General features: G+C 49.7%; 44 protein-coding genes and 1 other RNA gene (2 of these 45 cut by a window edge). 25 read left to right on the forward strand and 20 right to left on the reverse strand.

Translation table 11 applies throughout. The features are described 5' to 3' along the window. The 11 genes from GS398_RS12680 to GS398_RS12730 all read left to right on the forward strand — a co-directional run. A protein-coding gene (locus tag GS398_RS12680; protein WP_160907183.1) for a PorP/SprF family type IX secretion system membrane protein crosses the window boundary here: on the forward strand, positions 1–202 show its end. Its footprint begins 740 nt before the window's first position; only the last 202 of its 942 coding nucleotides appear in the window; its start codon lies off the left edge, out of view; it ends in the stop codon at positions 200–202. Positions 203–213: 11 nt separating this feature from the next. Further along, on the forward strand, positions 214–2370 hold the full coding sequence (locus tag GS398_RS12685) for an OmpA family protein (RefSeq protein WP_202406057.1): 2157 nt from the start codon (positions 214–216) through the stop codon (positions 2368–2370). 158 nt (positions 2371–2528) lie between these two features. Further along, complete coding sequence (locus GS398_RS12690) at positions 2529–4640, forward strand: LruC domain-containing protein (RefSeq protein WP_160907184.1); 2112 nt, start codon at positions 2529–2531, stop codon at positions 4638–4640. A 168-nt stretch (positions 4641–4808) separates the two neighbouring features. After that, the gene (locus tag GS398_RS12695; RefSeq protein ID WP_160907185.1) at positions 4809–5687 is read left to right on the forward strand and encodes a glycosyltransferase family 8 protein; all 879 of its coding nucleotides are present in this window, start codon (positions 4809–4811) and stop codon (positions 5685–5687) included. A 43-nt stretch (positions 5688–5730) separates the two neighbouring features. Continuing rightward, the gene (locus tag GS398_RS12700; protein ID WP_160907186.1) at positions 5731–6702 is read left to right on the forward strand and encodes a hypothetical protein; all 972 of its coding nucleotides are present in this window, start codon (positions 5731–5733) and stop codon (positions 6700–6702) included. A gap of 36 nt (positions 6703–6738) precedes the next feature. After that, on the forward strand, positions 6739–8097 hold the full coding sequence (locus GS398_RS12705; protein ID WP_160907187.1) for a flippase: 1359 nt from the start codon (positions 6739–6741) through the stop codon (positions 8095–8097). An 18-nt stretch (positions 8098–8115) separates the two neighbouring features. Further along, on the forward strand, positions 8116–9003 hold the full coding sequence (locus GS398_RS12710; protein WP_160907188.1) for a UbiA prenyltransferase family protein: 888 nt from the start codon (positions 8116–8118) through the stop codon (positions 9001–9003). A gap of 27 nt (positions 9004–9030) precedes the next feature. Further along, entirely contained in the window at positions 9031–10767 is a 1737-nt protein-coding gene (locus GS398_RS12715; protein ID WP_160907189.1) for a hypothetical protein, read from the forward strand. Beyond that, positions 10731–11342 (forward strand): HAD-IB family hydrolase, encoded by a 612-nt coding sequence (locus tag GS398_RS12720; protein ID WP_160907190.1) that lies wholly within the window; start codon positions 10731–10733, stop codon positions 11340–11342. Before GS398_RS12715 ends, GS398_RS12720 begins: the two co-directional genes overlap by 37 nt. Before the next feature lie 94 nt (positions 11343–11436). After that, a complete protein-coding gene (locus GS398_RS12725; RefSeq protein ID WP_160907191.1) occupies positions 11437–12207 on the forward strand; it encodes an FkbM family methyltransferase in 771 nt (256 codons plus the stop codon). Between the two features lie 33 nt (positions 12208–12240). Next, positions 12241–13023 (forward strand): glycosyltransferase, encoded by a 783-nt coding sequence (locus GS398_RS12730; protein ID WP_160907192.1) that lies wholly within the window; start codon positions 12241–12243, stop codon positions 13021–13023. Here GS398_RS12730 and GS398_RS12735 read toward each other — a convergent pair. The 6 genes from GS398_RS12735 to GS398_RS12760 all read right to left on the reverse strand — a co-directional run bounded on the left by GS398_RS12735 (position 12996) and on the right by GS398_RS12760 (position 20315). After that, positions 12996–14237, reverse strand: a complete 1242-nt coding sequence (locus GS398_RS12735; protein ID WP_160907193.1) for a glycosyltransferase — start codon at positions 14235–14237, stop codon at positions 12996–12998. The two genes, GS398_RS12730 and GS398_RS12735, sit on opposite strands and share 28 nt — an antisense overlap. Continuing rightward, positions 14234–15733: an O-antigen ligase family protein gene (locus GS398_RS12740; RefSeq protein ID WP_160907194.1), complete on the reverse strand. Its 1500-nt coding sequence runs from the start codon at positions 15731–15733 to the stop codon at positions 14234–14236. The genes GS398_RS12735 and GS398_RS12740 overlap by 4 nt, the downstream gene beginning before the upstream one ends. Before the next feature lie 117 nt (positions 15734–15850). After that, positions 15851–17059 carry a glycosyltransferase gene (locus GS398_RS12745; protein ID WP_160907195.1) on the reverse strand — a complete coding sequence of 403 codons (1209 nt, stop codon included), beginning with the start codon at positions 17057–17059 and terminating at the stop codon, positions 15851–15853. Next, positions 17056–19251, reverse strand: coding sequence for a GumC family protein (locus tag GS398_RS12750; protein WP_160907196.1), 2196 nt, complete (start codon positions 19249–19251; stop codon positions 17056–17058). The genes GS398_RS12745 and GS398_RS12750 overlap by 4 nt, the downstream gene beginning before the upstream one ends. 1 nt (position 19252) lies before the next feature. After that, on the reverse strand, positions 19253–19936 hold the full coding sequence (locus GS398_RS12755) for a TolC family protein (protein ID WP_160907197.1): 684 nt from the start codon (positions 19934–19936) through the stop codon (positions 19253–19255). A 4-nt stretch (positions 19937–19940) separates the two neighbouring features. Next, positions 19941–20315 (reverse strand): response regulator, encoded by a 375-nt coding sequence (locus GS398_RS12760; RefSeq protein ID WP_160907198.1) that lies wholly within the window; start codon positions 20313–20315, stop codon positions 19941–19943. Between the two features lie 156 nt (positions 20316–20471). Here GS398_RS12760 and GS398_RS12765 point away from each other — a divergent pair, with 156 nt between their 5' ends. The 7 genes from GS398_RS12765 to GS398_RS12795 all read left to right on the forward strand — a co-directional run bounded on the left by GS398_RS12765 (position 20472) and on the right by GS398_RS12795 (position 30434). Beyond that, positions 20472–21086, forward strand: coding sequence for an acyltransferase (locus tag GS398_RS12765; protein WP_160907199.1), 615 nt, complete (start codon positions 20472–20474; stop codon positions 21084–21086). 48 nt (positions 21087–21134) lie between these two features. Beyond that, a complete protein-coding gene (locus tag GS398_RS12770; RefSeq protein WP_160907200.1) occupies positions 21135–24737 on the forward strand; it encodes a DUF4450 domain-containing protein in 3603 nt (1200 codons plus the stop codon). Next, a complete protein-coding gene (locus GS398_RS12775) occupies positions 24734–26626 on the forward strand; it encodes a RecQ family ATP-dependent DNA helicase (RefSeq protein WP_160907201.1) in 1893 nt (630 codons plus the stop codon). The genes GS398_RS12770 and GS398_RS12775 overlap by 4 nt, the downstream gene beginning before the upstream one ends. A 251-nt stretch (positions 26627–26877) precedes the next feature. Continuing rightward, positions 26878–27480: a GIN domain-containing protein gene (locus tag GS398_RS12780; RefSeq protein ID WP_160907202.1), complete on the forward strand. Its 603-nt coding sequence runs from the start codon at positions 26878–26880 to the stop codon at positions 27478–27480. 134 nt (positions 27481–27614) lie between these two features. Beyond that, positions 27615–28334, forward strand: coding sequence for a head GIN domain-containing protein (locus GS398_RS12785; protein ID WP_160907203.1), 720 nt, complete (start codon positions 27615–27617; stop codon positions 28332–28334). A gap of 19 nt (positions 28335–28353) precedes the next feature. Then, positions 28354–29652 (forward strand): MFS transporter, encoded by a 1299-nt coding sequence (locus tag GS398_RS12790; protein ID WP_160907204.1) that lies wholly within the window; start codon positions 28354–28356, stop codon positions 29650–29652. A 53-nt stretch (positions 29653–29705) separates the two neighbouring features. After that, positions 29706–30434, forward strand: coding sequence for a (Fe-S)-binding protein (locus GS398_RS12795; RefSeq protein WP_160907205.1), 729 nt, complete (start codon positions 29706–29708; stop codon positions 30432–30434). A 35-nt stretch (positions 30435–30469) separates the two neighbouring features. Here the strand turns inward: GS398_RS12795 and fmt are convergent, their stop codons facing one another. The 4 genes from fmt to GS398_RS12815 all read right to left on the reverse strand — a co-directional run bounded on the left by fmt (position 30470) and on the right by GS398_RS12815 (position 34215). Next, positions 30470–31399: a methionyl-tRNA formyltransferase gene (gene fmt / locus GS398_RS12800; protein ID WP_160907206.1), complete on the reverse strand. Its 930-nt coding sequence runs from the start codon at positions 31397–31399 to the stop codon at positions 30470–30472. Between the two features lie 86 nt (positions 31400–31485). Beyond that, a complete protein-coding gene (locus tag GS398_RS12805) occupies positions 31486–32796 on the reverse strand; it encodes an ABC transporter permease (protein WP_160907207.1) in 1311 nt (436 codons plus the stop codon). Between the two features lie 4 nt (positions 32797–32800). After that, entirely contained in the window at positions 32801–33724 is a 924-nt protein-coding gene (locus tag GS398_RS12810; RefSeq protein WP_237488183.1) for an ABC transporter ATP-binding protein, read from the reverse strand. A 131-nt stretch (positions 33725–33855) separates the two neighbouring features. Beyond that, positions 33856–34215 carry a VOC family protein gene (locus tag GS398_RS12815; RefSeq protein ID WP_160907208.1) on the reverse strand — a complete coding sequence of 120 codons (360 nt, stop codon included), beginning with the start codon at positions 34213–34215 and terminating at the stop codon, positions 33856–33858. Positions 34216–34265: 50 nt separating this feature from the next. Here GS398_RS12815 and GS398_RS12820 point away from each other — a divergent pair, with 50 nt between their 5' ends. Further along, on the forward strand, positions 34266–35780 hold the full coding sequence (locus GS398_RS12820; protein WP_160907209.1) for an ATP-binding cassette domain-containing protein: 1515 nt from the start codon (positions 34266–34268) through the stop codon (positions 35778–35780). 40 nt (positions 35781–35820) lie between these two features. Here GS398_RS12820 and GS398_RS12825 read toward each other — a convergent pair whose 3' ends face one another. The 3 genes from GS398_RS12825 to ffs form a co-directional block, all read right to left on the reverse strand. Then, positions 35821–36795 (reverse strand): YpdA family putative bacillithiol disulfide reductase, encoded by a 975-nt coding sequence (locus GS398_RS12825; RefSeq protein WP_160907210.1) that lies wholly within the window; start codon positions 36793–36795, stop codon positions 35821–35823. A gap of 108 nt (positions 36796–36903) precedes the next feature. After that, positions 36904–37563 carry a fructose-6-phosphate aldolase gene (gene fsa, locus GS398_RS12830; protein WP_160907211.1) on the reverse strand — a complete coding sequence of 220 codons (660 nt, stop codon included), beginning with the start codon at positions 37561–37563 and terminating at the stop codon, positions 36904–36906. An 88-nt stretch (positions 37564–37651) separates the two neighbouring features. After that, an RNA gene (gene ffs, locus GS398_RS12835) (signal recognition particle sRNA small type) lies at positions 37652–37749 on the reverse strand. Positions 37750–38073: 324 nt separating this feature from the next. Between ffs and gltB the strand changes: the two genes are divergently transcribed. Beyond that, positions 38074–42597, forward strand: a complete 4524-nt coding sequence (gene gltB / locus GS398_RS12840; protein ID WP_160907212.1) for a glutamate synthase large subunit — start codon at positions 38074–38076, stop codon at positions 42595–42597. Positions 42598–42599: 2 nt separating this feature from the next. Then, positions 42600–44069: a glutamate synthase subunit beta gene (locus GS398_RS12845; RefSeq protein WP_160907213.1), complete on the forward strand. Its 1470-nt coding sequence runs from the start codon at positions 42600–42602 to the stop codon at positions 44067–44069. 148 nt (positions 44070–44217) lie between these two features. On the opposite strand, the gene GS398_RS12850 is transcribed toward GS398_RS12845, so the two are convergent. From GS398_RS12850 to GS398_RS12865, 4 genes are read right to left on the reverse strand one after another with little or no spacing between them, the layout of a single operon-like run. Continuing rightward, positions 44218–44919 (reverse strand): DUF1345 domain-containing protein, encoded by a 702-nt coding sequence (locus GS398_RS12850; protein WP_202406058.1) that lies wholly within the window; start codon positions 44917–44919, stop codon positions 44218–44220. A gap of 1 nt (position 44920) precedes the next feature. Next, positions 44921–45583, reverse strand: coding sequence for a YdeI/OmpD-associated family protein (locus GS398_RS12855; RefSeq protein WP_160907214.1), 663 nt, complete (start codon positions 45581–45583; stop codon positions 44921–44923). Between the two features lie 39 nt (positions 45584–45622). Next, complete coding sequence (locus GS398_RS12860; protein ID WP_160907215.1) at positions 45623–46165, reverse strand: RNA methyltransferase; 543 nt, start codon at positions 46163–46165, stop codon at positions 45623–45625. Between the two features lie 44 nt (positions 46166–46209). Then, positions 46210–47415, reverse strand: coding sequence for a galactokinase (locus GS398_RS12865; protein WP_160907216.1), 1206 nt, complete (start codon positions 47413–47415; stop codon positions 46210–46212). A gap of 61 nt (positions 47416–47476) precedes the next feature. On the opposite strand from GS398_RS12865, the gene GS398_RS12870 reads away from it, so the two are divergent. Then, the gene (locus tag GS398_RS12870) at positions 47477–48661 is read left to right on the forward strand and encodes an MFS transporter (protein ID WP_237488184.1); all 1185 of its coding nucleotides are present in this window, start codon (positions 47477–47479) and stop codon (positions 48659–48661) included. 52 nt (positions 48662–48713) lie between these two features. Then, positions 48714–48884, forward strand: coding sequence for a hypothetical protein (locus GS398_RS12875; protein ID WP_160907217.1), 171 nt, complete (start codon positions 48714–48716; stop codon positions 48882–48884). An 11-nt stretch (positions 48885–48895) separates the two neighbouring features. On the opposite strand, the gene GS398_RS12880 is transcribed toward GS398_RS12875, so the two are convergent. The 3 genes from GS398_RS12880 to GS398_RS12890 all read right to left on the reverse strand — a co-directional run bounded on the left by GS398_RS12880 (position 48896) and on the right by GS398_RS12890 (position 52118). After that, on the reverse strand, positions 48896–49381 hold the full coding sequence (locus tag GS398_RS12880; protein WP_160907218.1) for a hypothetical protein: 486 nt from the start codon (positions 49379–49381) through the stop codon (positions 48896–48898). A 219-nt stretch (positions 49382–49600) separates the two neighbouring features. Next, complete coding sequence (locus tag GS398_RS12885) at positions 49601–50815, reverse strand: MFS transporter (RefSeq protein WP_160907219.1); 1215 nt, start codon at positions 50813–50815, stop codon at positions 49601–49603. Between the two features lie 4 nt (positions 50816–50819). Next, complete coding sequence (locus GS398_RS12890; RefSeq protein ID WP_160907220.1) at positions 50820–52118, reverse strand: aminotransferase class V-fold PLP-dependent enzyme; 1299 nt, start codon at positions 52116–52118, stop codon at positions 50820–50822. A 112-nt stretch (positions 52119–52230) separates the two neighbouring features. Here GS398_RS12890 and GS398_RS12895 point away from each other — a divergent pair, with 112 nt between their 5' ends. Continuing rightward, positions 52231–55125, forward strand: coding sequence for a TonB-dependent receptor (locus GS398_RS12895; RefSeq protein WP_160907221.1), 2895 nt, complete (start codon positions 52231–52233; stop codon positions 55123–55125). Positions 55126–55293: 168 nt separating this feature from the next. Then, positions 55294–57671, forward strand: the 5' portion of a protein-coding gene (locus GS398_RS12900) for a glycoside hydrolase family 31 protein (protein ID WP_160907222.1). It continues 100 nt past the right edge of the window; 2378 of the gene's 2478 nt are visible here — the first part of the coding sequence; the start codon lies at positions 55294–55296; the stop codon falls past the right edge of the window.

Consider the following 57671-nt stretch of genomic DNA (forward strand, 5'->3'; position numbering starts at 1 on the left):
CGCTGTAGGAGCACAATACAGGACCAGCGCAGACATTTCCGCCATGGTAGAGTTACAGGCGACCCCGCAGATCAGGGTGGGCTACTCTTATGACCGTAGTCTTACCAGCCTGAGAAGTTATGGGTCCGGAAGCCACGAGGTCATGCTTCGCTACGAGTTTGGTTTCCAGCCCGATAAAGTATTATCACCGAGGTACTTTTGATTTATCGAATTATGCAACGCAGACATACTATTAAAGCCGCTTTCCTTACGTTACTCATCGTTTCGCTGTGTGTAAGTATCGGCAGCGCGCAGCCTAAAACAAAAAAAACGCCGCCCATTTTAAAGAAGGCGCAGGACGAATACCGTCTCCTTCACTACGTGGCCGCCATCAAGCAGCTGGACGAAGTATTAAGGGTAGATTCTGACAACGTAGCCGCACAGGAAATGATGGCAGACAGCTACCGCAAGATCAAGGATTACGACCAGGCATTGTTCTGGTACAAAAGGCTGAATAAACAGAAGGACGCTAAACCCGAGTGGATCCTCTATTACGCCGAAGCGCTGGCAAATAAGGAGCAATACGAGCAATCTGAACAATGGTACCGTAAATTCATGGTTGCCGCTCCCGGCGACAGACGCGCCGGCAACTTTGTAAAGCTGGGCACGGGGATCTCGGGATTATCAGAAGACAAGGGAGATTGGAAGGTATCCTACACCAACATTAACACGGCGGGCGCGGAATATTCGCCCATGTTCTATAAAAAGGGACTGGTGTTTAGCAGCAACCGAAGGATCGGGAAGGTCTCGAAAGATGTATTCGGATGGGATCAAACGCCCTTTACAGATCTTTACCTCATCGATGACCTTAAACGCATCGGCGAAGTAAGCAAAACCGATATGGAAGACATCGAGCGCCAGCGCGAAGGAAATGCCTACAAGATCAATGATGACGATACCGAGGAAGCAAGCAATGACAGCAAGACGCTTGGACAATACAGCACAAGGGTGCTGGTTGATCTTGCAGGAGAGCGCCTGGCGGCGGAAGTGAAAGCTGTCAAGCTCAGGAAAAAGATCAATTCCCGGTTCCACGAGGGGCCGTCGGTATTGCTCCCGGAAGGCTCGCTCATGTTTACCCGTAACAATTACTATAAAGGTAAAGCCAGCAAAAGTAAAAAAGGAGGCATCAACAAGCTGAAGCTCTTTACGGCGACAGGTCCGAATTGGAACCATATTCAGTCTTTCCCTTACAATGACAACGAGTACTCGGTGGGACATCCGGCAGTCACCAAAGACGGCTCCATCCTGGTGTTTGTTTCAGATATGCCCGGTGGTTACGGTGGTACGGACCTTTACTATAGCGTTAGGACCAGCGCCGAACGACAATGGAGCAAACCGGTTAACCTCGGCGCACGGATCAATACCGAGGGAAACGAGCAATTCCCCTATTTTGATAAAAATGGCAAGCTTTATTTCTCTTCAACAGGCTACGCAGGCCTGGGAGGGCTCGATATTTTCGAGGTGACACTGAAAGATATGCGCCCGACAGGCGTCCCTCATAACCTGGGTGCGCCGCTTAACTCTTCAGGCGACGATTTTGGATTTATCAAAGCAGATGACGAACGCAGCGGCTACTTTAGCTCTAATCGCGGTGGCAACGACGATATTTACAAGTTCGAGCAAAGCAGTTATCGTGTGGCCCTTAAAGGGGTGGTAACCGATACCAGGACAAGGCTTCCGATTGCGGGTGCGCAGGTTTTACTTCGCCATTTCGGCGGAATAGATACCCTGGTAACCAACCGTGCCGGTGCTTTCCAGAAAGACCTGGCGAAGGAAACCGATTACGAGATCGTCGCACAGAAACCAGGGTACGTAACCAGCAATAACTTTTTCACCACAGCGGGCATCGATAAGGATACCACGCTGAATGAACCGCTTAAGCTAGGCAGGGCCGAGCTCGGACAGCAGTTCGTACTCAATAAATGCGATTCACTGAAACGCGTGTTCGCAGTACAGAATATTTATTATGACCTGGATAAATCATACATCAGGCCCGATGCTTACCCTGCGCTCGATCACCTCGTTATGCTGATGCGTGAGCACCCCGAAATAGAGATCGTAACGGCAAGCCATACCGATAGCCGCGCGTCCGACCAATACAATAAACGCCTGTCATTAATGCGCGGAAATGCAGCCAGGACCTACCTGATGTACCGGGGAATTGACGGCAAACGCATCCGCGTAGAGTACTATGGAAAAAGCCGTTTGACTAACCGTTGTTTTGACGGTGTTCCATGCTCCGAAGAAGAGCAGCAACTGAACCGCAGGACAGAGTTCGACATCATTGTGAACGGTGTTAACCTGAGCCAGCTGAATTGTGGAAATCCCTAAAACTGTGGAATTTCACTATAGATAAAATTCCCCACCGGTAAGGAAATTATTCCCCGTATTTTTAAGAGATTTTGATCGGAAAGCTGCCTGGAAGATCCAGGGGGCTTTCCGGTTTTTTGGAACAATATTAGCTTTATACGCGCTATATTATTCAGTATATGAAACAGCCGATACTCTGGACTCTCCTGATCGCAACTTTGGCGGTCGTTTCTTGTAGCAAAGAAGCAACTGACGAAGTGGTTGATCCTACCGCTAAAACGATAGCAAACGGATTTAATTTCTCCACTACAAAAAGCGTTGAATTAAATCTTCGACTGCTCACGAACACCAATGCGCCTATGAAGGGCGTCGTGGTAAGCGTGCTTAAGCCGGGAACTACCGAGAAGGATGGTGTGCTGTTTAAAGCGGCTTCTGATGCCAACGGGTATATCAAGGGGTCGATGACCGTCCCGTCATACCTGGATACGCTGATGATCACGCCTAATTACCCTGGCCTGATCAACAACGCAAAAGTACTGATCTCCGGCAGCACCTTAACGGCTACGCTTGGCGGTGTGAACGGTGCAAGCAGCAACGTGATCCCGGAACCGGTTGGCGTTAAGAAACGTTCTACCGGGTCGAAATTCCTGGCGGATCCCAATTATGTATACCCTGCACCTTACACCAATTCGCAGGATGCGGTCAGGACCGATGGCAATTATCGCCAATACATGGGGGTTCCAAAATTCATGTTACCGCAGGCTGACCCGATTCCGCAATCACTGTTAAATTATATCGATGCCTCGCTTCCGGAGCAGGTAGCCGTAGCTACTCATCACGCTTCTTACCTGGCTGACCAGGCGATCTCGGTGCTGAGGGTTACGCAGGCCGCAGATATCTGGGTGACTTTCGTTTCCGAAGGCGCCAGCTACCAGAATTCCCTGGGCTACTATACGTATCCGACAAACAACCCGCCGCAAACAAAAGACGACATCGGTACGGTCACTATGGTTTTCCCGAATGCTTCGGCACACGACTCTAAAGGGGAATTGTTTCCTGGCGACAAGATAAAGTTAGGTACCTTCAATGCCGGTACATCTATTGCTTTTGTACTGATCCAGGATGCATGGGTGAGCTTCGGTGAATATTGGGGCGTTGAAACCAGCAGGCTGAACTTCTTTACTCACAATGCACTGAACCCAGAAGTAGGAACATCAGCGCCTGATTATTTCAAAAGGCATTCTGTACTGCTGAATGATAATGTTCACAACCTGTTCCTGGTTGGTTTCGAAGATATTCAGCGCCAGTTCGCTAACGGTTCGCTCAACAACGGCTGTGATAACGACTTTAACGACCTCGTGTTTTACGCAACCTCTAACCCGCTGAACAGCATCGATCCTGACCACGTAGAAGACGTAGATAAAGGCGGTGACGACGATGGTGACGGAATTCCCGTGCCGGCCGACGAATACCCTGGAGATCCAAACCGCGCATACAATGAGACCATGTATTGGAATACTTTGTTGTTCGAAGATCAGTGGCCTTTAAAAGGCGATTATGACCTGAACGACGTAGTGATCCAATACCGTTACACGTATGTGAAGAATGCAGCTAACCAGGTCGTTGACCTGAAATGCGAGTACAAAACTCTTGCAGCGGGTGCAAATTTCAAAAACGGCTTCGGTGTTGAATTCCCATTTGCTTCAAGTCTCGTGGCCAGTGTAACGGGTCAGCGGTCGGTAAGCGGTTATATTACTTATGCCGGAAATGGTCTCGAGGCAGGGCAAGTAAATGCAACTATTATTCCTTTCGATAACCAGAACGCGGTGATCGGCAACGCGGGCGCCGGCCAGGTGATCAACACCGAGATGAGCCAGCCTAAAGTGGAAGGCGACCAGGTTACCGTATTAATGACCTTTACTTCCCCGGTTTCACGTGCAACCATCGGCGACGGACCGTTCAATCCTTTCCTCATCAGCAACATGCAGCGGGGAGCGGAAGTTCATTTACCAGGTCATTTGCCAACTTCTAAGGCTAACCTTGGGCTTTTGGGCACAGCAGACGACGCTTCCGTACAAGGAACGCCATCAACTTATTACCTGTCGTCAGGGAAATGGCCATGGGCTATTCACATCGCAGGATCTTTTACTTACATGACTGAAAGAAGCGCGATCCAGACGGGTTACCTTCACTTCCTCGATTGGGCGGCATCTTCAGGTGCGCTGTTTGAGGATTGGTGGAGTAATACCGGTTCAGGCTACCGCGAAACGCAGTTCCTGTACACCAAGTAATATAATAATCACGTTCTTAACAAAGGCTATCACGTAAAAAATGATGGCCTTTCGTTTTTTATATTCAAAAATTGCCCGCGTTGAGAAATGTGTAAATAAATGCCCATATTGCAGTGGAATGGGGTAATGAGGGCAGGTATGCCGCAGTTTTGTTTCAGTAATATCCCTATGGAAGAAATTGGCCGGATAACTATCGTAACGGTTTGTGACAATCAATATGTTCGTTTTTTAGCGGCGCTTATCGTTTCGCTGCAGGCTAATCACCATTCTGGTGAACCTATCGACCTGTATGTGATCGAAGACAAGATCAGCAAAGAGAATAAAGCAAAGCTGGCTGGTTCCATTAACAGGGAAATGGTTTCTGTGACGTGGATGAAGATGTCGGACGTGATTGCATCAGCGAGTGATTTGCCGATGGATGACTCAACATTTCCGCTAAATATCTATGTGAGGTTGTTCATTCCGTGGTTTATACCTTCAGATATTACGAAAGTGCTGTACCTCGATGTGGATATGATCGTGGTTAAGGATGTTTCAGAACTTTGGACGATCGACCTCGAAGGCAAAGTAATTGGAGGGGTGCCGGACAGGGCCCAGGTAGTGAGCAATCCCTGGGGGGGAATCCGGAATTATAAAGAACTCGGCCTTGATGAGCAGACCAAATACTTCAATAGCGGTATGTTGCTGATGGACCCGGTTCAATGGCGCGAACAGGATATTACGGCAAAGGTGATCCGCGCGGTCAACGAAAATTTACCGTCTGTTACCTTCCCTGATCAATATGGCTTGAATGTTGTATTCGCAGACCAGTGGAAGGAAATCGATCACCGGTGGAATTGTTATGCAAATTCCGAAGACCCTGATCCGTTCATCATTCATTTTATCGGCGTTAAACCGATCTATAAATCGTATAAATATAACAAGGATTACCAGGCGCAATTTTACCGGTACCTGGGTTTAACGAACTGGAAGAATGATAAACCGATAGGCGAGTTTTCGAGATACCTCAAGAAAATGTATAACAAGCTTTCAAAGAAATTTAAATAACCATTTTCGGATGCGATGTCGGATCTTATGTTTACACTGATCTATGCCTAATAAATTTATACTTAAGTGCCTCGGTTTATACACCAAGATCCGTCATGCAAATGTGCCGGTTATATACAGGTATTTCTACAGGGATACTTACTATTGTCAGCTTAACCAGCTGAGGTATATTATTAAGGACTATATTATCAAAAAACCTTACAAGGAAATAGAAACGCAGGGAGAATTTGGCCAGGAGTTGATCTTTGTGCTTCCGTTCGCCTATTGGCATTATAAAAACGGTACATTAAAAAGTACCACGTCGTCCAACTACACCAAAGAGATCTATTTTTTTTCCCCGGATCACCGGGAGAAGTTTACGGTCCGTTCGAACGAGGGTAATTACAACTTTGAGATGCCGCGTATCCTGCATAGTCAAAACTACGATATTGGCAAATGGGAACGGGTACCGCTGAAAGAAACCTATAAGAACGACATTTACGTATATGAAAAGCCTATCCTCATTATTGCCAATCGTTACAATATGGAATGGGACGGACAGCCGGTGAGCTTCTTCAGCATACAATTGCTCGATTACATGATCGGTAAATTGAAGGACCACTTTACCATTATCTACAACCGTCCGCAGGCCGCTAATATTACAAATGACAACAGCGATATCTTTAGCCTCGAAGAGTTCGACTGGCTTGCGCAGGAACACCCCGAGGTGATCCTGCTCGATGATTTATATAAAGAGAATAAAGCGAATGCCACTAGTTTCAATCACCTGCAATTGATGGTATATGCCAATTGCGATCATTTTATTTCTACGCATGGCGGCACAGGAACACTTGCCAGTTATTTCGGGGGAATAAACCTGCTTCTTTCAAAACAAGGCGGGGAGCATTTCTTCGGGGATTTTGACACGGTGTTCCCGATGCTATCGGGTGCCCGGATCCTGCTCGCCAGGAATGATGAGGAAGTGATCGGCCACATAGAACGTACTTTTGTACCGCTTACGCAACAGTTTGATTAGCAGCGTAATTTATATAACGTATCGTAAACCAGGCAGATGAAACTAAAAGAACAGTATTGGTTAAGTTCCGGGATAATTAACATCCTGCAAAACGTTACCAGCGTTTTTTTCTCGGTAGGAGCCTTCTTTATCCTGGTAAGGGTGTTAAGTACCTTCGACTACGGGGCGTGGGGTATTTTTATGGGTGCTGTTACCATTCTCGAGCTCACCAGGAACGGGTTGATCGAAAGCGCACTGATCAAGTTCATTGCTTCCAGCGAGAAAGAAAAGCACTCCGAGATCATTTCCGCATCGCTTGCCATAAGCATCACCTTAACGGTGATTTGTGTATTACTGAATTTATGCTTCGCAGGTTTTGCCGCACGGCTGCTGAAGACGCCTGAGCTGCAGTATATGTTTTACGTGTACAATATCACGTTCATCATCTCTGGGTTGCTTACCCAGTTCTGTTGTATCGAGCGCGCCAATCTTAAGTACACCGCCAATTTTGCGAGCAGTTTTATCAGGCAGGGCGTGTTCTTCGTGGTGTTGGCGGTGGTGTTTATTTTCAAGATTAAGATCGACCTTTATTGGCTGGTTTACCTTCACATGGCCTGCGTGATACTAAGCGTTATTGTCGCCTGGTATTATGTGCGTCCTTTCCTGCATTACTCGTTCCGGTTTAATCTCAAGTGGATAAAAAGCATCTTTCATTATGGGAAGTATGCTTTTGGAACCTCGCTCAGCGCACTTTTAGCAGGTACGGTCGATCAGTGGATGCTTGCTGCGATCCTCTCCACCAAGGAGTCGGGCGCGTTTCGTGTCGCCGTAAGTGTAATGAACCTGATCGATATCCCAACCAATGCCATCGCGGTGATCGTTTTTCCGCAAAGCGCGAAGAGATTGGCGTCGGGCGGTACGGAAGCCATCAAGTACCTATATGAAAAATCGGTTGGTACTATTGTCGCGATCCTGGTCCCTGCCGTCGTTTTCCTCTTTGTTTTTGACAAGTTCGTAATCCAGGTCCTCGCAGGCGATAAATATGCCGCCACCGTGCCGATCCTGAACGTAGCACTTATTTACAGTCTCTTCATCCCTTATGGAAGACAATTTGGCGTGATTATGGATTCGATCGGCAAAACGTCGATCTCGTTCTATAACGTGGTTGGATTTACCCTGGTAAACCTTACGTTGAATTACTTCTTTATTAAGCAGTTCGGTGTAATTGGCGCGCCTTGCGCTACGCTGCTGGCAATTTTCATCGGGTTCATCGTCGCCCAGATCATTCTGCGCAAAGTGTTGCGTGTAAACGTATTTAATACATTGATCTATGCCTATCATTTTTACCCGGAGATGTATCACAAGTTTGTAAAGCGCGACAAAACACAGCCACCCGCAGAACTGGAAAATTTATAAAGCCGATATCGAATTACTATGAAAAAAATAACTTCTCTTATAAAGCTGCTTCGAGTGCACCAGTGGACGAAGAATTTTTTCATCTTCCTGCCGGCGTTCTTCGGGTTAAAACTCGTGCAGCAGCACATCCTCGTTAATGCCATACTGGCTTTTATTGGCTTTTCGCTGGTGGCCAGCAGCATTTACATTTTTAACGACCTCAATGATATCGAGGAGGATAAACTGCATCCGAAGAAAAAAAGCAGGCCACTTGCCAGTGGCGCCGTTACCAAAACGGAAGGCATTATCGCTATGCTTTTCTTTTGTGCAGCCGGTTGCGCCATTTTTGTATGGGGAATAAAAAATACCGACGTACTCATTTTTATTGCTTACTATATCGTTCAAAATATACTGTACTCGTTAAAATTCAAGCAAAAAGCCATTACCGACGTGGTAATGATATCGCTCGGTTTTATTGTGAGGATCCTGATTGGCAGCTGGGTGACTGACACGGACCTGTCACATTGGATCATCCTGATGACGTTCCTGCTTGCCTTGTTCCTTGCCCTGGCAAAACGGAGAGACGACGTGCTGATATTTCTGGAGACCGGCAATAAAACCAGGAAGAACGTGGAAGGCTATAACCTCGAATTTTTGAACGTTGGCATTACCATCATGGCTTCGGTAGTAATAATCTGTTATATTATGTATACCGTGTCTCCAGAAGTGGTGGCGAAAACAGGCCCGGATCTTTACTATACGGCACTTTTTGTGATCCTCGGCATTATCAGGTACCTCCAGATCACTTTTGTATGGAACCTGAGCGGCAGCCCCACCATGATACTACTCCGGGACCGTTTCCTGCAGGCAAGTATCGTAGGATGGGTGAGCAGCCTGGGCGTTATACTTTATTATCACTCCAGGTAGCAACGTGGTACGACAAAATAAAATAACATGGAATCGTCAGTTGTAAAGTCTAATTATTATTTCCTGATCGCTTTTGCCATATTAAATTTCGTGGCCGTGATGCTGCTGCTCGCGGCAATCACATTCCTGGTAGGGTATCATTTAACTTTCTGGCATTTTCCCGTGTCGCTGGCAGGTGTTTTTACACTCCAGTATTTTGCGGTGAAGTACTTTTTCCCCGGGGATATTTCAAAGACCATGTTTCGTACAGGGCTTGTCTCGCTTATTTTATTGCTTGTGTGCATGATCCTGGCGGGCCTGGTGTACGATGTTTCATATGATGGCCAGCAGTATCACCAGGAAGCCATGTACCAGTTAAAAAACGGTTGGAACCCCGTGTACCGGCAGCTGCCCGATTCGGTAAACGGCTCTCTTTGGGTAAATCATTATGCCAAAGGCGCAGAAATCCCTGAAGCCGTGATCTATAGCTTTACCAACAGCATAGAAATGGGGAAGTCTACCAATATGCTCCTGATGATCGCTGCGTTCTTTTTGTCGCTTTCGCTGTTGTACAGAACGCCCGTCAAGTCGTTCCCAGGGAAAATACTGATCAGTGCTTTCCTTGTGCTTAACCCGGTAGCCATCAATCAATTGCTTACCTATTATGTGGATGGGCAGCTGGTTTGTCTCCTGCTCTGCCTGTTTTTGTGTTGCTGCCTCTTGTTTTACAGCACCAACAGGTATTACCTCGTATTATTCGGTGCGGTGATCATGACGCTGATTAACATCAAGTTCACGGCGGTGGTTTTTGCAGGCGTTTTCGGGCTAGGGATATTACTCATCCTTTTATATTTTAAGCGATTTCCAGATTTCTTTAATGTCCTGAAAACTTCCGCGATAGCGGGAATTGTTGCCGTAGTAGTGGTGGGTTACAACCCCTTCATTAAAAACACCATTAATCACAAGCATCCTTTTTACCCGATCATGTCGAGCACCGGGAAACCCGTGGCAGATATTTTTTCGGGAAACCTGCCGACCGGTTTTTTTGATAAAAGCATGGGCGAGAAGTTTTTCATCTCCTTTTTTTCGCATACCGACAACATTAAGGCAGAAAAAGGGAAGGTGCCCGCCCTAAAGATCCCGTTTACCTTAAACGCCGACGATATTAAGAACGCGCCAAAGATCGATACGCGCATAGCGGGTTGGGGTCCGTTTTTTAGCGGGATCATGATCCTCAGCCTGGTTCTTGCCGTTGTGATGCTATATGGCCGGTTTAAGGAGCCGCTTACCTCGAAGTTCCTCTATATTTTAGCCGTATTGGTCGCTTCCGTATTAATTATTCCCGAATCGTGGTGGGCCCGTTATGTGCCGCAACTTTGGTTTATTCCGTTCCTCGTAATCGTGGTAGCGCATGCGCTGAAGCCTGGCAGGCTTACCCGGGTTCTTTCGTTCGTTATCATGGCGGCGATCTTCTTCAATATCGCGTTCAGCGCGATTTCCATTCCGTGGAACATCATGAAAACGGCACAGATCAATTTCCAGATCAGGCAGATGAAATCAGCCAATGCGGTGATCCCTGTTTGGTGGGGATCTGCGCAAAGTAACCGCGTGCGATTCGCCGAGCACCACATTCCTTTCCGGCTTTACCCCAAACTGGGAACGAAAAATGTATATAAGATCATTCGCTCCGATTCGTTTTTCCAGCTGCCAGCCGACTTTAAACCTTTACCAGAACCTTTTTTAGTGAAATGGAGCAACAAGATAGCAGGCGAGACCGAAGATTAATTGCCGCTTTCGATTTCGACGGCACGTTGACAACGAAAGATACGTTGTTCGAATTCCTTCTTTTTTATTTTCCCCTCTCCAGGCTGGCGGCGGGATTTGCCCTCTTATCACCGATGCTGCTCTTGTACAAGTTAAAGGTGATTTCAAACAACGAAGCCAAAGAGCGTTTGTTCAGGTACTTTTTTAACGGGACGGAGATCAACGGTTTTAATCAAAAATGCCGCGAGTTTGCCGCTGGTATTGAAAAGCTGCTGCGCCCGGAGGCGATCGCGAAACTGAAGTGGCACCAGGAGAGCGGGCACCAGTTAGTCATCATCAGCGCTTCCCCCGAAAATTGGATCCTTCCCTGGGCCGGTCAATATGGCGTAAAAGTACTCGCCACCAAACTGGAAGTGGTGAATGGCCACATCACCGGCAAGTTCCTCACCAACAATTGTTATGGCGGCGAAAAAGTAGTTCGCTTGCTCAGTGAATTCCCCGACAGGGGAAATTATGGATTGTACGCATATGGCGACAGTAACGGCGATAAAGAGCTGTTAGCTGCAGCGGATTTTAAATTTTACAGAAGCTTTTAGACGCGCGTTTAAGTTCAAATTTACACTTATTGCCCCAAAAATAACTTTAAAATGAGTACTTTGGAGGCAGAAAACAAAGACATAATTCCTTTCAATGAACAATCTGATTGCCAGCATTAAATATCTTGTTAAATACTTTGAGAATTTTGGCTTTGAGGGAATAAAGTTTCTTTTAAAAAAGAAGTTTTCGGGTTCCGGTATCATTTCCATCAAGCCTCCCGACGTTAAGCACCCGGTCCTGCTAAGAAGGAACACATCAGACGTTGAAACTTTCGACCAGATCTTTTTGTATAAGGAATACGATATTAACACTAGTTTCCAGCCAAAAGTGATCCTGGATTGCGGTGCTAATATCGGGTTGGCGGCAGTGTACTTTAAGAACAAATACCCTGATGCGAAAGTGATCTCGATCGAGCCTGAGCAGTCTAATTTCGATCAGCTAAAGAAGAACACCGCGGGTTACCAGGACGTTTACCCGGTTCAATACGGGATCTGGAACCGTTCTGCCAACCTGGTAATAGAAGAAGATAACAAGCTGGGAGAATGGGGATTTACCGTAAAGGAAGTTGAGTATACGAACGACCATACCATTAAAGGAGTGAGCCTTGCAGACCTGATGACCGAATTCGGCCTTACCGGGATCGATATTCTTAAAATTGATATCGAGGGTTCAGAAAAAGAGCTCTTTGATAGTAATTTCGAACAATGGCTGCCACTTACGAAAGTGCTGATCATCGAGCTTCACGATCGCACGCGGTGGGGCTCGTCGAAGTCGTTTTTTAAAGCGTTGGTTAACTACGATTTTTCAATCACGCATCGCGGTGAAAACATTATCTGCTGTATGAACAAATTGTCGGTGATTTAACAAACCGGTCGGCTACCTTCTTTTGATCTCTGGATGGAAAAGGAATATTTTTTTAAGGATGTTACGCTACTGATTACCCACTACAATCGCAGCAGTTCGCTCAATCATTTGCTCAGCGTATTTAGGGAGCAGCGCATCCGGTTCGGGGATATCGTAGTGTCTGACGACGGAAGCAAACCCGAACATCTCAGCTACCTGGAAGAATTACGGAACGACTTCGCTTTCAGGCTGATCCTGACACCAAAAAATAAAGGCCTCGGGAACAACATCAATAAAGGCCAGGATGCCGTAAAAACGCCCTACACCCTATATGTGCAGGAGGATTTTGAACCCGCCAGGTCATTTGCCGGCCATTTTACCGACGCACTGGAGCTGATGAATAAAAACCCCCGGTTTGACATTGCGCGGTTCTATGCCTACATTCCCTTTCCGTACCTGGAGCCTTTTGGCTATGGTTTCTCCGAGATGTCGAATAGTAAATGGGCGCCGAATTACCTGAAAATATACATGTACAGCGACCATCCGCACCTGCGGAGATCAAGTTTCTTCGAAAAGTTCGGGCGCTATAAAGAAGGCATCAAGGGAGATAAAACAGAATACCGCATGTGTATTTCGTTTTTAAAGAACAAAGGACAGGGGATCTTTTACGAAGATTTCCAGGCTTTATTCATCCAGAAGAATACCGAAGAAGAGCCGAGCACCATGACCGGCACCCGCACAAAGTGGAAAGCCAGCAGTAATCCGCTCATTGCCGGCGTGAGGTACGTTTACCGGCAACTGAAATACAATTACGATATCCTGTTTATGGACGTGTGATCAGGATTTTTCTTCCTGCCAAGCGCATTAGCCAAAAGAGAAGAAATTACCCGGATTCTTGCTTCCCAAGTGTTTTCGCTGGCAATCGCCAACCTCTCCTTTTCACGGTCCCCGTTATCTTCTTTTAAGATGGTGCTTATCGCAGCTGAAAATGCGTCGGCATCGCTGCAATATACCACAGCGTCTTTGGTAAATTCCTTCAGATCTGGGTTGAAATCGGTGGATATCACCGGTTTGCCCGCACCCAGGTATTCGAAAAGCTTTAACGGGAATATGGTCCGGCTTACCTTGTCGGATTTAAAAGGGATGATCGCAATATCGAACCCCTTGATCATAGCCGGCATCTGGTCATAAGGCACCCTTCCCGGGAGGTGCACATTGGGGGTATTGTATAACCATCCAGGAGTAAATTCTGGCGACACAGGACCTGCCAACACGAAGCTTTTATCCGGGTTTTGTTTCGCTGCCTCATGAAGCAGGTCATAATCCATCCGGCGCTCGATGGCCCCGAAATAGCCGATAACCGGCTTTTTAAGCGCCAGGATCGATGAATGTACCTGCAGATCGGGCGACAGCGCTTTACTGCTATGGCTAATGTCGGCCGCGTTGGCGATAAAGTAAGTTTCCTTATTCCGCTCTTTGTTTTCCTCGTATAACTGGCGGCTCGTGCAGATCACCAGGTCGCTTTCCCTAACCAGCTTATCTTCAGATACAAACCCATGTTTCATATCGAATGGTATGATCAGCGGATCCACGCAATAGTACACTTTCAGCGGTGCCCCAACGCGGTCTCCAACGTTCGGGTAGTGAAAGTTGAAAAAATTAATGAAAATGAAGTCCTTAATCCCATACTTCTTCATAACCAGCTTGATGCGCCTGGCGATCAGCCGTTCATTGTACTTGAGTAGCAAGCGGTACAGCGGGCCTTCGGGCAGGAAATTGAGTGAAAGCAGGGGTGATGTGATCAGGATCTTAAAACGGGCAACGGCAGTATCAATAAGGCCGAATGAAGAGTCAGCGAAGTAATCCTTCCTGTTCTTGAATTGCTGAGAGTCCCGTCTCTTGAAGTAATCCTTCCAGGTAAACGGGTTATCTATATAAAATACGTCGTTCCCGGCTGCCAGGTACCGGGCGACTGTAACGCTCGTTGATTCGAACGGGGAATCGTACCGGGCGTTTCCGAGGATAAAGATATATTGGTCCTTCAGGTTCATGTCAGCAATCTCTTTTGCCCGCGTTCCTGGTCGAGCCTCAGCGTGATGTTAATTAATGCGATCTCAAGATATAAATAAATACTTGTGGGAAACTGCACGAATGCTTCCTGGGGGAAATTTCCGATATTTAACGCAAAGATGGTCAGGGTCATAGCCAGGCAGTAACTTCGGAGCTCCGGGTCTTTGATCTTAAAAAAATTATCGACCCCTGTTTTCAGCACCACGAATATCAGGGTACAAAAAATCAGCAGGCCAAGCCAGCCAAGCTCTACCGCAACACGTACGTATCCGCTATCGGGAGGCAATTTGGCAAGGTATGAATCCGGCGCAAATTTGGTTCCCCATATGCCGGTAGCGCCCAGTCCGCCGCCAATAATATGGGTTTGAATATAGGGCTGGATCCTTTTCTGGTTAATGGCCCTTACGTTATACGAGGCATCTTCGGAAATCTTAAATGTAGACTGGAAACGATATAACGCGGCATTGCTGGTAGGTACGTTAATCAGGAACAGCATAAACATACCGACCACCCCGGCCAGAAACATTACGCGCTGGTTAAAATGCAGGATCGCCACAAGCCCTATCGCAGCCGGGAACAAAAGGTAAGCGCCCCGCGTTCCCGAGTAGATCATAGCAAACAGGAACAGCGCGATCAGGAACCCGAGGATCACTTTTTTAATTACCGGGAGGTTGCCGAACATCAGGCCCAGCGCGAGCACTGCGCCCGCCACCATGTTATAAGAGAAGGCAACGGGGTCGGAGAAGATGGAAAACTTTCGCCAGAAACCACCGATAAACAACAGCGCGTCCATTCCCGGGGTGTTGATATAAGCGAGCTCATAACTGTTAAAGCCGATAAATTCCTGTTTCAGGGCATAGAGGGCTGCGTAAGTACAGAGCCCCAGCCAGATCTTAAAGATAAGCCTGATAAATTGGACCGTCCGGATATGGTAACTAAAGATAAAATACATGACCATTACCACCGCCACACTTCGCACCGTATACAACCAGGCCATAACAGATGCCGCACCGGGATTAAGCGCCTGCAGCAGGTTATACGAGATCCAGATAATGATCAGTACGCTGATCGGGTTCTTCATGAACTGCCAGTCGCGCCTGGTCTTCTGCTTGATGAAAAAGCCAAGCAGCAACAGGGCTTCCAGGCCGTCCATCACGGTACCAAGCGGAAAGGAGATGAGATTCATGCGGATGACCCACATCACCATATAGGCGGCAATCAGCAAAATAAGAATCCCGGTGCGCGGGTAAACTACCGTGATGTACAGCATCGGCAGTGCAACCAACACGACCATGATCATAACGCCGGCCTTTATTCCGCCAATGCTGATCAGGAAACTGATTAGCAGGGAAGTGAGGCACATCAGCCCAAGACCCAGCCTCTTTGCGCCATCGCTCCGCAAAAAGATCTTTTGCCTTTCGACGAAGGTCTTCGTTTCCGGCTTATAACGCCGTTCGGATGAGTAAACTACCGGCATCAGAAAAACAGCAGCTTAATGAAAAATAAGTAAGTAGTACCTATCAATAAAGCAAATGCGGCATACCGTTTCAGGTTGTCTGAAAAGGAAAAAATATGCCCTTTCGGCTTGTGCGGGTCAATCCTCATTTTGCTTAATGTTTTCTATCGTGTCATTAACGTGGTGCCTGGTGGCCACCGAACGTTTATTCGCGTTGCGAACTCTCAGCAGCGAAAGCACCTGGTAAAAAATAAACTGAGGAATATTAACAAGCGACTTATAAATACGTTCATCCGTTTTCGAATGCGTTAGCGACAACGCGAACCCGAGAATAAAACAACCAAAAGCGATCAGCCAGATCAGCGATGAGAGGGGGCTGATCAGCAGGTCTGCCAACATACAGATTCCTGATAGGATGATGAAAATAAAAAGCGGGGGGCGCAGCAGGATGATACCAAAAAGGAACTGGTTGAAACTAAAGTTCTTGATACCAAGCCAGGCGAGTTTAAAGCCGTAGCCGAAAAAACGGAACCATGTGTTGATCCACCTGGAACGTTGGTTAACGAGCTGGTCGGGTTTAGACGTTTTCTCGTCAAAGACTACGGCTTGCCCGGTGAACGCGATGCGGAGGTCTTTTTCGAGGATAGCTGCCTGCAGCACTTTGTCGAAACCTGCTCCATTTACATCTTTATCGCCCAGGCAATCCTTGTAAAGCTGTGTGGTAAATGCCATGCCCGACCCGGCAAGTGTGGCCGACGAGCCGAGGTTAAAGAGGATCTTGCCATCATAATAATGGTAATAAATATCGCGGGCGGCATCCAGGCAAGCGTACACGGTGTCTATGTTCTTAGCGGCCCTGATCCCCTGTACCGCTTTAAATCCCAGGCTAAAGTAAATATTGAGCTCATCCAGGTAATCAGCCTGCACCAGGTTATCGCTATCGATGATCGTCAGCAGGTCATGATCGCGCCTGAAATTATTTATCGCATAAAAATGCGACCGCGTATTGCCGGCAAGCACGGTTGGGGGACGCAGCAGCACCACGCGCTCCGGATCAAACGACAAACCCGTAATATCGCATTTGTCGGCCACCACATACACGAGATAATTGGTGTAATTAAGCTTTAAAATGGAGTTGACAACGGCGGGAAGCGAATCTGTTTGTTCGTAGGCCGTTACGATAACGGCATAGTCAAAATCAGCTGGCCTGAGCGGCGATGTGGGTGAGGCTGTACGGTTTCCTTTGATAGAATGCAGCACAAAAAGTACCAAAGGCAGTACTAGGTGAATGCCGATGATAACCTGGAATATGATCCATACGATACCAGCTACCTGGACAAAGCTCATTTTTTCTTTTTACTTCCCTTCAGCCACGTTTTATCTATCAGTGGCGCTAAATGCCTTCCTGGGACTTTGTTTAACACCCAACCGATAAATTTATCGTCTAAATTCATCAGGTAATGGATGTTATTTACCCGGTTTATGCTCATCTTCCTGCCGGCTTCAAATATACTGACGATCTTATCAGCAATCACAGCCCATTCCGAAGAAACGTTCAACGCTTTTAAGTCGGCAGTTTCGATAATAATGATGTCGAAAGCAGCTTTCAGGTCAGCCATTTTCGCGTTCAGCAGGTGCTCAGGGCAGATCTCCAGCAGCGAAGTATCGCCGCCGCGGTTGGCCAGTACGTTAATCGACCTTGTTTCCGTAAGGATGGTCAGGTTATTGTCGGTCAGGTAATCTTCCAGGTAAGTCTGGGTTTGCAATGTCTTGCTGATCCCGCTGTCTTTAAAGTTGCCGTCTATCAGCAACACCTTTTTGCCCGTCATGGCGAAGGCATAAGTTAAGCTAAGCGAAAACACCGTTTTACCCTCGCCGCGGCAAAGGCTGGTGACCAGCAGCACCTTGTTGTCGCCAATGATACGTTCGATTTCAAAACGGACCGAGCGAAGCATATCTTTGAACAGCCTCCGGTCCCGGGTGTCCGGGTCATTCCACATTTTCTTCAGATCGAGCACCGAGTCGCTTAATATGTTGAGGTGTCCCAATACCGGGGCGCCCGTACTGTTAGCAAGCTCTGACGATTCCTTAACGGAACTGTCGAAGAAATAGATCCCGAAAAAGATAAGCAGGCAGAAAAAGGTGGTACCGATAAAGCTCAGGATGACCAGCAGGATCTTTTTAGACGCCTGCGGTAACCCGGGCATTGCGATCTGCGCCTGGCTGAGCGTCACCGCCGAAGCCGCCTCCAGTCCCGCCTGGTTGTACCGTACCACCACCTCCTGGTATTCACGTGCGGCGACTTCAATTTCGCGGTCGAACGATTGGATGACCGCTTCATGAGGTACCAGTTTCTGGTAACGTTCGTAAAGTTGGTTCAGGCGGCTGTCGATCAGCCCCAGGCTGTAACGCGCAAGGTCGTATTGTACTTCAAGCTCCAGTTTTCGCTGGATAAGCGCCTGTTTGGTGCTCATCGGGTTAACGATATACTCATCCGTGAGCTTGTTGATGTTGGCGCTGATCTCGCTACGCAGGGAGTCGGCCTGTATTTTTATGCGCTCTTCGAAACCGCTGTTAATGTACTCTTCTTCCAGTGCCTGGGCTTCTTCGCGTTGCGCCTGCAGTTGCTGGTTAATCCGTGTCATGGCCGACTCAATGTACCGCCGGTCATTCGGGTTAAATTTAGCGTCGATATTGTCGATCGCTCCCCTGCTGGAGGCGACCGTTTTCTCCGCTTCCAGCTTCCGGGTCTCATTTTCAAGGATCAGGCTGTAAAGCGAGGTCGATTGGTTCTCAAGGTTTAATAAACCGTTCTTGATCTTGTAATTACGCAGCTCGGCTACTTTCTTATTTAGCGAGTCCTGTTTTTCTTTCATCGCTCCCGCGAGAAAGTTTACGGATTTATGCAGGTTCGCCTTAAATAGCGTATTGTAAGAGGCGATGAATTCTGTACACAGCGTATTTACCGCGAAAGCCGATAGTTCAGAGCTTTCTGAGGAGAACTCTACCGTGATAAAATCGCTTGTGCCCGAACGGTAAACGTTTAATTCAGAAAGAATGGAGCCTTCGTCGTATCCCATCGATTCGAGTACGGCATGCAGCCCGTTCTGGTCGGGGTTAAACAGGTCGAGCCCTTCCTTCTTTTCGTGTTTGGCGCGGTAAACTTCAATTGCGTGGGTCCTGGCTGCGGGGACGAGGTCATTTACCAGTGAGCTTGGTTTCCTGAACGGTTTTGCCGAGGTAAGATCATGAAGGATCAGCTGGTAGGAAAGCTGGTCGATAATATTCTTCATCTTGATCATTTCCACCAGGTTGCTGAACTTCTGCGTTACACGCGACTCCTGGAGGATCTCCAGCCCGGAAATGGTGTTCTGCCGGGTTTCATCCACAATACCCGTAGAGATCTGCGCTTTAGCCACATACACATCGGGAAGATTCCTGACCATAAAATAGGTACAGATCGTCGCCAGGATCGGTATGGTGATGATAATAAGTCGGTACTTGTATAATAAACGAAAATACTTGCGGACTTCCTGCATATTATTTTATCTCTTCAAGCTTTCTGGTAACTAACTCTTCTAAGGAAACCTTGGCGATCAGCATGCTGCTTTCTGCACTGATCCTGGCCGACCTGGCGCTGCCAAGGGCGACCATTGCCTGGCTGTACACATCGAAGGTAACTTCACTTTTTTCATACCTCAGCCTTACCTGCTCGGCGACGCTCTGTGCGTCGACGAGCGACTTTGACTGTACTTTCAGCAGGTTCAGCAGTTGTATATACGTAAAATAGCGTCGTCTTACCTCCGCTTCCAGCGTCATGTTATATTCTGCGAGGTCGGCCCGGGCGATCTCCACTTCCCGTTTGGCCTGCTTTACGTTAAATGGCTTTTGCAGGATAGAGCCGATGTTAACGGACAACCCAAGCTGGATCCCGTCAAAATACGTCGGGTCTACGATATTAAACGTGTAGTTTGGTGCGTAGATAAAAGAAACGGTAAGGGGATCGAGCCAGGCTACCGACTGTTTGGTGACGTTTATCCTGGCGATATCTACCCGGGATTGCACGCTTTTCATTCGCGGATAATTTTCTTTCGCTATCGTGATAAGCTTTTCCAGGTAAACGTATGAAATATCGCCGATCATCGAGTCCTGTGCTTTCGCAGGGAAAATAATTATTACGAAAACCAGCAACAAAGCGGGAATAAATAATTGTCTATGACGCATGTTGTTAGTTGCTCTGGCTTAAAATGTCCGATATATAGGTTTTCAGGTCAGTGGGATTGAACGGCTTTTTCAGGTACCTGTCGGCTTTGAACGGCATATCTTTTACAATCGCTTCGAGATCGTCGGCTCCAGAAAGCAGGATAATGGGCGTTTCCCGGTAAAATCCGCTTACTTTCAGGTTGCGGATAAACGAACTGCCGTCGATGTACGGCATCATCAGGTCTGATATGATAATGGATGGATCATTTCCTTCTTCGAGCCAGCTCATCGCTTCGGCTCCATTTTGCTTAATGACCAGGTCGTAATCTCGCGACAGCAGGAAATTGAGTAGTTTTAGAATACTTATTTCATCGTCGACAATTAGTATTTGTTTTTTCATAGTAGTCGCTTGACGGCTGACTGAATTTAAAAAGACATAGGCATCAATAATGCCAAAAGTTTAAATAGATTTGTTTTGATGTACCATGCCAGGCTTTTTTTTGAAGTTAAATACAGGTAGTTTGTCCCGGGGTTAAATGTACTTTATATTTGTTTTATGTCAATTAGGAACACAGTAAAGAATAGTCCCAAACTAAAAAAAGTTATCCACAGAGCATTAATTCCTAACAACGAGGCACGGCCGAGATCGTGGGTCCGCCTGTTTTTAAACCCCTTACTGCACAAGCATGGCAAAGGGTCGAAAGTAAAAAACCGGGTGCGGATGGACGTGCTGCCTTTCAATAAATTCGTGCTCGGAAACTATTCGGTGATCGAAGATTTTAGCGTGGTTAACAATGGCGTCGGCGATGTATTTATCGGGGACAATACCCTCATAGGGATGGGGAATGTGATCATCGGGCCGGTTACTATCGGAAGCGATGTGATTCTGGCTCAGCACATTGTGATCAGCGGTCTTAATCACGGCTACCAGGACGTGACCATGCCTATCCACAAGCAAAAAGTAACTACGGCCGCCATTGTGATCGGCGATGAATGCTGGATCGGCGCCAATGCGGTGATCACTGCGGGCGTTACCATCGGCAAACATTGCGTGGTGGCGGCGGGATCTATCGTTACTAAAAATGTACCCGATTTTTGTGTGGTAGTTGGCAATCCCGCCAGGATTATTAAACGTTACGATGCTAAAACCGGCGAATGGGTAAAAGTCTAATGTTCCCTATTGGGTAATAAGTTCCACAAAATTTTAGCCAAGTCTCCCATGTTCCCGACTTTTTCACGTTCGGTTTTAGTACTCATGCTGCTGTTTTCGGCGCCGCTGATCCGTGGCCAGGAATTATATCCGGTTCAGTTGGCGCCGGGTTACTGGCATAATATATCCCGTGCGCTCCGTTATCAACCGGATGGGACCGACTTTGTGATCACTAACGGTAACAGGCGTTTTACGCGGGCATTGTACGGCGGCAATACCGCATTTCGCATCGAAGCCGGCGACCTCCCGGAATTTGCATTGTATATGCCGGGAATGGGTGGAAACCTGAGGTTCGGGCTGGTATCTGCCGGCGGCGCCAGGTGGCTTTCGGCTTCCGCGAAAATAGTTGCGCGTTATCGTCCGGGGACGATGATCTACGAGATCACGGATCCCGCTCTTGGAAAAGCGACCCTTCACCTCACGGTCCTTGCACGCGTCGATGCGGAAGGATTGGTGGCGAAAACCTGGATAACGGGCACTGCCGCAAAACTCCCCGGGCTTTGCTGGGTATACGGCGGGGCCGACGGTAAGAAGTTTAGCAGGGATGGCGACATGGGCCCCGACCCGGAATCCGTATTTTACCTTAAACCGGAGAATTGCGCGGGGAATCGATACCAGTTGTCGGCCAATATATTCACACTCACCTATGGGCAGGAAAAAACCGTTAACGGCATATTTCCTACAGGCGCTGAGTTGAAAATCGGGGATGCCGCCGCCGTCGAGCCAGGCGCGATACTTTCGTCGGCAGAAAAGCAAGCGCCGGTACTAACCGGCAAAATTGAATTAGCGGTTGGCAAAAATCTTTACTTCGCGCTTCAGAATGCGGCTGTGCCTGCCGGAGGTTATAATGACCTGCAGGTAATTTTTGACCAGGCCGAAGCCGCCCGCAGGAAACTGGCCGAACGGGTCATCGTACGAACACCCGATCCATATATCAACACGCTTGGCGGCGCGCTCGCAATAGCGTCCGACGCGATATGGGAAGAGCCCACCTATCTTCATGGCGCTATCGGTTGGCGTTCGCGATTGAACGGCTGGCGCGGGCCTTATACCGCAGATCCGCTGGGCTGGCACGACCGTGCGAAAATGCACTTCAGGAGTTATGCACAATCGCAGCTAACAAGCCCGCCAGATGGCCCGAGCGTCCCCGATACCGCATTCAACCTGGCCAGGCAAAAGGAAAAGATCGGTACGGCGGTTTTTACGAGCGGTTACATCAGCCGTGATCCGGCGGGAAAATCACTGCGCGCGCACCATTATGATATGAACCTTGTTTATATCGATGAGCTGCTCAGGCACCTGAAATGGACCGGCGACCTGGATTTCGCCCGGGAGATGTGGCCCGTTATTACACGCCACCTGGCCTGGGAGAAAAGAAACTTTGACGGTAACGGCGATGGTTTATACGATGCTTACGCTGCCATATGGGCAAGCGATGCGCTCCAGTACAGCGGAGGAGGCGTTACCCACACGTCGGCATATAACTATTACGCGAATAAAATGACCGCCGTTATCGCAAAACTGATCGGCGAAGATCCTGCTCCTTACCTCGCGGAATCGGCAAAGATCCTTGCCGCTATGAATTCACAATTGTGGATAGCCCAAAAAGGTGTTTATGCCGAATATAAGGACCTGCTGGGTCTACAGCTACTTCATCCTGCGCCGGCGTTGTGGACAATTTACCATAGCCAGGATTCGGAGGTGCCTGATCTTTTCCAGGCATACCAGCAGCTTCGTTATACCGACCTGGAGATCCCACATATCCCGGTGCGCGCAGATGGGCTGCCCGAAGGCTTTTACACGCTCTCTACCAGTAACTGGATGCCATACAACTGGTCGCTCAACAACGTGGCACTCGCCGAATCGATGCATACCACGCTCGCCAACTGGCAGGCGGGCAGGTCGGAGGAAGCGTTCAGGTTATGGAAAAGCGAGCTGATCTCGTCGATGTACCTGGGCGGTAGTCCAGGCAACATTGTGCAGATCTCTTATTACGACGCGAACAGGGGCGAGGCTTACCGCGATTTTGGCGACCCGGTCGGGATGGTTTCGCGCACATTGGTGGAAGGCCTTTTTGGCATCGTACCAGATGCATTGAGCCAAACGCTCGGGATCCGCCCCGGATTACCGGCCGCCTGGAACACGGCTTCGTTAACCATTCCCGATCTCTCTTTCCGGTTTAACCGCACGGGAAACAGGGAGATTTATACCATCGTCCCTTCTTTCGGGAAGCCAATGAAATTGAAGCTGCGCCTGAAAGCCCGCCGCGACCAGTTGGTGACCGTAAAAGTGAACGGAAAGAGCACCGCCTGGGTAAGACAGGAAGACGTGGCGGGGCAGCCGATGGTGGAGATCTTCAGCCAGCCTGCCACCAGCTACCGGGTCGAGCTTACCTGGGGAACCACACCGGTGACAATTCCGGCAGTGAAGCCAAAGTATGTTAAGGGAGAAGAAATCGAGCTGGACCTTAAGAAATCGGTTTTTCACAAACTGGAGGATCCGCAGAAAGTATTTGATAACGTTAAACCCTTACCCGGAAAATTACAGGCTACCGTTACCGGTGAAAAAGGCAACCATACCATTTTTCTAAAGCTTTCACAAGGACAAATGACATGGTGGTATCCTGTATGTTTCGGGATAACGGATGCTGTTTCTGTTACCACGCCGGCTCCGCAGGGCGAAGGGCTGCGTTTGAAGGTCACGAACAATACATCGGCCGTTTTACCCTGTACCGTAAAGGTAAATGGTTTCGCTGCACCGCTTAGCCTGCCTGCCGGGGAGGAGGGACCGGAAATTGCGGTCCCCGGCCGTTACCTGTTTACCGGGAGTAACCGGGTCGTTGTTTCGTTTGGCAAGGATTCGGTGGAGCAGAATATCGTTAACTGGAACATTACTTCCTCGCGACAAGCAGAAGCGATCGACCTCTTTGCCAGCTTTAACGACAAAGTGACCGCAATATTTAAGAACAAATACCTCTCGCCGAGAGCCCCTTATCCCACCCTGCAGCTGCCTGTGCAGGGAGCTGGTGAATGGACACACCCGCTGGAAACGCCTTCGGTCGATGATTCTGGCATCATCCGCCTTGCGGGAAGTGCGGGCCAATTCCGGTTTAAGGCGATACCTTTCCGCGTACCCGGGGATGCGGAAGCCAGGAACATCATTTTTACTTCGCGGTGGGACAATTACCCGGAAGAGAAAACGATACCGCTTTCGGGAAAGTCCCCGCATGCCTATTTCTTACTTGCCGGTTCTACAAACCCCATGCAGAGCCGTATTGCCAATGGCGAATTGATCGTTACGTATACGGATGGCTCCTCGGCGAAAATGGCCTTGTCAAATCCCGGGAACTGGTGGCCCATAGAGCGCGATTACCTGGACGACGGTTATGCGTTTTCCACCGGCGCCGCATACCCGCCGCGCATTCACCTCAAAACCGGGCGTATCGTTTCCAATGCCAGCGAATTTAACGGCAAGGAAATTCCCGGGGGAGCGGCTATCATACTCGACCTTCCGCTGGATGCGGCTAAAACCCTTCAATCAATTACCCTGAGAACCCTTGCGAATGACGTAGTGATGGGTTTGATGGGTGTAACCCTGATCCGTGAGCCATGACGATTCACGAAATCTTGCGGCATTATTGGGGACATAGTCGTTTCCGGCCGCTGCAGGAAGAGATCGTGCAGCAGGTGCTTGATGGGAATGATACGCTGGCGCTGCTGCCCACCGGCGGCGGGAAATCCATTTGTTTCCAGGTACCTGCGTTGGTGAGACCCGGCATCTGTATCGTGGTTTCGCCGCTCATCGCCTTAATGAAAGACCAGGTGGAGAACCTCAAAGAAAAGGGGATCAAAGCCATCGCCATCACTTCGGGAATGGGAAAGCGCGAGATCGATATCCAGCTCGATAACTGTGTTTATGGCGACATCAAGTTCCTTTATCTTTCTCCCGAACGGTTGCTTTCTGAACTGGTAAAAGAAAGGATCAGGCACATGAAGGTGAACCTGATCGCCATAGACGAGGCTCACTGTATTTCCCAGTGGGGATACGATTTCAGGCCTCCTTACCTCAGGATCACCGCCTTACGCGAGCTGCATCCAACCGTTCCGGTACTGGCGTTAACGGCTACCGCGACAGAGAACGTGGTTAAAGACATCCAGGAGAAACTGGGTTTTAAAAAGCCGAACGTGCTGCGTAAAAGCTTCGAGCGCAAAAACGTGGCCTATGTGATCTTTAACCTCGAAGACAAGTTCAGGAAGCTGTTTTCCATCGCTGAAAATATTCAAGGAACCGGTATCGTGTATGTGCGGAACAGGCGGGAGACGCAGGAAGTGGCCAGGGTCCTCGGTTTAAATGGTTTTTCCAGCGATTTCTATCATGCCGGTCTGGACCACCTCGCGCGGAGCGCCAAACAGGAAGCCTGGAAAAAAGGCAAGGTTCGTATCATGGTGGCTACCAACGCGTTCGGAATGGGGATCGACAAGCCTGATGTCCGTTTCGTAGTGCATCTGGATATCCCGGAGAGTGTAGAGGCCTATTTCCAGGAGGCGGGTCGGGCAGGCCGCGATGAGCAGCGTGCTTATGCGGTGCTGTTATACGATACTTCGGATGTGGCGCAGCTCAGGCGCAAGCTGGAATTGAGTTTTCCTTCGGTAGATGAGATCAGGAAGATATACCACCAGTTGGGTAACTTTTTCCAGGTGGCCTACGGGGCAGGGGAAGGGCAGTCGCTGGAGTTCGATCTGCCGGAATTTTGCTCGCGGTTTAAACTGGATGTGATTAAAACGCTTCATGCGTTAAAGTTCCTCGAAAAAGACGGTTATATCAGCCTTAGCGAAAGTGTTTTCCTGCCGTCTCGCGTAAAGGTGATGGTAACCTCCGAAGACCTGTACAGGTTCCAGGTGGAGCATTCGGCTTTCGACACTTTTATCAAGCTTATCCTTCGATCGTACGGCGGGATGTTTGAGCAGTACACCGCCATCCGCGAGTACGACATCGCCAAACGCATGGAGCAACCGTACCAGGTGGTAAAAGACATGCTCACACAGCTCAAGACGATGGAGATAATAGATTATTTACCACAATCAGATAAGCCGTACCTGCAGTTTGTAAGGCCAAGATTTGACAACAAAGACCTCTATATCGATCGCCGGTATATCGGGGACCGTAAAGCGATCGTCACCCGACAGGTGGAAGCAGTGATCGCCTACGCAGGATCAAGTGAGTGCCGGAGCCAGTTCCTGCTCAGTTATTTCAATGAAGCGAGTCCGCCAAAATGCGGTATTTGCGACATATGCCTCGAAGAGAAGCGCCGCGCCACCGCCGTTAACCTCCCGGAACAGATTGAAAACGAGGTAGTTCAATTGCTTTCACTCGATCATCTTTCGCTCGATAAACTGATCACCTCGATCTCCCTGGGTTCTGAAAAAGAACGCATTGCCGTGGTACGGAACTTACTCGATTCCGGGCGGATCAAAACCGACGGGACCAGGTACTATGTATAGTTTGCCATGTAGGTAATGTCAAACCTATCCTCATTCTATCTGCTATATAGATTTTCTTAACAGTAAAATTAAGAGGTGAATAAGCACATTATTTTGTAACCTTTATGGAAAATCGTCGTCTTTTATATAACCTTAACAAGATGAATATTAACACTATTTAACAATTTTAAGCGTAACGCGCATAAAATGCCTGCGTCTTATGGTTAAATGACGGGTTAATTATTCGTTAAAAGGATTAAATATATAAAGAGATGAAAACGATAAACTTTACAAAGAAGATGAAGGCGATCGCGCTGCTTGCGATGGCCATGTGTATGACAACCGGAACGATCCTGGCTGCCGGGCAAAACGAGAACATTACCTACCTGGAAAATGTAAAAAATATCCGCAAGATCAGTGTGACGGGTAATGTAGAGCTGCTGCTGATGCAGGATGCCAAAGAAAGCCTTAAAGTATACGACAACTATTACGGCAAGAATGCCATGGTGCAGCTGGAAGAAGATGAACTGAGAATCGCATCTTACGGAACGGAGAAGCTCACCATTATGGTAAATGTGAACAACCTCGAAAGTATTACTGCCAGCGGTTTTGCTACCGTGCGGTCTGTAAACAAGTTAAGCGCGCTGGACCTGGACATCAACCTGAAAGATTGTGCCAGTGCCGCAATCGACGCCGAAACCTATAACATGAATATTAAACTGCAGGGTTTGGCGGTACTGGCGCTTTCCGGCGATACCGAAAACCAGGTGACAATGCTGAGCGGCCAGGCGAAAATGGATACTTCGCGTTTTGCCGCCGACTTTAGCTCGTCGAGTACTTACCTGGCGGAGCAAAAAATGAGTGCCGGGTTTTAACATTCGTAAACTCCATCATATACCGGGCCGCCTTAAGCGGCCTTTTTTGTTTTGCGCGATTTGTGAACAGGCGCCTAAAAGCTTAAACTTGTATGCTGAAGGTAGGTCCCTCCCGGTATAAAGCAAGATCCGTCATGAAAAGAAGTTCGTTATTTGCTCTTTTAAGTGCTGTAACCCTGGTTCCTGCGTGGCAGGGATGCCAGGTAAAATGTGTGACAGGATCGGGTAACGCGGTGACCGAGACGCGGGCACTGGAAACTTTTACGAAAATAGAAGCGAGCGGTACGTATAAACTGGTTCTTAAGCAGGATTCGGTGCAGCAGGTTACGGTTACAGCCGACGATAATATCCAGCAATACACCAGGTTACATGTTACGGGGAACAAGCTTGTTGTTGATACGGACGGGAATTTTTGCGATACAAGCCCGGTGGTTATTACCATCAGCGCTAAAGTGTTCGAAGGGCTGGAGATCTCCGGGGCCGTAGAGGTTTCGGGGGAATCGGTGATCAGGACCACCGACTTTAACATGAAGCTGAGCGGTGCCAATAAGGTACGGTTGAACCTGGACGCATCGGAAGTTAAAACTTCGTCGACCGGTTCATCTACTTTGAAACTCACCGGGCAGGCCGGAAGTCACCAACTCGACGTAATGGGTGCAGCCGATGTGAATGCCACTGATTTTGTAGTGGGCAATTATGATATTAAAAGCGCCGGCGCGAGTAAATGCCGCATTAATGTATTGAGCAAGCTCGATGTCAATTCTGCCGGCGCAAGCGTGATCGAGTACAAGGGAAATCCCGCCACTGTAAATAACCACGATTCGGGGACATCCAGCCTCAAGAAAATCCAATAGCACGGTAATTGCCGCGACCATGTCTCAAAAAAACGACAAAAAAACCATCCGGGCATGGGCCATGTTCGATTGGGCTAACTCAGCCTACAACCTGGTGATCACTTCCACGGTGTTTCCCGCTTACTATACCGAGATCACCTCCACGCCCGAACATGGCGACAAGGTATCGTTTTTCGGCTTTACGTTCGTAAATACCGCACTCGCAAATTACTCGCTGGCTTTTGCGTACCTGGTGATGGCTGTTTCGCTCCCGGTGCTGTCGTCGATCGCCGATTTCAGGGGGAATAAGAAGACCTTTATGATGGCGTTCACTTACATCGGGTCGCTTGCATGCTGCGGATTATTCTTTTTTGACCTGGACACGCTCGAACTCGGCATTATCCTTTCGGCGGTTGCGGCCATGGGTTACATCGGCGGCGTGGCTTTTAATAATTCGTACCTCCCGGAGATCGCTACGGTTGATGAACAGGATAAAGCGAGCGCCAGGGGGTTCGCCTATGGGTATATCGGCAGTGTGGTGCTGCAAATCATTTGTTTTGTTTTTATTCAATCGCCGGGAACGTTCGGGCTATCAACGCAAAAGGCGGTTCAGCTTTCGTTCCTGCTGGTGGGATTGTGGTGGATCGGTTTTTCACAGATCCCTTTCAGGAAGCTTCATTCAGGCGGCCAGAACCGCGGCGCCGTTAATCATAAGGTGATCCATAGCGGTTTCCAGGAGCTGGCCAAAGTGTGGAAACAGATCAGCGGGATGGCCGTACTTAAGCGATTCCTGCTTGCGTTTTTCTTTTATGCGATGGGTGTACAGACCATCATGCTCGTGGCCGCCGCGTTTGGGGCTAAGGTGCTGCATCTGCCGCAGGATAGTTTAATCAAAACGGTGCTCGTTATACAGCTGGTTGCAATTTTAGGAGCTTATTTCATGTCGCGCTTTGCGCTAAAGTATGGCAATATCCGGGTGCTTATCTGCGTAGTAGTGGTTTGGATGGGGGCTTGTGTGGGCGCTTATTATACGACCACTGCCAACCAGTTTTATGCATTAGCCGTGGTGGTTGGCCTGATAATGGGCGGCATCCAATCATTATCACGATCCACTTACTCGAAATTTCTGCCGGAAAACACGCCAGACACCACCTCTTTTTTCAGTTTTTATGACGTAACCGAAAAGATCGCCATCGTAATAGGCCTCTTTACCTTTGGTTATATGGAGTCGGTAACGGATAATATGCGGAATTCGGCGCTGGCGCTCGTGATCTTCTTTTTGATAGGGCTGGTTATCCTCGTCTCCATGTTAAAGATGAAGGAAAGAAAAGATTACTGATATTTTTTCCGAATTTAGCACCGGCTTTACACGCACTACCGGCCTGCCCTGCTATGACTATCGAGCTTTTCATCCCATGTTTTATTGATCAATTATATCCCGAAACGGCTTTTAATACCATTCGCGTATTGGAAAAAGCGGGCTGTAAAGTGATTTATAACGGGAAACAAACCTGCTGCGGGCAACCAGCCTTTAATGCCGGATTTTGGGATGAAGCCAAGAAGGTGGGAGCCAAATTTATCAGCGATTTCTCCGAAAGCAACTATATCGTGTCGCCTTCGGCTTCGTGTACCGGGATGGTTAAAAATTATTATAACGACCTGTTTACCAACACCACGGTACACAATACCTGCCGCTCTATCCAGGCCAATATTCACGAACTTTCTGATTTCCTCGTAAATGTGCTGCAAAAGGACTATTTCGGCGCCGAGCTGGAAGGAAGAGCCGTTTACCATGATTCCTGTTCGGCGTTGCGCGAGTGTAAAATAAAAGATGAACCCCGCCAGCTCTTGTCAAAAGTGCATGGGCTCGACCTTGTGGAAATGAACGACAATACTACCTGCTGCGGTTTCGGCGGCACGTTCGCGGTAAAGTTCGAAGGTATTTCGAGCGCTATGGCGCAGCAAAAAGTGGAAAACGCGCTGGCGGCGGAAGCCGAATATATCATTTCTACAGATGCGTCCTGCCTCTTGCACCTCCAGGCTTATATCGATAAGCATGAGCTCCCGTTAAAGACCATGCACCTGGCGGATGTGCTGGCGCATGGATGGGGAAATGTATAAAGTAACGCCCGCTAAAGTATGCCCGTCCGAACAAATTAATCCAGCCTGGTCCCCCTTAAGAATTCATCGATCTTCAGCCGTTTCTTTCCTTCCATCTGTACTTCGAGTAAGCTGATAAATCCGTCGGTGCAAGCAAATTTCAGGAACGTCTTGCCATCTGTTAAGAAACCGCCCGCCTGGATCCCGGGATCTGTAAGCGTATAGGAGCTGTTAAAGATCTTGAGTGTTTTACCACGAAACTCGATATAGGCGGTGGGGAAAGGACTTAATCCACGGATCTTATCAAAGGTCGCTTTCGCCGGGCTGCGCCAATCGATGAGGCAATCTTCTTTGAATAATTTAGGGGCGTGATTGAGTTCCATCCCGCTATTTTCACTGATCAGCACATCCTGCGATAATTGGGTGATCTTGCCCCCGGCGATGTCGTTTACGGACGATACCAGTAATTTTGCCCCGATCACCATCATGCGGTCGTGCAGTTCCCCGGCAGTTTCTGTATCCCCGATGGGAATCCGTTCTGCAGCCAGTATATCACCGGTATCGATCTCGTGGCTGAGCATAAAAGTAGTAACTCCCGTTTCGCGCTCGCCGTTAATGATCGCCCAATTAATCGGCGCAGCACCGCGATATTGAGGGAGTAATGAACCGTGCAGGTTGATGGTTCCCATCGGCGGCATCTTCCATACCACTTCTGGCAGCATCCGGAAAGCCACCACTACCTGCAGGTCTGCCCGGTAGCCCGCGAGCGCTTCCAGGAAACCGGGATCTTTCAACCTGGCCGGCTGCAATACCGGCAGGCCCCGTTGTATCGCAAATTGTTTTACCGCAGATTCGTTAAGCTTTTGGCCCCTGCCGGATGGCTTATCCGGCGCGGTAACCACCGCAACTATCGTTTTTCCCGCATTCAGCAACGCCTCCAGCGACGCTACCGCGAAATCGGGGGTGCCCATGAAAATTATCCGCATCTGTCTCTCCAATAAATGAGGAACAAAATTAACATTAATGGCGGTACGGGCACCCATAATGTTTGCCGCTGCCGGCTCATCATCGCTTACTCTTTATAGAAGAACCATTTAACCAGCTCTTTATACGTCGCCTTTTTGCCATACATCAGGATACCGACACGGTAGATCCTTGCGGCGATCCAGGTAATGACCAGGAACCCGCCGATCATCAGGCTCATGGATAAAGCCAGCTGCCATGCAGGAACGTCAAATGGAATACGGACCATCATCGCGATAGGCGAGGTGAACGGGATAATCGACAACCAGAACGCGAGCGGGCTGCCCGGATTGGAAATGACAACGTTGATGGAAATAATGGAGGTAAATATCAGCGGCATAATGATCGGCAGCATAAATTGCTGCGTGTCTGTTTCGCTGTCGACCGCCGAGCCAACTGCCGCGAAAATGGAACTGTATAATAAGAACCCGAACAGGAAGTAAAAGATAAAAACGGAGATCGTGTAGGTCCACGGAATGGTGTTAAGCGATTCGAGAAAATCGGTGCCTACGGTGGATCCGGCAGCCGGCGCCGCCTGGACGCCGGCGGTATTTTTTATTTGTTCGGTTTTGATCTTGCTTACGTCTGTATCTTTCAGCAGGATAAGCCCGGCAGCGGTTACCGAAATGGCGCTTAAAGCGATCCAAAGCAGGAATTGTGTCAAACCTACCATCCCCACACCGATGATCTTGCCCAGCATCAGCTGAAATGGTTTTACGGACGAGATCACGACTTCGATGATGCGGTTGGTCTTTTCTTCGATCACGCCCCGCATTACCTGTACGCCGTAAATGAGCAGCGACATATAGATCATGATCGAAAACAGCATCGCCACGCCAAATGCCACCCAGGCCCCGGCATCTTTTTCGCCCTCTTCCGTTAACTGGCGCGCGGTGATACTGAGGTCATTGCTTTTTGAATTTACGATGGCCGTATCGATGCCCGCCGCAAGCAATTTCTCGGTGCGGTTAATCCGCGACAGCTGCCTTTCGATGGAAGCCACGGTACTAATGCCAGGCTTTTTCTGGCTCAGCAATAAGATGTTCCTCTTGTCGGAAGGTATAATAAGAAGGTAGTTGTTGTCTGACTTTTTAAAATGTGCGCGTGCTTCTTCAACCGTTCCGGCAGGGTAATTATATTGAATACTGGTGCTGCTTTTCAGGCTCCTGAAGCTTCCGGAGTCGTCTATTACCGCAATTTTTTCCACTTCGGCGAATTCCTCCTTGTTGAGGATCACGTAGAAAATGACGGCATACATGGCCATGAAAAGGAAAGGAACGAGGAACGTCATCACGATAAATGACTTTTTCTTCACCCTCGTCATGTACTCGCGGCGTATAATGAGTAATATTTTATTCATAGGATCAGCTGATTTGGCTCACTTTTTCAATAAATATCTCATGCATGGTAGGGATCACTTCCCGCAGCATGTTCACCCGTACTTTTGGCACAAGGTAGGAAAGCACCTCGTTGGCGCTTTTGCCTTCGGTGAGCTTCAGGGTAATCATATAGCCCTCGTTGGTGGCGGTTTCGTTCGTCGTTACGAAAGGAGCGGAGTCGTCAAATCCGCACTTTTCGCCCAGGTATTCGATTTCATAAGTGTTATTGCGGTACGAATTCCGGATCGCGTCTACTTTTCCGTCCAGTATCTTATGCGATTTATGGATGAGCGCGATCGAGTCGCATAATTCTTCTACCGTTTCCATCCGGTGAGTGGAAAAAATGATCGTAGCGCCTTTCCTGTTAAGTTCCAGGATCTCGTCGCGGATCAGGTCTGCGTTCACCGGGTCGAAACCTGTAAAAGGCTCATCCAGGATGATCAGCTCCGGTTCATGCACCACCGTGGCGATAAACTGGATCTTTTGCTGCATCCCTTTACTCAGGTCTTCTACTTTTTTCTTCCACCATGATTCAATTTCCATTTTCTGGAACCAATATTTGATCCGTGTTGCCGCATCTGCGCGGGAAAGGCCTTTTAGTTGCGCGAGGTACAACATCTGTTCGCCGATCTCCATTTTTTTGTATAGTCCCCTTTCCTCCGGGAGATAGCCAATTTTACTGATATGTGATGGACCCAGTTTCTCGCCTTTGAGTATTATTTCCCCTTTATCGGGCGCGGTGATCTGGTTGATGATCCGGATCAGCGAGGTTTTGCCTGCCCCGTTCGGGCCAAGCAGGCCGAAAATGCTGCCCTGGCTTATTTCAATGCTCACGTCATCGAGCGCACGATGCTGGGCGTATTGTTTAACGATATGTCGGATACTAAGCATGTTGATGGTTTCTGTCATGTAAGATCGGGTTTGCGGGGAAATGTTACGGGTTTGGACACCGTTGTCGTTTTACGTTTTCCATCCTTTGCTTTAGGCGGCGTAATAGGCTATTGGGCTACGTCGGACGTTAAACGTCAACCGTTTAACGCTTAAACTTCTTCCCCGAACTGCAGCAGGTACCCGTTATTGTCGTAGATAGCAAATTCGCGCATGCCGTAGAAAAACGTTTCGATCGGGTAGCATATCCTGGCCTGGTCCTTAACTGCTTCCCAATAGGCATCCACTTCTTCCGTGATGAAGTAAATTGAACCCGTAAACCTGGGACCGGTAAACGGGACGTGATCATTAGGCAGGGTTACCATCACCTCCGTATCATCTTTGGTAAGAGCGGCCCAACTGCCATCATCACCGGCCGCCCCGCAGGTAAATCCCAGTATATTAGTGTAAAAGTCTACGGTCTCTTTCACCTGCCGGGTGTATAACGCCGGGCGAATTTCCTTGAGTTTCATACGCTTTATTAAGATTCATTTATTGCTAATTTAGCCATATAAACAAGATAATGGCTGAGGACCTATCATTTCTTTCTCTCGAACATATCACAGCGCGCGCTCCCGGGAAGGTACTCTTTTCAGATCTTAGTTTTGAACTTAAAAAAGGTGAACAGTGGGCATTGGTCGGCCCCTCAGGTTCGGGAAAAAGTGCCTTGCTGAACGCGATATCGGGTCGTTTGGCCATGACAGGCGGCAAAGTCAGCTTTCATTTTTACGACCGTTTTCGCCGCAGTAACGGGATTACCGACCCGCTGTTTAACGCGGCAAAGCTGATCGCGATGGTGCCCCAAAAGCATCATTTCAGGAACCTGTCGCATACTACCGAATTTTACTACCAGCAGCGTTACAACGCCACGGATTCGGAAAATGCCGCTACCGTTGCGGAACACCTCGCAGCTGTTCATGCGATTAGTCCGGCAGAAGAGCCGGTATGGACGGCCGATAAGGTGACCGGACTTTTTAAACTCGGTCAGCTGCTCGGTAAGCAAGTGATCAAGCTGTCGAACGGTGAAACACGGAGGCTGCTGTTCGCTTCCGCATTGTTAAGAAATCCGCAGCTACTTTTGTTGGATAGCCCTTTTACCGGGCTCGATTCGGCATCCCGCCCGGCGATGGACAAAATTATCACTGAGATCACCCGGTCGGGGATCACGGTGATGGTTGCGACGTCGCCGGCGGAGCTGCCCGAAGCCGTCACACACGTAGCCGTGATGGATGCGGGCGATATCGTTTCACGGGGGCCTAAAGCGGTGTTCGATCCGGCGTCCATGTCAACGGCAGCAGGGGTGATGGCTGATATAGGGGAATTAACGGCATTGCTGGCATTGAACCCCATCCCGGTTTTTGCCGATATCATAGCGATGAACGCAATCTCGCTCCGCTACGATAATGTAACGGTGCTCGATAACATCAGCTGGCATGTACGGCAGGGCGATGCCTGGGCGCTTCTGGGGCCTAACGGCGCCGGCAAATCTTCGCTGCTCAGCCTAATTACCGGCGACAACCCGCAGGCGTATGCCAATGATATCATCTTGTTCGACCGCAAACGCGGAACAGGGGAAAGTATCTGGGACATCAAGAAGCGTATCGGGTATGTTTCCCCGGAGATGCTACAGTATTTTCCTTCGGGCTCTACCTGCGTACAGGTTACCGAATCAGGTTTTTATGATACGCAGGGCCTTTTCAGGCCAAGTAACGCCGCGTACCGGGCGCTGTGCGTCAGGTGGATGAAGATCCTGGAAATAGAAGAGGCCGCCAATCAGCCGTTCAATAAAGTTTCGGCCAGTGTGCAGCGTCTTTGCCTGCTGGCACGCGCGCTGGTAAAAACCCCGGTACTCCTTGTTCTCGATGAGCCGTGCCAGGGCCTCGACGAACACCAGCAACTCCACTTTAAAAACCTCGTAGATGTCATTTGCCGCTTAAGCAATATCACGCTGATCTATGTAACACATTACCCCGGAGAGTTGCCCAATGCCGTTACAAAGTATCTCAAACTTGAAAAAGGAAAGGTTATCGACTCGTAAGAATCGAAGCGCGCACATGGTTGCGGGTATTTCTTGTAAATTACTTCCTGAATAAGTTTGAAGTAATATCCTTTAAGATCTTCCCTGCATGTTCCCGCGAATTTTCGATAAACCAGCTATGCGTGTCCATTCCCCCGCACACAACGCCGGCCAGGTAGATGCCCGGTTCGCTGGTTTCCATGGTGTCGGGATCGTGGAAGGGGCAAAGCTTTTCGTCATCCGATAGGCTGAGGCCGAATTTTCGCAGTAACTTAAAATCCGGCTGGTACCCGGTCATCGCCAGCACGAAATCGTTGGGGATGGTAATGGGGCCGTTAGGGGTCAGGATCTCTGCTTCATGTGGCCCTATCGCGGTAAGCGACGACTGGAAATACGCTTTGATGCTGCCTTCCGCTATGCGGTTAACTATATCAGGGCGTACCCAATATTTTACCCGTTTCCCGATCTCTTCGCCGCGGATCACCATGGTTACCGAGGCGCCTTTCCGGTAAGTTTCGAGCGCGGCGTCTACCGAGGAGTTATTGGCCCCTACCACCAATACCTGCTGCATGGCATAGTAATGGGGATCACGATAATAATGAGTTACCTTGGGAAGATCTTCCCCCGGGATGTTCATCCGGTTCGGGATGTCGTAAAACCCCGTAGCGATGATCACTTTGCCGGCAGTGTAGCTAGTCTTTGACGTTGTTACCGAAAATCCGTCAGCAAGGCGCGAAACTTCCAGTACTTCCTCGAACAGCCGGAGATTGAGCGCGAATTTGACCGTTACACGCCGGTAATATTCCAACGCTTCGGGACGTGTTGGCTTGTTGTTGACCGACATGAACGGCACGCCGCCAATCTCCAGCCTTTCTGAGGTGGAGAAAAAAGTCATGTTCGCCGGGTAATTATAGAGCGAATTTACCAGGCAGCCTTTTTCAATAATCACGTACGACAATCCCGCACGCTGCGCTTCTATTCCGCAGGCAAGCCCGATGGGACCGGAGCCGATGATGAGGATATCGTAATAGTTCATAGCGCTTGAAAGTTTGACGTGTAACGCTGGACGTATACGTAAACTGATCATAGCCGCACTTATTAAGTCCGGGACAGCACGTGTTACTTATACGTCCGGCGTAAAACGTTATACTCCCGCCGCTTTCGCGTGATCGGCGAGGAACTGGGCCAGGCCGTTATCTGTTAACGGGTGTTTCAGCAGGGCGGTGATGGCAGACAACGGACCGGTGATCACATCGGAGCCTAATTTCGCACAGCTGATGATGTGCATCGGGTGACGAACAGAGGCAGCCAGGATCTGGGTCTCGTAGCCGTAGTTGTCGTAAATTAAGCGGATGTCCTCGATCAGCTGAAGGCCGTCGGTCGATACGTCGTCGAGGCGCCCGATGAACGGCGAAACATATGTAGCTCCCGCTTTAGCGGCTAATAATGCCTGGCCGGCCGAAAATACGAGGGTACAATTCGTTTTAATGCCTTTAGAGGAGAAGTACTTGATGGCTTTGACGCCGTCCTTTATCATCGGCACTTTTACAACAATTCTTTCGTGAAGTTTGGCAAGAACCTCGCCTTCGGCGATGATCTCGTCGTAAGTGGTGGCAATTACTTCAGCGCTTACATCGCCATCGGTGATCTCGCAGATAGCCTTATAATGGTTGATAATGTTTTCTTTTCCGGCGATGCCCTCTTTTGCCATGAGGCTGGGATTGGTAGTTACGCCATCTAAAACGCCAAGGTCGTGTGCTTCCTTAATTTGCTGAAGGTTGGCAGTGTCAATAAAAAATTTCATTTGCTAAGATTATTGATATTCAGGTAATCGAGAAGATCGTTGAACAACACTTTGGTCTTCGTGGCATAAAAACCAAAAAAAATAAAAAATGGGCTAGCCCCTTCTATCGCACCGCTACAACTCTCTACCCTTGCTGCGTTCCCACCCTGGGGGAGTTCAAGAGGAGCTGGTCGTAGAAGACTAACCCGCGACAAAGGTATAAAATTTTATGAGTATGCCAACCCCGCGGTCATTTATATAAATATATCGCTGACCGGGCACCATAACCGGTAAGTCTATCGGATTACCATAGTATGAGGGTTTCCAGGAGAGGTTTTCAACTGTTTTGCTATTAATTTTGGATAATTAATTTAATAAATTGATAATATATCATTAATTAAAATATTAAACTTTCAATGATCTATTGGTTTTTTGGGCTTATTTTACGGAAAGTTCAAAAATACTGTATAATATAGCAATCATTGGCACAAATTCCTATTTTCGTAATCGCCACAAATAATCAATAACCTGATGAACCAAACTGATAGTGACCAGCAGGGCTTATATCGTCCTGAATTCGAACACGACTCCTGCGGAACCGGTTTTATAACCAACATAAACGGTCACCGCTCACACCGGATCATCGCTGATGCACTCACAATTTTAGAGAACATGGAACACCGCGGAGCCTGCGGTTGTGATCCGGAAACAGGCGATGGCGCCGGTTTATTGCTGCAATTACCACACGAGTTTTTTATAGAAGAGTGTATTGCGCTCGAGATCCGCCTGGGCGAGCCGGGCTATTACGGGGTAGGCATGACTTTCTTCCCCAAAGATATTGTTGCTAAAGAAGCGTGCCGGGGGGTAATTAACAGCGCAGCAGATAAGCTGGGGCTGCAGATCACCGGGTACCGTAAAGTGCCTGTAAATGCTTCGGTGGTGGGGCAAACTGCACTCGCTTCGGAACCCGATATCGAGCAGGTTTTCGTTGCCCGGCCGTCTCATATTACCAATGTCGATGATTTCGAGCGTAAATTATACGTGCTTCGCCGTTATATTACCAAAACGGTGCACGATACGGTAAAAGGTTCTGCTGCCGACTTCTATTTTACGTCGTTTTCTGCGAAAGTGATCGTATATAAGGGCCAGCTAACCACGTACCAGGTTCGCCAGTATTACCTGGACCTTTCGGATGACCGGGTGAAATCCGGCTTCGGTATGATCCACTCGCGGTTTTCTACCAATACGTTCCCTTCGTGGCGGCTTGCCCAGCCGTTCCGATTTATGGCGCATAACGGCGAGATCAATACCTTAACCGGGAACCTTAACTGGTTTTATTCCGGGTTGAGATCGTATGCTTCTCCTTTTTTCTCGAAAGATGAAATGGATATGCTGCTGCCCGTTATCGACAATAACCAGTCTGATTCGGCTTGCCTTGATAACATCGTGGAGATCCTGCTGCACTGCGGCCGGTCGCTGCCGCACGTAATGATGATGCTGGTGCCCGAAGCCTGGGACGGCAACGAGCAGATGGACCCGCTGAAAAAGGCGTTTTACGAGTTCCATGCCACGCTGATGGAGCCATGGGATGGCCCCGCGGCTTTAACATTTACCGATGGCAAGATCATTGGCGCCATGCTGGACAGGAACGGCTTACGTCCCCTGAGATACGTGGTTACCAGCGATGGATTGGTGATTGCCGCGTCTGAAGCGGGCGCACTGCCTATTGATGAAAGCACCGTGGTAAGTAAAGGTCGTCTTCAGCCCGGAAAAATGTTCCTGATCGATACCGGCGAAGGCAAGATCATTACCGACGAAGAAATTAAAATGCAGCTCGCTTCGAGGCAACCCTATGGCCAGTGGCTCGAAAATTATAAGATCAGGATCGAGGACCTTCCCGAGCCGCGCCTGGCGTTCACCGACCTGGCGGCCGATTCCGTATTTAAATATCAGCAGGTATTCGGGTATAGCCGCGAAGACATCGAGACCCTCATTAAACCGATGGCGCTCGAAGGAAAAGAAGCCGTTGGCTCGATGGGAACAGACGTTCCGCTTGCCGTGCTTTCTGATCGTCCGCAGCACCTGTCAAGCTACTTTAAACAATTCTTCGCACAGGTGACCAACCCGCCGATCGACCCCATCCGCGAGCGCCTGGTGATGAGCCTCGCTACGTTTATCGGCAACAACGGTAACCTGCTGGACGAAGATAAAATGCATTGCCATTGCGTGGCCCTGCAGCAGCCTATCCTTTCGAACTACGAGCTCGAAAAGCTGAGAAGTATAGACACCGGCCTGTTCCACGCTAAAACGCTTCAAACTTATTTCAAAGCCGACGGGCTGCCGGGTTCGATGGAAAAAAGCCTCAGCCGCCTTTGCCGCTATGCCGAAGATGCCGTTCACGACGGGTTCGAAGTATTGATCCTTTCAGACAGGGCGATCGACTCAGAACACGCACCGGTCCCCTCGCTACTGGCGGTTTCGGCCGTGCATCACCACCTGGTGAAAAAGGGTTTCCGCGGCTCCGTGGGCCTCGTGGTAGAAGCCGGCGATGTATGGGAAGTGCATCATTTTGCGTGTTTGCTGGCATTTGGCGCCACCGCGATCAACCCGTACCTGGCGCTCGCCACTATTCACACCATGAAGCAGGAAGGCAAGCTGGATACTTCACTCGAATGGAAATACTTATCCAAGAACTATATTAAAGCCATAAACGAGGGGCTGCTTAAGATCTTCTCCAAAATGGGGATCTCTACCCTGCAGTCTTACCACGGTTCGCAGGTTTTCGAAATACTTGGCATTAACCAGTCGGTGGTCGATAAATATTTTACGGGCGCTGTTACCCGCATCGGCGGATTGGGTCTCGATGAAATTGCGAAAGAAACGTTATACAAGCACTGGAACGGTTTCGGCAGGTCAAAGCCTGAAGAGCAAATGCTTCCCGAAGGAGGTATTTACCAGTGGAAAAGACGCGGCGAAGCGCATTTATTCAATCCTCAAACCGTCCACCTGCTGCAGCATGCAACCCGTACCAACAATTACGAGGTATACAAGAATTATGCGAAGCTGATCAATGATCAGACACAAAAGATGTTCACCATCAGGGGATTACTTGATTTCGCACATCACCGTGAGCCGGTTGCGCTGGACGAGGTTGAATCGGCAGAAAGCATCATGAAACGTTTTGCCACCGGTGCGATGTCGTTCGGTTCGATTTCCCACGAGGCGCATTCAACGCTTGCCATCGCGATGAACCGCATCGGTGCAAAAAGCAATACCGGCGAAGGCGGGGAGGACGAGATGCGTTATGAACGTTTGCCAAACGGCGACCTGATGCGCTCGGCCATCAAGCAGGTCGCTTCGGCGCGCTTCGGGGTAACCTCGAACTATCTCACCAATGCAGACGAGCTCCAGATCAAAATGGCGCAGGGCGCCAAACCCGGCGAGGGCGGGCAGCTTCCCGGGCACAAGGTCGACGAGTGGATTGCCCGTGTAAGGCATTCAACCCCCGGTGTGGGGCTGATCTCTCCGCCGCCGCACCATGATATTTACTCGATCGAAGACCTTGCCCAGCTGATCTTCGACCTTAAGAACGCAAACCGTGCGGCGAGGATCAATGTAAAGCTGGTTTCTAAAGCAGGCGTAGGTACCATTGCCGCGGGTGTTGCAAAAGCGCATGCCGACGTGATCCTCATTGCAGGTTACGACGGCGGCACGGGCGCTTCCCCGGTAAGCTCGATCAAGCACGCCGGGCTGCCCTGGGAGCTTGGCCTGGCCGAAGCACATCAAACATTGGTTCGTAACCAGCTGCGCAGCCGCGTCGTACTTCAAACGGACGGGCAGCTTAAAACCGGCCGCGACCTGGCTATTGCCGCTTTATTAGGCGCGGAGGAATGGGGCGTGGCAACGGCTGCCTTAGTGGCCGGCGGATGTATCATGATGCGGAAGTGTCACTTAAATACATGCCCGGTAGGAGTAGCCACACAGGATGCCGAGTTAAGAAAATTATTCAGCGGACAGCCCGACCATATTGTAAACCTGTTTAAATTCCTGGCGGAAGAGCTGCGGGAGATCATGGCCGATCTTGGTTTCCGTACCATTAACGATATGGTAGGACGCGCCCAGTTCCTGAAGGTACGCGAAGGTATATCGCATTGGAAAGCGAAAACGCTGGACCTTTCGGATATTATTCACCCGATCACCACCCGCCAGGGCGTAACGATGTACAACAGCGAATCGCAGGATCACGGCATGTCTGATATCCTCGACTGGAAATTACTGGATCATGCGCAGCAGGCACTGGACCAAAAAATGCCGGTATTCGCTTCGTTCATGGTGAAAAATACCGACCGTACTATCGGAACGATGCTTTCAAACGAAGTTTCTAAGCTTTACCACTCGGCTGGCTTGCCGGATAACACCATCAACTTTAAGTTTAGCGGTTCTGCCGGGCAGAGCTTTGGCGCATTCTGCGCGAAAGGCCTGTCTTTCGAACTGGAAGGCGAAGCGAACGACTACGTTGGAAAAGGCCTGTCAGGCGCACAGCTTGCGATCTATCCGCCCTCTGCCAGCACGTTTGTTCCTGAGGAAAATATCATTATCGGGAACGTTGCCCTGTATGGCGCAACTTCTGGAGAGTTATATGTTAGGGGACAGGCAGGCGAGCGTTTCGCAGTGCGTAACTCTGGGGCAACGGCCGTGGTAGAAGGCGTTGGCGACCATGGTTGTGAGTACATGACCGGTGGAAGAGCGCTTATCCTGGGTAAGACCGGCCGGAATTTTGCAGCCGGCATGAGCGGCGGTATCGCTTGGGTTTACGATGCAGAGGGAACTTTCCCGGAGAATTGTAATACCGAAATGGTAGAGCTCGATCCGTTATCCACCGAAGACGAGGACCAGATCCTCGCCCTCCTGCGTAAGCACATGCAGCTCACGCAAAGCCACCTGGCGCTTTACCTCCTAAGCAATTGGGCAGAAGAAGCCAATAAGTTTATTAAAGTATTCCCAACCGAATACAAAAAAGTTTTACAGCGTGCACAATACCAACCAGCAAATTAGTAATGGGCAAAATAACAGGTTTTAAAGAGTTCGACAGGGAGCTTCCTTCAAAAAGGCCCGCCCATGACCGGGTGAACGATTACAAAGAGTTCGTGGAAATGTATTCCGACGATAAGCTGAACAAACAGGCGGCCCGCTGCATGAACTGCGGCATCCCTTTTTGTCATAACGGTTGCCCGCTGGGCAATATCATTCCTGAATTTAACGACGCAGTTTACAAACAGAACTGGGAAGAAGCTTACTATATTCTTGCTTCCACCAATAACTTTCCTGAATTTACCGGCCGGATTTGTCCTGCGCCATGCGAGTCTGCCTGTGTGCTCGGGATTAACCGTCCGCCGGTGGCGATCGAGGAAATTGAGAAACATATCATCGAGATCGCTTTCACAAGAGGATATGTACGCGCGAATGCTCCGCTCATCCGTTCGGGGAAATCCGTTGCCGTGATCGGCTCAGGCCCTGCGGGGTTAGCCGCAGCAGCACAGCTGAATAAGGCTGGGCACTCGGTAACGGTTTTCGAGCGCGACGATCGTCCGGGAGGACTTCTCCGCTATGGCATTCCTGATTTCAAACTCGACAAATGGGTGGTTGAACGTCGCGTAAAATTAATGGAAGAAGACGGCATCCTGTTTAAAACCAATACCGAGGTAGGTAAACATGTTTCCGGTGAAGAGCTGCTGCGCAATTTTGATGCGGTGGTGCTTTCCGGTGGCTCCACCATTCCCAGGAACCTGCCGATACCGGGCCGCGACCTGAAAGGGATCTATTTCGCGATGGATTTCCTGAAGCAGCAAAACAAACGGGTCAGTAACATCAAGTTCACGCAGGAAGAGATCCTGGCAACAGGTAAAGATGTGATCGTGATCGGCGGCGGCGATACCGGCTCCGATTGCGTGGGTACCTCCAACCGGCAGGGCGCCCGATCTATCAAACAATTCGAGGTGATGTTCCAGCCGCCAAAAGACCGTACGGATAACATGCCCTGGCCAACATACCCGATGGTGCTTAAAACCACCAGCTCACACGAAGAAGGTTGTGAACGTTTCTGGGGCATCAATACCAAAGAGTTCATCGGCGACGGGAACGGGAACCTGCAATCGCTGCGTGTTACCGATGTAAGCTGGGAAACCGATTTCATGGGTCGTCCCATCAAGTTCACGGAGGTGGAAGGGTCGGAGCGATTGCTCCCCGCACAGCGGGTATTCCTGGCAATGGGTTTCCTGCATCCGCAAAAAGACGGAGTGCTTGCCCAATTAGGCGTCGAACTTGATGAACGCGGAAACGTAAAAGCAAAAGAAGGCGTTTACCAGACCAACGTGCATAAAGTGTTTGCTGCGGGCGATATGCGACGCGGGCAGTCACTCGTGGTTTGGGCTATTTCCGAAGGACGGGAAGCTGCCCGTAAAGTAGACCAGTTCCTGATGGGCCGCACTGCATTGGCCAGTAAAGATGCAGTAAGTATGTTCGCTTAACCAAACCAAACCCAATACAATTAGGATCCCGTCATAAGTGGCGGGATTTTTTTTTGATTCATTTCCAGCGAGGCTCTTTAAATAAAGGTACTTTCGATAATTTTCGTACTCATTTTGCGTGGGACCGGTGGCCTGCTGTTAACAGGAATCATTTAATCATTCCTGAAATGACATTGATGCTGAACGCCACGATAACGGTGTTGAAAGCAAACGATAACATGCCATGTAGCCATGCAAGGCGACGAAGGTCTTTAGAGGTGATGGTAACGTCAGATACCTGGAACGTCATCCCTAAAACGAAGGAGAAATATACGAAATCCAGGTAGTCCGGGAAATCCTCTTCGGGAAACTGGAGGCCGCCGGTGTGTTGTTTGCCCGGCTGTTTCCCGGCGACGGGGGTGTAGTATAAATGCGCATACCTGAACGTATACAATGTGTGTACCAGCCACCACGAACTGGCCACCGAAAGTACCGAAAGGAGGATGTGCGTGGTGCGTTCCGCGCCGTGCAGCTTCTCGCCCGAACGCATCAGCAGGATCACCGTCAGCAGGCTGATGATCGATGTGGTGAGAATAAAAAGGAAGATCAGTGTGCGGCTGCTGTCCTGGAGGGCGGCAAGTTTGCGGATCTCTGCAGGATGACTGGTAAGAAATGTGATCCACGCCATCAGCAGGTAAACCAGCGTAAATACCAGCCATACAAACAACGCCCGGTCTGGCCAGGAAATACCCGCCGGGTTGAAAATAAGACCGGCAAGCGAGAATATCACGCAGATCAATAACCGGTGATGGCCATCCAGGTGGTTGATAAACGAAAGAAACGCAGGATACCTGGATTTGCGGGTGGTCATATTATTTCTCGGAAGGGTTCTTTTTTCCTGCGAGCAGTTTCTCCGCGCTTTTGGTCACGCGGTCTGCTCTGGTTTTCTCTTGCTTAGCGCTTAGCACCCAGGTCACATATTCTTTTTTATTAGTAAATGACAAGTTTTGGAAGAAAGCCATGGCTGAAGGTTTCCCTTCCAACGCGGCCTTCAAGTCTGCGGGCGGTGTAATTACGCGGTTAGCGAGGTCGATATAGTTGCCGTAATCGTTTTTTGGGATCTCTTCGTTACTTGCGTCCGATTTTTTGACGAGATTTTTGGGCCTGAACCTTAAGGCGGTCCAGTTCTCATTGATGGCCGCCGCTGCTACGCCGTCGTAGCCGTAAACTTTCAGTTCGTCCCAGCTTTGCATCATTTCGAGATCGGAAACAATTCCCGAGCTTTTTTTGGGATAACAGATCCAGAATACGGTTTCCGTTTTCAGGTAGCCCATCAGCCAGGAAAGGCTGTCTTTCAACTGGGCCCGGTCGACCACGAACAGCTGTACCACATCATAGGTGCCTTCTCCGGCTGCAAGCGAAACGTTGGCGCCGGTGGGTAGCGGGTCAAGCTGGTCGGGATATCCCGCCGGTACGTTGGCCAGTAATACGCGGGAACCGGGTTTGATCAATAACTTTTTAGCTAAGGGATTCATGCGATCTGGTTTAAATTGCCCTGGTTATTGCTGTATGAGTTAACCGTTGGCTTGTTGGGTAAGTTTTGTATAAAAATCCCACAACACAATGCCGGCGGAAACCACGATGTTGAAGGAGTGCTTGGTGCCAAACTGCGGGATCTCGATACAGCCGGCAGCCAGCGCCATGGCCTCGTTGGAAACACCATTCACCTCGTTTCCAAAAATGAGCGCATACCTGCCGTTAGCGGCCGGTTGGTATGCATTTAAGGGGATGCTGCTTTCAGCCTGTTCTACGGCTACGACCGTATAGCCATCCGCAATAAGCGAAGCGAGTGCATCTTCTACCTTTTCAAAATAAGCCCACGCGATGGATTGAGTGGCTCCCAGCGCTGTTTTTTCTATCTCGCGGTGCGGCGGCTGCCCGGTAATACCACAAAGCAGGATCTTTTCTACCGCGAACCCATCCGCCGTGCGGAAAACAGAGCCGACGTTATGCATGCTCCGCACACTGTCGAGCACAAGCACCAGCGGCAGCTTATCCTGGTTGCGAAACGCTTCTACCGAAGTACGGCCGAGCTCTGAAGTGGTTAATTTGCGCACGTTTAAACTGGGGTGATTGTGATTGATTTTCGGTGATCACACGATCAGGCGACCACGAGGTTTTTATCGGTGGAGGCAGCATCATTCGTTTCCCGGTTATTCGTTGAACGCACGCCATCGCCGATCAGCGAGCTGTATACGGAAGGTGCGTAACCAATCTTTTCGGTATACCAGGCGGACACGGCCTGGCTGAAATCTTCGAATGAGGCAGCTTTAACGAGTGCGATTGCGCAACCACCGAAACCTGCACCGGTCATGCGCGCACCGGTAACATCGGCGCGTGTGAGGCAAAACTCCACAATGGTATCGAGCTCTTTACCCGAAACCTCGTAGAGGTCTTTTAACGAAGCATGTGAAGCATACATTAACCTGCCGAATTCTTCCAGCCGGTTTTCTGATAAGGCTTTGGCAGCGAGCTTCACGCGGTCGTTTTCTTCGACTACGTGGCGGGCTCGGTGGCGTACCAGGCTGTCTTCAATAAGATGCGCATGGAGGTTGAACGTTGCGGTGCCGATGTCGCACAGGTTTTCGATGGGCAGCGCCGTTTGCAGTGATTTTAACGCGCGCCGGCACTCGCTTACCCGTTCGTTGTATTTTGACTCCGCCAGTTTTCGGGGCTTATTGGTGTTGATAATGGCCAGCACGTGGTCGCCGAGGTTGCAGTCGACCGCCTCATAATCGAGGTTTTCGCAATTGAGCTTCAGGGCTTTGCCGGCTTCGCCGAAGGCAACGGAAAACTGGTCCATGATGCCGCTGTTAAGCCCGATGAACTCGTTTTCGACCCGCTTGGCCATTTTTACCAGGTCCAGTTTCGTAAAGCCGGCTTTAAAAAGCTCGTTCAGCGCATAGGCGGTTACCACTTCGATAGACGCCGAAGAAGATAACCCCGAAGCGATAGGTACGTTGCCGTAAAACAGCATATCCAGTCCCTGCGGTGATTTGCCGTATTCGGTAAAATAGTTGATCACGCCGATCGGGTAATTGAACCATAACGTACCTTCTTTCCGGTAAGACGGCTGCAGGCCGATTTCCGCCGTTTCGGCGAAATTGATGCTTCTGAAGCGCAATTTACCTGCTGCATTTGGCGCGACGAGCAGGTGTGTACCAAACGTAACTGCACAGGGCATTACCAGCCCGCCGTTATAATCGATATGCTCGCCGATGAGGTTAACGCGTCCGGGCGCGAAAAAGCTGTATTGACTTTCCTGTCCGAAAAAATTCCTGAAGTCTTGTTTTAATTGGTCGATCATTTGAGAAGGATATAGTGCGAAGATAGGAACTCGAAGCTTTATTTTCTTTCTTTGTGGTACGATGTACCTTAAAAAAGCCGATATCTTCATCATGGCGCTCAGCACCGCCGTGATCGTTGCCAATATTTACTACTGCCAGCCATTGATCATCTTGATTGCCCGGGAGTTTGGCCGGGCTGAAAGCGACGCCGGCCGGATCACCTATCTTACCCAGGCAGGCTACGCGACGGGTTTGCTGTTTCTCGTTCCCCTTGGCGATCGCGTAGAGAGAAAGCGCCAGATACTGTTTACGGCTGCCATGGCGGTGGTGGCGTTGCTGGCTGCGGCCGTTGCGCCAAGCTTTATGATGCTTTGTATCGCTTCGGTGGTTATCGGCTTTAGTTCGGTAGTTCCGCAGCTCATCCTGCCATTGTCGGCACATTTAGCCGAACCGGGCACCAGCGGCCGCGTGATCGGCACGGTAATGAGCGGTTTGCTGGTAGGTATCCTGCTTTCGAGGACCCTGAGCGGCGCCGTCGGGGCAGCTTTGGGCTGGCGTGCGATGTATTTTATAGCAGCGGGATTCTGCCTGGTGATCCTTATGGTGATCGCTAAAACATTCCCCGTAAGCAAGCCGTCGTTTAAAGGATCTTATGGCCAGCTGATGCAGTCGCTCTGGAATCTCGTCAACACACAACCGGTACTTCGCGAGGCCGCCATGATCAATGCGCTGGCGTTTGCGGTGTTCGGTTGTTTCTGGACCACCATGGTGTTGCTGCTCGCCGGTAATCCTTATCATTTTACGAGTGCTGCAATCGGCTTATTCGGCGTTGCAGGCGCTATCGGGGCATTGGCGGCGCCGGTGATCGGCCGCATCAGCGATAAAAAGAACCCGAGGACCGCCATCGGCTACGGCCTGGCGATGATGGCAACCGCTGTTGTGCTTTTGTATTCCGGCGAACTGCACCTGGCGATGGTGATCGTGGCCGTACTGATCCTAGATCTTGGGCAGCAAGGCATCCATGTATCCAACCAGGCAAGGATCTACGCACTGATCCCCGAAGCCCGTAATCGCCTGAACACGGTATTTATGACCTGCAGTTTTATTGGAACGGCATGCGGAAGCGCTGCCGGCCTTAAGCTCTGGGAATGGAAAGGTTGGACCGGGGTATGTATAGGAATGAGCGGCCTGGTGACGACTGCTTTTGCGGTTTATGGGATCACCTACCGCAAAACCCGCGTAGTGCTGAGAAGCGGGGAGCAATAAAAAGTAAACCAGATTTACCGTTTAGCTGTTAACTGGTAAACCTGGTCTACTTATGAGAAAATTACTTGTATTGTTCGTTCTTGCGGTTGCGGTGTTCCTGGCATGTAACGCCCAGAAGACCGTTGATCCAACCGGCAGGGGACCCATCCCCAAGGGGATCCGGGAGTCCCAGAAAGATACCTCCATTACAGGGGCTAAGCGGGATACGGCCGGTAAACAATAGCTCCTGCGAGCTTATTTTACGGCCGATTCTTTAATAAGTTCGATCCCGCCGAAAGGAGTCACTTTCAGGTACAGTTCTTTTTTGCCATCGGTGATGTCTACCCAGTAAGAACCGGTATCGTCTGTAGCGTTGGCAACATAAGGTCTTGAGATCACCTGGATCGCGTAGCTTACGGTGTAGCCTTCGTACTTTTTAGCGATCTCTGCTTTTGCTTTCGCAGGAACGACGTCGATAGAAACGAATTTGGTGGCACCGAGGTAATCGCCAAGCGGGGAATAGTAAGCGGAAATTTTATCGCCGTTCGACACAAAAGATGCCTTCTGGAACTGGGTGGTTAAAGTCCACACGACGTTGGTCGCATCGGAAAATTCTGCCGCGAACTGGTTCAACACGGTGTAGGAGATACTTTTGGAATCGTCGTCCGCTTTTACGTCAGTAGCAGCGTACGTGCTGGCGGTCATGGCCAGAAAGAGAGTTGCAATTAATAGCTTTTTCATAATGTATAAATTTAAATCCGCAACAAATATACATGTTGATTATAAATTTTGTAAGAAAAAATTATTTTTTATGAAAAAGTAATAATTTTTATGTCTCTATCTTATAAAATTCAAAAATGTACGCAATATCGGCGCCTATTTTGAGAAATCCTTAAATAAGGACTTAAAATCGGTACTTGGTGTAATAAGTACACTAGCGTGTTGGAGGTAAAAAACGCGTTAATTTTCTGTTAATGGCCGCTTTTCCCATAAGTAAACCGAGAAATACCCGGCGGCGGTAAAGACGCATACGCCCGCAGAAACCCACCAGAGCGCGTTAAACCCATAGTTGCTGATCAGGCGGCTGCCAAACACCGGCGAAAGTATCTGGGCAACGGACCAGGCAATGGTATACAATCCTGCGTATTCGCCCCGGTTATCGGTGGTGGTGCGCAGCAGCCAGTAGGTATTCATAAACGGGAGCGCCAGGATCTCGCCGAGGGTGATGGTAGCGATTACAAGGAGCGCCGATATGCCTGAGGCCGGCAACAAGTTAAACAGGGCAAATGCCGCACCGGTGAGCAGCACACCAAGCGCGACGTGAAACAAGGGCCGTTTCTGTTTCTCGAGCTGGTGTATGATCACCATTTCGACCGATACGATGAGGATCCCGTTAAACGCCATCAATATGCCGATAAATCGCTCGCTCATCAGCCATGCGGTTTTAAAGAACACGGGCTGTATGGTAAACATCTGGAAGAAACAGGCTGCATAGAGTATCGTGATACCTATAAAAAACAGGAACACCCCGTCCCGGTAAGGAGATTGTCGTACCGCGACGGCAGCATTGTGCCTGGCAGGAGCAACAGTTACCGCAGGCAGTAATTTGAGCAGCAGCAGCCCGGCCAGGATATTCGTACATCCATCCACCCAGAAGAGTAGCTGGTAATTAAAAGATGCCAGGAATCCGCCGGCTGCGCCTCCAAAAGCCCAGCCCAGGTTAATGGCGAGGCGGTTCAGGGAAAAAGACCGGGTGCGGTTATCGTCGGTGCTGTAGTATGCCGTCGCGGACGAATTGGCGGGCCTGAAAGACTCGTTGCACATGCTCAGTACAAACACCGCGACACAAAGCGGCGTGAACGTTTTAAGATAACCGGTGCAAATGAACAGCAATCCGCCGGTAAAAAGCGCTACCAGCTGCATGTTGTAAAAACCGAACCTGTCGGTGATCTTTCCTCCGCCGTAGGCACCGATAATGGAACCGCATCCGAATAAGGCCATGATGGTACCGGCTTGCTCGATAGAAAAATTGAGCTGACGCGTACAGTAGATAGTCATGAAAGGGACCACCATGGTGCCGCTGCGGTTGATCAGCATCACCAGCGCCAGGTACCAGTTACTGCGCGAAAGGCCGGTATAAGCCTGCTTATAGCTGTGAATAACCTGTGTGATCATGCGTTTATTTGCCGGCGGCGGCGATCTCTTTGAGTGCTTTAACCAGTTTATCGAGGTCGGCGAGGCTGGTGTATACATGCGGCGTTACCCGTACGGCTGATATATTTTCCCAAACGATGGCCGTGGTGTGGATCTTGTAGTTGGCGAACAGCGCGCCGTCCAGTTGCTGCGGTGTCATCCCATCGATGCTTACTCCGCAAATGGCACAGGAATACTGGCTTTTTAACGAAGTATGGATCTTTACTTTCGGTATCTTTACGGCTTGTTCCGCCCAGTAATTTTTCAGGTACCTGATGCGTTCTTCTTTTCGTTTGCTGCCAATGGCATTATGGAAATTAATGGCTTCGCCGATGCCCTGTTCGATGGGAAAGCTGCGGGTGCCTAACGTTTCGAACTTCCGGATGTCTTCGCTATGCGGTTCGCTGTTGCACATAAGCGGCCAGATGGAAGCGATCTTTTCCTTTTTGATCCACATCATGCCGCTGCCCACCGGGGCGGAGAGAAATTTATGCAGGCTCGTGCCGAAATAATCGCATTCCAGGTCGGGGATCTTAAAATCCAGCAGGCCGAAGGAGTGCGCGCCGTCTACGATTACCCCAACCCCTTTTTTATGCGCCATGCGGCAGATCTTTTGTACGGGCATGATCTGGCCTACCCAATTGATCACGTGCGTAACATGGATGATCCTGGTTTTAGGGGTAATGGCCTTTTCATAAGCCGCAACGATGGTATCATCGTTTTCTATGGGAAAATCGAAGCTGAGCTGGTTGTAGACGATACCATCGCGCATGGCCCGCTGGCGCCACGCCTGGACCATGTTGGGATAATCCTGTTTGGTGCCGATGACTTCATCGCCGGCTTTCAGGTTTAGTCCGTAGATGATGGTGTTAAGCGATTCGGTGGCGTTGCGATTAATGGCGATCTCGCCGGGGAGTGTTCCGGCAAGCAGGGCCAGCTGTTCGCGTAATGGTTCGCGGCCCTGGTCGAGCACCCGCCACATAAAATAGGAGGGGCCTTCGTTCGAAAGCTGGTTATACCTTTCTACCGCCTGCTGCACCACGAGCGGGGCCGGAGAAACGCCGCCGTTATTGAGAATGATGATATTCCGGTTTACCGGGTATGCCTGCCGGATAAAAAACCAGTAATCCTCATCGGCCGCCAGCTGCGCAGGCGTTAAATGCCCTACCCGTTCGTTGATTTTTTGCAGATCCGCCGCATGTGCCTGCTGGAACAAACTGTTAACGGAAAACGCCCCGGCAAGTGCTGCGGCATTTTTTACAAAGGAACGGCGGTTTAAAGTCATAGCTAAATAGTTGTTAAATATAAAAAAGGGAGGTCAAAAAATGATTTTTGTATGTTTAAAATAAACACCTATGTTTATCCTTAGAAATTAATAGCTAACCAATTTTCCAATTATGAGCAAAATATTTACCCGACTTGCGGTTATGATCGTGTTATTGATGCCAGCAGCAGCAGTGTTTGCGCAAAATACCCCGATCACGGGAACCGTTACCGACAAATCCACGAATGAGGCACTTGCAGGTGTGACCATCACGATCAAGGGAAAAAGTGGTGGCACTTCTACCAATGAAAACGGAAGATTCACCTTAAATACCAACGAGAAACTACCGTTTACGCTGGTAGTCTCTTATATCGGTTATAAACCTTATGAGCAGGAAGTAACGTCCGCATCAGCTTTAATGATCAGCCTGGAGGCCGGTACGGTACTCGGCCAGGAAGTGGTGGTAGCTGCTTCGAGAACGCCGGAGCGCATTCTCGAATCCCCCGTTTCCATTGAGCGGATGGGTGCGATAGCGGTACGTGAGTCTGCCGCGCCCTCGTTCTACGACGCGTTGCCCAACATGAAAGGCGTAGAGTCGAGCGTACAGAGCTTAACCTTCCGGTCCATAAACACCCGCGGATTTAACGCAAACGGAAACACCCGCTTTAACCAATTCGTAGACGGAATGGACAACCAGGCTCCCGGCCTGAACTTCTCGGTAGGAAATATCGTTGGCATCTCTGATCTCGACGTGGAAAATGCAGAATTGCTTCCGGGTGCGGCATCGGCCCTTTACGGCGCCGGCGGTACCAACGGCACGCTGATCATGAACTCTAAAAACCCCTTTAATTACCAGGGCCTGAGCCTTACTTATAAAGCAGGTGTAAACCACGTGAACGACGACCAGGCCGACCGCTCCGAGTACCGCGACTTTTCCATGCGTTACGCCAAAGCGTGGAACAACAAGTTCGCGTTTAAAGCGAACTTATCGTATATGACCGCAAATGACTGGGCTGCGTCTGATTATTCAAATTTCGACCGGTACACAGGCGCGGCAAAAACGGGCGACCGTAATTCTGATCCTACCTACGACGGGGTAAACGTATACGGTGATGAGCCAAATGCTGCGTTCCCGACGCTCCAGGCCGTGGCTACTGCCGTGCAGACCCAAACCCGCGCCGGAATCCTGGCGGCTACCGGGAATACGGTTGATATCGTTGCGCAGCTGAACGCCAGCCTTCCGGCGAACGCCACTCCTGCACAGATCGCCGGTTTTATCGGTGCCCTGCCGGCGGCTTTGCGTCCGAACGTTCAGAACATGATCCCTTTCTATTTCGGTTTGCGTAACAACGCGATCCCGGCGGTGGCGCCGACCCGTACCGGATACGAAGAGAAATACCTGGTGGACTATGATACCAAATCGATTAAAACCTCCGGTGCGCTGCATTATAAGGTGACCAGCAATACCGAGGCGATCTTCCAGGCGAACTGGGGTACCGGAACTTCGGTGTATACCGGTTCCGATCGTTATTCACTGCGTAACTTCAATATCGGCCAGTACAAGCTCGAGCTGAAGGGCAAAGACTTCTTCCTGCGCGGCTATACTACCCAGGAGCGTTCGGGCCAGGCTTATAACGCCACGCTACTGGGTACTTACATCAATCAAAATTCTGTACCCGCTACTACCTGGTTCCCTGAATATACCGGTGCTTTCGCCCAGGCAAAAATGGCCGGTGCCACCGATGCCCAGGCCCATGTTAGCGCCCGGCAATTTGCAGATCGTAACCGTCCGCTGCCAGGGTCCGCCCAGTTTGAGTCGTATAAGGCTGATATCGTGAGAAAAACCATCGGCCCTGCCGGAGGTGCTAAGTTCAACGATAAGTCGAACCTTTATCATTACGAGGGGATGTATAACTTCGATAATGCGCTTAACGGTGCCTTCGAGCTGCAGGTGGGCGCATCTCACCGCACTTACCAGCTGCGGTCTGACGGAACGATCTTCGACGACCTGAACCAGGAGCTGACCATTAAAGAATACGGCGCTTTTGCACAGGCCGGCAAGAAAATGTTCGCCGATAAGTTTAAACTAACAGGCGCCGTGAGGTATGATAAGAACGAGAACTTTGAAGGCCGGTTTACTCCAAGGATCTCCGGTGTATATACCGTGGCGCCAAACAATAACCTGCGTGTTTCTTACCAGACCGGTTACCGTAACCCGACCACGCAGAACCAGTACATCGACCTGCTGGTGGGCGGAAGCAGCGGCGTTCGCCTGATCGGCGGCCTTGGCTCTATGATCGATAAATACCAGCTGAATGCCAACAAAGGTTACACGCTGGCCAGTGTAAATAAATTTAAAACTACCGGTAACGCAGCGGATCTTCAGTTTTACACCTTCGGCGACTTCAAGCCTGAAAGCGTGCAATCTTACGAGATCGGTTACAAAGGCCTGATGAAAGAGAAACTGTTGGTAGACGCTTATTACTACTATAATTCCTACAAGGATTTTCTTTCTACCCTGATCCTGCTTCAGCCTGCAGGCGGTACCCCGGCCGGTCTCGCAACTGCCAGCACGTATTCAACGGTAGTAAATAACCCGGATGAAGTGTCTTCGCAGGGAGCTGCGCTGGGTCTTGATTACCTTGCAGGCGGCGGTTACAACATCACCGGAAATATCTCTTACAACGAGCTTAACGACAACAACAGCTCGTTGAACAGCGAGTTTAATACCCCGAAATACCGGTTTAATCTTGGCCTGGGAAACCGTACGCTAACCAAGAACCTTGGTTTTAACGTAGCTTACCGCTGGCAGGACGAATACCGCTGGTCCTCTACCTTCGCCGCCGGCCAGGTGGACGCGTTCGGTACCGTAGATGCGCAGGTGAGCTACAAGATCCCATTCTATAAAGCAGTAATGAAATTGGGAGGATCAAACATCCTGAACAAATATTACCGCACTTCCTATGGCAACCCTTCGGTCGGGGCGGTTTACTACCTGTCGTTTACCTTCGATCAATTTATGAGATAGGCTTTTTCAGCCGAAACCAGAAAGCCTAAAGTTAAAAGCTTCCTGCATAATGCCCGGCATTGCGCGACGCTTTTAGCTTTAGGCTTTCTGCTTTTAGCTTGGGACCAGCTTGGCGCTTTCAATATTATTTCCTTTATTTGAGCTTAAAGTATAAGCACTTGTTAATATATGGATGAGATCAACGACCCGTCGTCGCAGCCGCTGGATGAAGCACCGGAGCTGAGCCTGCAGCAATTTGAAGAAGAGGGTTTTCAGCATGTGAATAATCCGATCGTTGGCATGAAGCCAATTGTGAAGAAATATCTTACAGCGATTAAGGACTACGTACAAAAGGACAACAGCTTTTACTTTTCGGACGGCGAAGCAAGGGTGGAAGTAAGGGTGGTAAGCGATGAGATCATTCGCATCAGGCTGGCGCCGCACGGCGTATTCCTCGATGAATTTTCTTACGCCGTAGAAAAACCCGCACAACGCGTTACCGTGTTTTCTTTTAAGGAAGATGAAGACAACTACCGCGTGCTTACCAATACCGTAACCTGTGTGATCAGCAAAAAGGATTTCCTTATCTCTTTTGTAGACAACCACGAGTTCGTGGTGAGCCAGGATGCCTTTCCCATGCACTGGGAAGAAAATACCGAGTTTGGCGGTTATTACATTTACTGTACCAAGCAGGCGCGCGCCGATGAGAGCTTCTACGGTCTTGGTGATAAAACCACCGATTTTAACCTTCGCGGAAAGCGCCTGGTAAATTGGAATTCGGATACTTATTCCTTTGCCCGGCACCAGGACCCGCTGTATCGCACCATCCCTTTTTATCTCGGGATCACCAACAATACCAGCTACGGGATATTTTTTGATAATACCTTTAAATCGCAGTTCGACTTTGCACAGGAACAGCGCGATAAGACCAGTTTCTGGGCCGATGGCGGCGAGCTTCAATACTACTACATCCACGGCCCGCACATGATGGACGTGGTAAAACGCTATCATACCCTCACCGGGACACACCCGATGCCGCCATTGTGGGCACTCGGATTTCACCAATGCCGCTGGAGCTATTACCCGGAAAGTAAAGTAAAGAACATCGCAAAGAATTTCCGCGACCGCAAGATCCCCTGCGACGCCATCTATCTAGATATCGACTATATGGACGGCTATCGCTGCTTTACCTGGAACAAGAAATATTTCCCGGACCCGAAAAGAATGATCAAGGAGCTGGCCGACGACGGTTTCAAGCTGGTGGTGATCATCGACCCCGGTATTAAAGTAGACGACAATTATTGGGTATTTAAAGAAGGGAAAGAGAAGAAGTACTTCTGCCGCCGTTGCGACGATTACCTCATGGAAGGTTACGTATGGCCGGGCCGCTGCCAGTTCCCTGATTTTACGAATCCCGAAGTACGCGATTGGTGGGGTACGCTCTTCAAAGAACTTACAGACGTTGGCGTCGCCGGCGTTTGGAACGACATGAACGAGCCTGCCGTATTTGGCACCGGCACTTTCCCGGTGGATGTACGGCATGATTATGACGGTCATCACTGCTCGCACCGCAAAGGACACAACGTGTACGGCATGCAAATGGTGAGGGCTACCTACGAAGGATTAAAAAAGAACCAGAAAAATAAACGCCCGTTTACCATTACACGCGCCGGCTATTCGGGCGTGCAGCGGTACTCGTCTGTATGGACCGGCGACAATGTGGCCACCTGGGAGCATCTAAAGCTGGGCATCATCCAGTGTACCCGTTTATCGGTTTCCGGCATTCCTTTCTGCGGCACGGATATCGGCGGCTTTAGCGGCGAGCCCGACGGCGAGCTGTTTACACGCTGGATCCAGTTCGGCGTGTTCACTCCTTTTATGCGGGCGCATTCCGCAGGCGATACCAAGGAACGCGAGCCATGGAGCTTTGGCCCTGAACTGGAGGCCATTAATCGTAAGTTCATCGAGCTGCGCTACCGTTTGCTGCCTTATATTTACTCCACGTTCTGGGAGCACCACAAATATGGCTTTCCCATTCTTCGTCCCGTAATGATGGTGGAACAGGAGGAGACCAGCAACCACTACCGCGAAAACGAATTCACCTTTGGTGATAAGATACTGGTATGCCCGGTAACGGATTATGGCGCGCGGAAAAAAGTTGTTTACCTGTTAAAAGGCGATTGGTACAATTACTGGACCCATGAGCTCCTGCAGGGCGGCAGGGAGATAACCGTCGACGCGCCCTTGGACAGCATGCCGATCTTTGTGAAAGCGGGATCAGTGATCCCCGAATCGCCGCTGATGCAGTATGTGGGCGAAATAGATGTAGACGAGCTAATGTTCCAGATCTATTATTCCAGCTACGAGGTTAACTCGTTTTATTACGAGGACCATGGTGATACGTTCGCCTACGAGCAGGATATTTACCTGGAGAAGAAGTTCGTGGTAAACGGCGATGCCACTTCGATGACGATCCGTCAATCTATCGAAGGCCTGTTCACTCCCCGTTACGAAACTTACGACCTGAAACTGATCTGCCTGCCGTTCAACCCTTCCAGGGTGATCAT

The organism is Hufsiella ginkgonis (assembly GCF_009834915.1).
Lineage (GTDB): Bacteria > Bacteroidota > Bacteroidia > Sphingobacteriales > Sphingobacteriaceae > Hufsiella > Hufsiella ginkgonis.

Coding starts and splice junctions, on each gene's coding strand:
- GS398_RS12685 (WP_202406057.1), top strand. CDS start 214: ATGCAACGCAGACATACTATTAAAGCCGCTTTCCTTACGTTACTCATC.
- GS398_RS12690 (WP_160907184.1), top strand. CDS start 2,529: ATGAAACAGCCGATACTCTGGACTCTCCTGATCGCAACTTTGGCGGTC.
- GS398_RS12695 (WP_160907185.1), top strand. CDS start 4,809: ATGGAAGAAATTGGCCGGATAACTATCGTAACGGTTTGTGACAATCAA.
- GS398_RS12700 (WP_160907186.1), top strand. CDS start 5,731: ATGCCTAATAAATTTATACTTAAGTGCCTCGGTTTATACACCAAGATC.
- GS398_RS12705 (WP_160907187.1), top strand. CDS start 6,739: ATGAAACTAAAAGAACAGTATTGGTTAAGTTCCGGGATAATTAACATC.
- GS398_RS12710 (WP_160907188.1), top strand. CDS start 8,116: ATGAAAAAAATAACTTCTCTTATAAAGCTGCTTCGAGTGCACCAGTGG.
- GS398_RS12715 (WP_160907189.1), top strand. CDS start 9,031: ATGGAATCGTCAGTTGTAAAGTCTAATTATTATTTCCTGATCGCTTTT.
- GS398_RS12720 (WP_160907190.1), top strand. CDS start 10,731: ATGGAGCAACAAGATAGCAGGCGAGACCGAAGATTAATTGCCGCTTTC.
- GS398_RS12725 (WP_160907191.1), top strand. CDS start 11,437: ATGAACAATCTGATTGCCAGCATTAAATATCTTGTTAAATACTTTGAG.
- GS398_RS12730 (WP_160907192.1), top strand. CDS start 12,241: ATGGAAAAGGAATATTTTTTTAAGGATGTTACGCTACTGATTACCCAC.
- GS398_RS12735 (WP_160907193.1), bottom strand. CDS start 14,237: ATGAACCTGAAGGACCAATATATCTTTATCCTCGGAAACGCCCGGTAC.
- GS398_RS12740 (WP_160907194.1), bottom strand. CDS start 15,733: ATGCCGGTAGTTTACTCATCCGAACGGCGTTATAAGCCGGAAACGAAG.
- GS398_RS12745 (WP_160907195.1), bottom strand. CDS start 17,059: ATGAGCTTTGTCCAGGTAGCTGGTATCGTATGGATCATATTCCAGGTT.
- GS398_RS12750 (WP_160907196.1), bottom strand. CDS start 19,251: ATGCAGGAAGTCCGCAAGTATTTTCGTTTATTATACAAGTACCGACTT.
- GS398_RS12755 (WP_160907197.1), bottom strand. CDS start 19,936: ATGCGTCATAGACAATTATTTATTCCCGCTTTGTTGCTGGTTTTCGTA.
- GS398_RS12760 (WP_160907198.1), bottom strand. CDS start 20,315: ATGAAAAAACAAATACTAATTGTCGACGATGAAATAAGTATTCTAAAA.
- GS398_RS12765 (WP_160907199.1), top strand. CDS start 20,472: ATGTCAATTAGGAACACAGTAAAGAATAGTCCCAAACTAAAAAAAGTT.
- GS398_RS12770 (WP_160907200.1), top strand. CDS start 21,135: ATGTTCCCGACTTTTTCACGTTCGGTTTTAGTACTCATGCTGCTGTTT.
- GS398_RS12775 (WP_160907201.1), top strand. CDS start 24,734: ATGACGATTCACGAAATCTTGCGGCATTATTGGGGACATAGTCGTTTC.
- GS398_RS12780 (WP_160907202.1), top strand. CDS start 26,878: ATGAAAACGATAAACTTTACAAAGAAGATGAAGGCGATCGCGCTGCTT.
- GS398_RS12785 (WP_160907203.1), top strand. CDS start 27,615: ATGAAAAGAAGTTCGTTATTTGCTCTTTTAAGTGCTGTAACCCTGGTT.
- GS398_RS12790 (WP_160907204.1), top strand. CDS start 28,354: ATGTCTCAAAAAAACGACAAAAAAACCATCCGGGCATGGGCCATGTTC.
- GS398_RS12795 (WP_160907205.1), top strand. CDS start 29,706: ATGACTATCGAGCTTTTCATCCCATGTTTTATTGATCAATTATATCCC.
- fmt (WP_160907206.1), bottom strand. CDS start 31,399: ATGCGGATAATTTTCATGGGCACCCCCGATTTCGCGGTAGCGTCGCTG.
- GS398_RS12805 (WP_160907207.1), bottom strand. CDS start 32,796: ATGAATAAAATATTACTCATTATACGCCGCGAGTACATGACGAGGGTG.
- GS398_RS12810 (WP_237488183.1), bottom strand. CDS start 33,724: ATGACAGAAACCATCAACATGCTTAGTATCCGACATATCGTTAAACAA.
- GS398_RS12815 (WP_160907208.1), bottom strand. CDS start 34,215: ATGAAACTCAAGGAAATTCGCCCGGCGTTATACACCCGGCAGGTGAAA.
- GS398_RS12820 (WP_160907209.1), top strand. CDS start 34,266: ATGGCTGAGGACCTATCATTTCTTTCTCTCGAACATATCACAGCGCGC.
- GS398_RS12825 (WP_160907210.1), bottom strand. CDS start 36,795: ATGAACTATTACGATATCCTCATCATCGGCTCCGGTCCCATCGGGCTT.
- fsa (WP_160907211.1), bottom strand. CDS start 37,563: ATGAAATTTTTTATTGACACTGCCAACCTTCAGCAAATTAAGGAAGCA.
- gltB (WP_160907212.1), top strand. CDS start 38,074: ATGAACCAAACTGATAGTGACCAGCAGGGCTTATATCGTCCTGAATTC.
- GS398_RS12845 (WP_160907213.1), top strand. CDS start 42,600: ATGGGCAAAATAACAGGTTTTAAAGAGTTCGACAGGGAGCTTCCTTCA.
- GS398_RS12850 (WP_202406058.1), bottom strand. CDS start 44,919: ATGACCACCCGCAAATCCAGGTATCCTGCGTTTCTTTCGTTTATCAAC.
- GS398_RS12855 (WP_160907214.1), bottom strand. CDS start 45,583: ATGAATCCCTTAGCTAAAAAGTTATTGATCAAACCCGGTTCCCGCGTA.
- GS398_RS12865 (WP_160907216.1), bottom strand. CDS start 47,415: ATGATCGACCAATTAAAACAAGACTTCAGGAATTTTTTCGGACAGGAA.
- GS398_RS12870 (WP_237488184.1), top strand. CDS start 47,477: ATGTACCTTAAAAAAGCCGATATCTTCATCATGGCGCTCAGCACCGCC.
- GS398_RS12875 (WP_160907217.1), top strand. CDS start 48,714: ATGAGAAAATTACTTGTATTGTTCGTTCTTGCGGTTGCGGTGTTCCTG.
- GS398_RS12880 (WP_160907218.1), bottom strand. CDS start 49,381: ATGAAAAAGCTATTAATTGCAACTCTCTTTCTGGCCATGACCGCCAGC.
- GS398_RS12885 (WP_160907219.1), bottom strand. CDS start 50,815: ATGATCACACAGGTTATTCACAGCTATAAGCAGGCTTATACCGGCCTT.
- GS398_RS12890 (WP_160907220.1), bottom strand. CDS start 52,118: ATGACTTTAAACCGCCGTTCCTTTGTAAAAAATGCCGCAGCACTTGCC.
- GS398_RS12895 (WP_160907221.1), top strand. CDS start 52,231: ATGAGCAAAATATTTACCCGACTTGCGGTTATGATCGTGTTATTGATG.